Source organism: Pseudomonas sp. (assembly GCF_026224925.1).
Lineage (GTDB): Bacteria > Pseudomonadota > Gammaproteobacteria > Pseudomonadales > Pseudomonadaceae > Aquipseudomonas.
Map to the genome: position 1 here is coordinate 1 of NZ_JAMFRV010000107.1, position 43,574 is coordinate 43,574.

Sequence of the window (43,574 nt, forward strand, 5' to 3'; positions counted from 1 at the left end):
GATGTCCAATCGTGCCGGCCTCACCGACCATTACGTGCTGCCCCAGAATGATGTCCGGCTTCGGAAAGCGTTCCATCATCCCGTCGTCAATCATCGCCTTTGCTCCCCTGCCGATCTCTTCGCCGGGCTGAAAGACCAGCATCAAAGTACCGCTCCATAAGTCACGATGATCCGCCATCAGCTGTGCGGTGCCCATCAACCACGTCACATGCAGATCGTGGCCACACATATGTGCCACATCCACGGTCTCTCCGTCGGCGGTTTGTCCCTTCTTCTGACTGGCATAAGGCAGGCCGGTCTTTTCCGCCATTGGCAAGGCGTCCATGTCGGCGCGCAGCATGACCGTTGGACCGTCACCGTTTTTCAATAGGCCGACGACGCCAGTTACGCCAATCTGTTCGTGGACTTCATACCCGAGCTTCTTGATATAGGCGGTCGCGATAGCCGCTGTGCGTGTTTCCTGCATTGAAAGCTCAGGATTGGCATGGAGATCCTTGTAAATGACCTCCAAGGCAGGCAGCACCTTGCGGATATCACCGGACATTTTTGACATTCTTTGATTACGAGCCAAGGTATCCATTTACCCCTCCAATTCAAGGCAATAGTTATAAATCGGTCGATATCTGTATCTGGGACTACACATCACTCTGCGACGTTCCAAACGATATTTTCATATGGGCGTAGGGCAGTGCTCACGAACTCTTTTTGATCGCGGGCAGGTTCCATTGATATTTCAATGACAGCATTCGTATCAGGGTACATAGCGCAATCGCAGCCCAGGGACTAAACCGATGATCAATCCAGTGCAGATCGCCGAGGACCTGGATTGTCGCCCCCAGCAGCGCTGCCGATGCATAGATTTCCTTGGTCAACACCACGGGAACCCGACCGAGTAGCACGTCCCTGATAATGCCGCCGCCTACCGCCGTAATGACCCCTAGCAGGAGGGACAATTCGACATCTGGTACATGTGTGTAGACTTTGTGGGCACCGAACGCAGCAAAAAAACCCAATCCGACTGCATCGAAGAACAGCGTCGGCTGAGCCAGCCGAAGCAATAAATGCTGAAAAAAAGCAGCCAAAGCGACCGCCAAGGCAATAACGACAAGATACTCGATGTTAATGAGGCCGGCGGGGGGGAGCGCACCAATGCATAGATCGCGAATCACACCGCCGCCACAGGCGGTCACAAAGGCGACGACAAAAACGCCGAATATATCCAGCTGGCGATCAATCGCAGCCAAAGCGCCGCTCACGGCGAAGACAAACGTTCCCATCAGGTCAATGGCAGGAAATACCTCGAATCCCATTTTTGTTTCCTGAATGCAGTGGCCTTGCGGCGCAAAAAACTGTATGAGTTATAGCGCAAAGAATAGTGCCATTCTGGCGCTTCAGTGATGGCCGAGATTTTTGAGTTGCGCCGTCATGCTTAGCCTCCTATCACGTGAGAACAAGCAGAGCCGAAAAGCCAGGCTCTACTGGGTTACTCAGTCAGGTAGACAATACCTCCAGAGTTTCAATGGATGAAATCTGTGATTGATATACGTCACATAACAAGATCGAATACCTTTGAGGGATTGTCGGCGCAGGGCTCAAGTCTGATGGGATGCGGAGGGGGCTCTAGCGAAGACTGGGTCTCATACAGTGTCGAACAGAACAGGTGTTGCAGCCTGTTGAATAAAATCACGCATCCAGATCACTGCTGGATCAAAATGGCTACGTGGATGCCAAGCCAATTGCAGGGTAAAGCAAGGCGCCGCAAAAGGTAGCTCGTAGAGCTCTAAATCACCGCCCAATTGAATGAAATGTCCGGCTGGCAATGTGCACACGTAGTCACTATTGCGCAGCAGATGGGGGATCAGCGCCAGTTGCGGCAAAGTCATGACCACCCTACGTCGGCGCGCCTGACTGGCCAGATATTCGTCCATGTAGCCGATTGGGGTGCCTAAGGCGCCAGACATCGTTAAGTGTTCAAGATTGCAATAGGTGTCCAAATCCAAAGCAGCGGTACCGCGCGGATGGCCTTGGCGTTGAGCCATGAGAAATCCTCCCTCGTAAAGCGTGCGGGCCTTCATGCTAGCAGGTATCAACCGATCTAAATCAATGAGCATATCGACTTCGCCGCGTTCAAGCTGAGTCGCGATATGGTCTGGTCGTGGTCGTTGGATATCTATTCGTAGCCTGTGCGGGCCGAGCGTTTGTAGAAGCGCCACCAGCTTCATGCCAACTGCGAGCATTGCATCCTCACCCATGGCGATACTGAACTCTCGGGTGTCTTTGTAGGGGTCGAAGGTAGGCTGAAAATTGATGACTTTTTCCAGGCCGTTAAGTGCTGCGCTTAACGGCAGAGCTAACGTCAATGCCAAGGCGCTAGGGGTCATGCCTCGACCGTTTTCAGCGGCTAAAAGTAAGGGGTCGCCAAACACCGTTCGCAGTCGCCCCAGTTGTGCAGACATCGCCGGCTGGCTGATATTCAGGCGCTGTGCGGCGCGGGTTACGTTGCGTTCCTGGAGCAAAATTTCCAAGGAGACAAGGAGGTTCAAATCGATCTGAGACAAGTCCATTCAGAGTCCTACGCGTATCAGAGAATCAACTACCAGCGAGCGGCTTTAGGCTGGTTACGAATGAGTCTATTTAACCAGATTATATGACCTATATTTGTTATTTATTTGATCTATCGTTAGCGGTGCATTATTTTGCCTGCATCCTTTAGCTCGCAACTCAAAAAATGGCTGAGGCGGTGATCAGCGGTTGTACCGCACGTCGAGGCTATATACGCGGGGCGCTTGGTAAGCACCGCTGCGACCATCGTCGTGCCGGGCTTATTGTATTGTCGCCAGACCGAGGGATGAATAATCTCCGGAGCTTCTATTGTTCTTCCGTTTTGTTTAACCCGGAAGGGAAGCATTTTTGCAAAGACCCTCTACACTACTCTCTACAGACAAGAACGCGTTCAATACCTTGAGGAGTACCGACATGAAGAAGAACCTACTGATAACCAGTGGATTGTTCGTAGTTGCCGCTTCATTCAACCTGCAGGCGACTGCCGCTGAGGATTTGTGCGCCGCAAACCTGCAAAGCCTGCAGGACCAAAAGGTTAGCACCGCCGAGAGCTACCCGCAGGTCAAGACGCTGGTAGAGGAAACAATCACGAACGCAAAAGCTGCTCAGGCCCAAGGAGATAACAAAAAATGTATAAGCATTACCAGGAAGGCGCTGATCAAGCTAAGAACCTATAATAATTAACACCGTACACGTTTTTCAATTTTTACTGGCGGGCATGCTGTATCGCACAGCAAGCTCTTTATGCCTATGAGGTCATTGCCTCATAGGCTAGCTGTCTCCTGAGATATCCTCCCCTTGGGATTACGATCGTACGTTATATCTGGTGGTGATGGCTAAAGGCTTTTAGGTCGATATCAATTTAGATGGCACGCTACGTAAAAATGGTGAAAAAATTCTAGTCCGCATTATTTAAAGTGGTATTGCCGCGTTTCGCGTCTACTCTTTAATCACCCAGCACCGGGAAACGACGATGAGCACTAAAAATAAAATAGTATTAAGCGGATGCTTTTTGCTAGGGTGGGTCAGTTGTGCCGCCCATGCCGATGAAGAGATGTTTTCTTCTACTTCCCGATGGATGACCGGCGACTGGGGAGGGCTGCGCACAGAACTGCTCGATAAAGGTTACGACGTCCAACTCAGTTACCAGTCAGAGAGCGCCGCCAACCTCAGTGGCGGTTATGATCACGATCACACGGCACGTTATACCGATCAGTTCAATATTGGCGGAGCCCTCGATCTAGAAAAAATTATGGGCTTACATGCTGCGAATCTGCAACTGCAGATTACTGAGCGCAGTGGTCGAGACCTGACCAATGATCGGCTGGCGGACCCTCGTACCGGTACTATTGGTTCATCCGTACAAGAAAACTACGGGCGCGGCCAAACCTGGCGGCTCACCGTTCTGGCCTATCAGCAGAAGTTCTTCGATGACGTGCTCGACATCAAAGTGGGTCGGTTGCCAATAGGCAGCGATTTTGACTCGACCGGCTGCGTATTCCAAAACAACTCGATGTGTGGCGGGCTGGTCGGTCACGGGGCTACCGTGTGGTACAACTCGCCGGTTGGACAGTGGGGTGGGCGGATCAAAATCAACATAACGCCGCAGGTCTATGCCCAAGTGGGTGCGTATGAGTACAACCCGACGCTGCTGGATAGCAACAATGGTTTCAAGTTGAACACCTCAGGTCGCCAAGGTAATACCTATGTCGGGGAACTGGGCTGGACACCTTCCCTGGGCGCCGAAGGGATGACAGGCAAGTATATGGTGGGCGGGTACTGGAACTCTGCCAACGCTAACGACGTATTGAGAGATGACAACGGTGTCGACAAGCAACTCTCCGGTAATCCTGCCGATGTACACGACGGCCGCTTTGGTTACTACGCCTACGCACGCCAACAAGTTACAACGGTCGGCGGTGATGCCAAGCGTGGCTTAAGCCTGTTCGTGCACTACGCAGGGTACGACAAAGACACGAGCACGATCGATTGGCAGGCCCAGATGGGTGCAATTTATGCGGGTCCATTTGATGCGCGCCCTCAGGACTCGGCGGCCATTGGTATCAGTGAGCTCCACGTCAACCCGGCAGTGACAAAGAACCAGGCTTTGCACAATCAAGTCAACAACCTCGATGATTATAACAACCCTGCCTATCAGCCAATCCAACACGCGGAATATGCAGCTGAAATTCACTACGACTTCAAAGTGACGAACTGGTTAATGCTTCGACCTAACTTGCAATACCTGGCCAATCCAGGAGGCGTCTATCAGGTTGACAATGCGTTCGTTGCAGGTTTGACCGTTAATAGTAATTTCTAAAGGACCACGTACCAACTCAATTGGGATTACGCCTCAATAACCTGTAATAGCAGGAAAAGACATGAACATCCTAAAGAGCGCGAACGTTATGAAACCCACCCGGCGGACTTTACTCAAAAGCCTGTTGACCGCCTATACCGCTTCATTGGTCCCGTGGGCTCTGGCCGAAACAGTAGACAACGCCGACCAAGGTGCATTTGTCGCCATGTCGGCGATCATTGCCGGGCGACAAACCCTCGACAGTGAGTTGGCGAAAAATCTTTATCAAGCCCTCATCGCTGACGATCCGACCTTCGCCAAGGGCGTCAAGGACCTGCTGACGTTAGTCAACGAGCGCAAGATCGACCCCGCACAATTGCAAAAAATGCTTGATGACGAAAAGTCGCCATTGGCACCTGTTCCGCGAAAAATCGCCACTGCCTGGTTCATGGGCGTCGTGGGCAGTGGTGAGCATGCGCGCTGCCTTGCTTACGAAAATGCCTTGAACGCCGTGATTGTCGCTGATGTGCTCAAGCCGCCGACCTATGCCTATGGTCCTTATGGCAGTTGGGCAAAAAAACCAAATGTAGAGGTGCCAAATGTCTGACCAGCTATCGGCTGATGTTGTGGTTATTGGTTCGGGGATCTGCGGATCGCTGGCAGCATTGAAATTGGTGAAGCAGGGCGCATCCGTTCTGATTCTCGAAGCTGGAGGGGCGATCGACCGTGGACGTATTGTCGCGGCGTTCCGTAACTCAACACGCAAAAGCGATTGGATGTCGCCTTATACCTGCTCGGAATGGGCGCCACATCCCGTCTACAAACCTGTCGATAATGGCTACCTGATACAGGCCGGACCCTATCCATATCCGGCGGAATATATTCGAGGAGTCGGTGGCACCACGTGGCACTGGGCAGCTCAGGCCTGGCGTGTGGTGCCCGGCGATATGCGCATTCACAGTTTGTATGGGGTAGGCGTCGACTGGCCGCTGACGTACGAGGAACTCGACCCTTTCTATCAGGAAGCGGAAGAAATCTGGGGTGTCTCGGGTGCAGAAAATACCGGTTCGCCGCGCAGCAAACCGTTTCCGATGGAACCCGTCACCGAACCCTATGCCATGCGCCGCATACGTGAGCGGCTAGCGCCGACCTACGCGGTGGTGGGCAATACGACCGCACGTAACAGTCGCAGCTACGACGGACGACCAGCTTGTTGCGGCAATAACAGTTGCCAGCCAATCTGCCCGATTGACGCGCAATACCATGGCGGCATCGCGATTCAGTCAGCGGTGGATGCTGGCGCGAAGTTGCAGATCAATGCCGTGGTTTATCGTATCGAGCATGACGACAGTGGCAAGATCGTCGCCGTCCACTATTACGACCCGGATAAAAAAACCCATCGGGTTGCCGGCAAGACGTTCATCCTCGCCGCCAATGGCATCGAGAGTCCTAAGCTGTTGCTGATATCGGCCAGCGACAAATACCCCAACGGTCTGGCCAACAGTTCCGGCATGGTCGGCCGCCACCTGATGGACCACCCAAGTACATCGGTTACCTTCGACGCCGATGAGGAATTGTGGCTGGGCCGTGGGCCACAAAGTCCCAGCTCGATCAACACCATGCGCGATGGTGCCTTCCGCAAAGAGCACGCGCCTTACCGCCTGGACTTTACCAATATCTCCCGGGTGAATAGCGCCACTGACGCACTGATCGCCAGCGGTGTATACGGTCCGGAGTTCGAGAAGCAATTGCGCCATCGTGCGGCGTTTGAGATCAGCCTCAAGGATGTGCTCGAAGTACTGCCTAACCCCGAGAATCGCATCACCCTCAGTTCGCAAAAAGACGCCTTGGGCATTCCCAAACCTGAAGCGCACTACTCCATTGATGACTACACCCGACGGGGCGCCCAAGCGTCGCACAAGGATTTTGCGCGCATCGTCGAACTCATGGGCGGTACCAATGTGCGCTATAGCGCAGAGGGTAATTTCGCTAATAACCAGCACATCACCGGCACCATGAGCATGGGGAATGACCCAAAAACCTCGGTGTGTGACAGCTTCGGTCGGACCCACGATCATGAAAACCTGTTCATCTGCAGCACCGGTGTGATGCCTACCGCGGCGACCATGAACTCGACATTGACCGGCGTAGCCCTGGCGCTACGCACCGCGCATCACATAATGCCCGATCGAATCATTGCTCGCGTATCGCCCTTTGGCTCATCGATCGAACAAGTGCGAGGCTGACCTTCAATGAACTGGAAAAAGTGCCTCATCGGCCAACTGGTTATCTTGGCCACCAGCATCGTAACGCTGCAAGCCAGCGCTGCGACCCCTGACAACGAGCTGATACAGCGCGGCAAATACCTTTCCACCGCCGGCGACTGTGTGGCGTGCCACAGCGCGCCAGGTGGGAAGCCATTTGCGGGCGGGCTTGCGTTGCCGACACCGATCGGCGAGATCATTGCCACCAACATCACCCCGTCAAAAACCGCTGGCATCGGCAATTACACGCTGGAGCAATTCAGTGACGCGCTGCGTAAAGGCATTCGCGCTGATGGCGCGCATCTATACCCGGCCATGCCCTATACGTCTTATGCCAAGGTCAGCGATGACGACGTCAAGGCGATGTACGCCTATTTCATGAACGGTGTCGCTGTCGTGGACACGGCAGCCAAGCCGACTCAATTACCCTTTCCGTTCAACATTCGCTTGTCGATGGCCGGCTGGAATCTGTTGTTCCTCGATAGCCAACCCTACAAGCCAGACCCAGCGCAAAGCCCTGAATGGAATCGAGGTGCCTACCTGACTCAAGGCTTGACGCACTGCAGCGCATGCCATTCGCCACGCAACCTATTGATGGCCGAGGTCGGCTCGAAGGAACTGGCCGGCGGTGAAGTAGGGACCTGGCATGCGCCGAATATCACCTCTGATGCCAACAGTGGCATTGGTGGCTGGGACACCGGTGAGTTGGTCAAATACCTGAAGACGGGCCAGAGTTTGGGTAAAGGCCAGGCAGCCGGGCCGATGGCTGAAGCGGTCGATAATAGCCTGCAGTACCTCACTGACGCTGATCTGAAAGCTATCGCGGTTTACATCAAGAGCGTTCCTGCACAGCGTGAAGCTGCGGACAGTAAACCGGTCTTTGCCTTGGGTCAGAAAACCGATGAGCTGAGCAGCCTGCGTGGTGTTGCATTGCCTGCCGATCCGAACAAGATGACCGGCGCGCAAATCTATGATGGCTACTGTGCTTCTTGCCACCAGGCTCAGGGCCAAGGCAGTTTCGACGGTGGCTTGCCTTCTTTGTCGCACAACACGGCGGTAGGTCGCAGCAACAGCCACAACCTGGTGATGGTCATCCTCGAAGGAATTCATCGTAAAAGCGATGGCTCAGATGTGAGGATGCCCGGTTTTGCCAAAGAATTGACTGACCCGCAGATTGCTACGTTGGCCAGTTACCTGACCAAACACTACGGCAATCCTGGCACCCAGATCAGCGTGGACCAGGTCGTAGAGCAACGGGCTGGCGGGGCGAAATCCCATTTGGCCGCGTTGGCACAGGGGGCCATTGCGGTGGGAGTTATTGTCGTTCTCATACTGGCTTTCTGGCTGATTCGTCGTCGACGTCGTACTTGAGTCGCGCTTATAACGAGAAAGGTAGGCGCTGAACAAAAGGCGGGCTTTCTAAATACGGCAGTGGCGTTAGCGTCAATCCGCGAATTTATTGTCACTGCATCGGGTAAAGCTGCTCATACCCCGATAACGCATGTGCGAGCCCGCTGTTTTATTTTTCTCACTGCTCCTTAAGGGGGTAAATTTTGGGCACCACTTTTAGGGCCCTTTTTGCGCCCAACCTGTCTGCCGTTCAGTTTTCCGTTAAGACACTTATTGGCGCAGGGCTTGCTTTATGGCTAGCCCTGCGATGGGGGCTAGAGCAACCTTCGTGGGCACTTATGACGGCTTTTGTCGTCGCTCAACCGCTTTCCGGAATGGTGCTGCAAAAGGGTCTCGCTCGTTTATTCGGTACCCTGGTGGGAACCACCATGTCGGTGGTTTTTATGAGCATAGCGGCTCAGGCACCGTGGCTTTTTCTCCTTAGTCTTGCGTTATGGCTGGGGTTGACCACCGCCTTTTCCACAATGATGCGTAGCGCCTTTTCCTACTCCTGCGTGTTGGCGGGTTATACCGTCGCAATTATCGCCTTGCCGGCGTTAAGCAACCCTCTAGGCGTTTTCGATCAGGCAGTGGCACGGTGTACGGAGATCAGCCTGGGAATTATGTGTGCAACGTTGGTCAGCGCCTTGTTATGGCCTTCAAGGGTAGAAGTCGCGCTCACCAATCAAGCACGGGAAGCTAGCAAGTATGGTGTTCAGGCGGCACAGGCGAGTTTGGTCGGAGGCGATACGGCTCGTAACGATCTACTCGAGCTGCTTTCCAGAATCATCGCAGTAGATGCTCAGCGCGAGCACGCATGGTTTGAAGGTCATTCCGGACGACAGCGTGCACGGGCTATTGGGGCGCTGGTCCAATCATTATTGATGATGCTGCGCCTTTGTCGTTCAGTCCGTAGGCAATGGCAACAACTGGACGACGTCCAGGCGCATGCCTTGGCACCCTGGTTGGAAGAGGTCAGGCAGGCTTTGTCGGCCCCTGACCAAGCAGAGGTTGAAGCATTGAGGCTCCGACTCTGGGAGCACGCCAATAATCCCCAAAGCAGCAATGCCGAACAATTCTGCATGGGGCGTATGGCATTAGTGCTGGATAACGCTATTGCTAGCAGCCGTGCGCTGAAGGACGTAGAGGAGGGGCGTGGAAACTCCCCGGGGTCGATCAGTCTCGCCGTACACAGAGATGCGGTCTCCGCAGTCTTGTTTGGTACGCGTAGTGCATTGGCTTTTCTGGCGATGGCTTGCCTTTGGCTTGCGACGGCCTGGCCAGCAGCAACCAGCGGAATGTTACTCACTTGCGTGGTGTGTGGGTTGTTTGCAAGCAAGGAAAACGGCGCTCAAATCGGCATGAGTTTTCTACGCGGAATTGCCCTTGCGGTACCGACTGCCCTATTTGTCGGACAGTTTATTTTGCCGCAATGGAGTAGTTTCGCCATGCTCTGTCTGGCATTGGGCGTACCGTTATTCTTCGGTGCACTGGGTATGGCGCAGCCTAAGACCGCCGGCACGGCAACTTCTTTTTGTCTGCACTTTATTGTCCTGATTTCCGTCAGTAATCACATGACGTATAGCGCAGGGACGTTTTTTAATAATGCGATGGCGATTGCTATCGGTGTTTCCGCCGCCGTACTGGCATTCCAATTATTGGTCTTTCGTTACCCCGTCTGGCAAAGCCGCCGATTGCGAAATTCAACCCTTCAGGATCTGGTGCGCTTGACTCAGCGCGACCTAACAGATGCTGAAACCTGGTTCGGTGGCCGCATGGCAGACCGCTTATTACAGTCCGCACAGCTGCGTAAGGATCCGTTGAAAGCTGATCGTTTGCACCTGGACGGCGATATGCACGGGCTGGATATAGGTGATGAACTGATTCACCTGCGTAAATGTCTCGCTATGTCAAAGGTCTCCATGGGAGGGCCTGACAGGCTTTTCTTGAATGCCGTAGCCGACGTGCTTGAGCAACCACCTAGAAGCAAGCGTGCAGGTGCGCTGGATTCAGCAACAGACCTGTTTCTGCAGGCATTGGACCGTTATCCGGATAGTAATGAGCTGCGCCTCGCTCGCGGTGCTGCCCGGCAAATTAGACATAGCTGGCAGCGCTGGTGTGAGAGTCAGGAGGACATCCATGGGTTTACGTGAATGGTCGATAGGTGGGGTGTTGCTCAGCCCCTTTTTGTTTTACATGGCGCTGGCGTTTGCGATCACAATTGGTTTACGAGCGTTGCTGCATTTAACGGGTTTGCATCGGTGGATCTGGCACGAAGCATTATTCGACGTTGCGCTTTTCGTTTGCGTTTTGGCGTTAGTGACCACGGTGTTAGGGCCGTTATAAAAAGGAGTAAATGATGCGCATGTTGGTACGCGTTGGAGTGACCCTCGCGCTGGTCTTGGTGGCTGTGTTTGCTGGGTATGAACTGTGGCGCTATTACATGCTGTCGCCTTGGACACGCGATGCGCGTATTCGCGCGGATGTCACCACCCTCGCACCTGACGTATCGGGTTGGGTAGAGCAACTGAAGGTCGTTGATAACCAGGCGGTCAAGGCTGGAGATCTGTTGTTGACGATTGACCATGACCGTTTCGAGGCTACGTTGCAAAAAGCGCGTGCTGTAGCTGAAACCCAGCAGCAAAAACTAAAGCAAAGTGAGCACCAAGCGCAACGTCGGACCACTATTGGAGCAGGTGCGGTGAGCGCCGAGCTGCTTGAAAACGCTCAAATCGATGCGAAAGTCGCGCGAGCAGCAGTCGATGAGGCATTGGCCGATGTCAGGTTGGCAGAGATCGATTTGGCCCGGAGCACGATGGTTGCGCCACGCAGCGGCCATGTCACTAACTTACAGTTAGCGCAGGGGAACTACGTCAATACTGGACAATCCATCATGGCGCTAGTGGACGACTCGACTTTTTATGTTCTAGCCTATTTCGAAGAAACCAAGCTTCCCCGGGTAAAAGTGGGTGATCCCGTAAAGATTTGGCTCATGAGCACGGGTGAACCTATGCGCGGTCATGTCCAAAGCATAAGTCGCGGCATCACGGACGCCAATACCAACCCTGATCAGCAACTGTTGGCAGAGGTTGAACCCACCTTTAACTGGGTACGCCTGGCACAGCGCATACCCGTGAGAATCAAAATAGATCAAATTCCAGAGGGGAGTATTTTGAGCGCAGGAATGACGGCGAGTGTTCAGGTAGAGCACCAAGAAAAACCCGATAATTGAAATGGCACAGTGTTGCTGGAGTGCCAGACTCATCCGGCAGGATTAGTACGGTATGAAACCTTGCTGTGAATCGGCCTCCCGATAAACCTCCGCGATCACGGCCGCAAGTTCCCCCGGGTGGGTCAGAAAGGCTTCGTGGGGACTGTCGATTTCAACGACGCTGTCGACGTGCAACCTTTGCGCAAACCGTCGTTGCCAAGTCGCTGGCAGGATGTCATCGCGCAGGGTGAGGATGAACGTTGACGGTATTAGACCCGGATAGCCAGGGCGATAAACAGGTTGAATCGCGACAGCGGGTGGCGTTGTTTCTTGCGCGACTTCACCTAGTAGCCATGCCAGTTGAACCGGGTTGAGGTCAGCCCCAAACATAGCGACGGCCATTTGCTCAGGAGAAGTAATGAGCGGATCAAGTGGCCAGCCAACTTCACCTTCCTGCTCGCCGTGCCGTGAGTTGCCGAGCATTTGCATGATCGATTGGCCCTCTTCCGGAACGGCGGTGGCCAAGTAGATCAAATGCCCAAATAGTGCTGGGTCTTCAACGGCCATCATTGGCAGTAAAACCCCGGCTATAGAGTGGCCGAGTAACAGCCCGTCGCGGACATCAAGCTGGCGAAGTTCAGCGTTTAATTCCTCAACGATAGAGGACAGTGTTAGCTCGGTGACAGGCCTGCCACGTTTGGTCCCGCAGCCGGGCATGTCGAGGGTGATGATGCGCTCGAAGCTATTACCCTTTTGTTCCAGAGCTTGGATAAGCTCAGTCCAACACCAAGAACCGTGTTGGCCGCCGTGGAGAAGAATCAGATCGGTCATTATGCGCTCACTTTTTCAGGGCTTTGGGCAATGTCGGTAGAGGCTGCACGCCTTACCATCTGCCGATGCGCAGCGTACGACGTAGCCTTGGTAAACGACTTTGTGCAACATCGTCGCTTCATTGACCTCTTCGCCCGATATCAAGACATGGCCGCCGCGCCGCCCGAGGGATATGCGGTAGTGGGGCGCGGTGTCATCCCGGCATTTGACGCGCACCGGAAATACCTCGGTGCCGTCAGCCAAGACGAAACTGAACTGCTTAGAGCATCGATCCAGTTCCGCGGCCATAAGGTTCTCCAGTGGGTTAGCGTTGAGTTTCTCTAGAAACAATAGCTTCGGCGTTCATTTCCAGTTCGGAGCGCGGGGTGTCGAAGAACTTGTAGCCGCCTTTGAGCCCGTCGTTCACCAGCGCCCACATACCCTTGTTAAAGTCGTAACTGACGTTCTTCACGTTGTAAGGCAGGGTTTTGTCATACAACTGCACCCCACTTAGGAAGATCGAACGGTACAACGAGCCACTGGCATCCCAGGCGTCATACAGGCCGGTGCCAAAGTTGTCTTCATCAAGGTAATAGGTGCGCTTGCTGTAAACGTGACGCATGCCCGGCTTGAGGGTCGCTTCAACTACCCATACGCGGTGCAACTCCCAACGTTCGCATGCAGGGTTGGCGTGGTGCGGCGTAAATTGGTCTTCCTGTTTGCAGTCAAAATAAAATTTGTAGGCGTTGTAGGGAATGTACATCTCTTTGCGCCCGACTAACTTGTAGTCGAAACGATCCTGCGCGCCCGAGAACATCTGAAGTTCGTCGAACAAGTTAACCCCGCCCTGGTTCGATACTGGCGTGTCGTAACCAAATTCGGGCGCCAGCTTGATGCGTCGCTGGCCAGGTGTGTAGCTCCAGGCACGGCGTGGCTTGGCAATCGGGTCGAGGTAGTCGTCAAGTACGATCAACTGGCCCGCACTGCGCGCCGGGTATTTATCCAGCGCGTAAACCCGGGCGTACATCTGCGGGTCACGGTCCGCTTGCTTGACCTGATAGTAAGGCTGCTCTTCGAACGTCCGTTGCTCGGCGGTTTTGGTGAGTTGGCCGTTAGCATCGATGACCCAGCTATTGGAGGAAGAGGTGGTCGAGTAACCATGACCGATCTTGTAACGCAGTTGCTGGTTCCACATGACCTCGTTGCCGTTTTTTGGAACCGGGAAGGGCAGGCCGCCACGGCACACCGGGTCTACCGCCAGCCCGTCGTTGAGGGTTTTGCAGCTGCCGGCGTTACGCACAGTGGCGTCGAGGACTTCTTGTGGGTAGGCGGTAGTGCGGTGGCTCGGGTAGATGTCCAGGTAGTACTCGGGGTACTTCTTGAGCAGTGTTTTCTGCCCGTCGCTGAGCTTGTCCGCGTACTTGTCCATGTTTTTCGAATCAATCCGCACCAGCGGCTTTTCATCTTTGTACGGGTCGACCCAGAAACCGCTGTCGGCTATGAAGCCCGGCGGCGCAGTGCGCAGGCCGCCCTCGTAGGCCGGGATCGAACCGTCGGCGTTACCGGCACGGATCGCACCGAACGGGGTCAGGGTTTTTCCTAGTTCCGCGGCTTCTTGCGCAGTCACTGCAGCCACGCTGACGGCAGAACAACCGAGCAGCGCGAAGGCCAGGACCAGGCTAGGGGTTTGATGTCGTAACACGGGCGTTTCTCCTGAATTCTTGTTGGAGACCAAGCAGAAAAGTTATCTGACTGCTTAGAAAGAGGTCTTGAACGTGAAGGCCAGCCAGCCGCGATCGGTACTGCCCACGCCGCCGTTACCGCCCACGGTGTTGCCGGCTAGGGTTTTCGATTGGGCGGTGGTGTCGGCGTAACGCAAGCCGAACTCGTAACGTTGGGCGTAGGTGAGTTTGACCCCGGCGGACCAGGACAGTGAGCCTTCGTTGCCGCCACCGGCAGTGGCAGCGTTACCGTGCAGGCCGTAGTTGGTAGTGATTGGTACGTCCATGTCCCATGACGGGAAAATCGACAGGTAAGTCGGCGTGAAGTTGACCGCCAAGCCGTAATAGTCGCGGGTCGAGCAACCATCGGACTTGTCACCCGCACCGGCGACACCGGTGCGCTCGTTGACACAGCCTGGCTGGCCCACACCGTCGTACAACTCTTTGTGTTCGGTGACGCGTTGGAGGTGGCTGTAGGCAAATTCGGCAACGACCGTGGCGTTCTCGGCCAGGAAGCTGCGCGGCATCAGGTACACGCCGTTGGCGATAAAATGCAGAGTGTCGCCACGCGGCCCTTGGTCATCAGTCGGGTCCACGCTGGTGGCATTCAGCGCGCCGTTCATGCGGTATGACAACTCGCTACCCACCGAGACCGATTCGATAACCCGGGAAAAGCTCAAGCCCACCAGCTTGACGTCACGCGGGTACACCAGGCGATAGTCGGCCTGGGCGAAGCGTATTTCCGGCGCCAGCCACGGTTGGTAATCGTCAAATTGGCGGTAGTAGGCGCCAAAGTTCGATTCGATGGACTCGACGTTCAGCTTGGCCATCACGCCCCAGTTGGCGCTATCACGGCCGAACTTGGAGGAGGAGTGGTTAAGGTATTGACCGTTGCCCAGCGGCAAGCGATCGGTGCCTTCGAAAAACGGGTCCGCCGGACCAAAATAGGTGCCGCCATACGGTAACCGGGTGTTTTCCCATTCATAGAAATATTGCCCGGCGATGGTCAGGGCATCGGTGACCTGCGCCTTGGCAAATATCTGCCCGACCGGCAGGAACACTTCCTTGATCTCGATCCCTGGACTGGTGACTGCCTTCACACCGTCCGTAGGCGCCTGGGAGTAGGAAATCGAATGCGCAGCGAACAGTAAACCTTCGCCCCAATAGTTAGTTTGCCGACCGACTTTGACGTTGACCAGCGCACCCGCCAGCGAGAAGTTTTTCCAGACAAAGGCGTCCAGTATTTCGCCGGACGGACCATTGACGTATCGACTGACCTGCGAACTGTAATGGTTGTTGTTGTAACTGGTGCCGTAGGCGGGGTTGCTTGGACTGACGCTGCTATCGTCATAGGCTTGGTCATACCAGCCCGCAGCGCTCATGCGTGCGCCCCAGTTGTTGAGGTAGGAGAAGTCCAACTCGGTCAACAGGTCGAGGCGGTTGGTGACGACGTCGCCCTTGTTGAACTTGCCGTCCGACTCGTCATAGTTGGGGTTGTTCATGATGCGGCTGTCCTGGCCCTCCGTGCGCATTCCCAGGGTGTAACGAACGGTGTTGTCCCAGCGCAGCTGGTAGTCGGGATTGGGTAGCTCGATCGAGTCGGCGCAGGCCAGACCGCTGGCGCCCAGCACCAACAACGTGATGGCTCCGCGCGTGACGGCGTTGCGCCCCTGCAAGGTCATGTCTTTCATCGGTTTACCTTATTTTTATTGTCAATGCGTGGTTCGGGAAGCGCGCTTGGCTGACTTAGCGGCCAATGGGGTAAATGATCGACTTTTCCTGGGTGAACTCTTTGAGCCAGTCGGGACCGAATTCACGGCCGATACCGGAGCGCTTGAAACCGCCGATGGGTGCATAGGGCATCTGTCCGCCACCGCCATTCAGGTACACGCTGCCTGCGCGGATGCGCCGGGCCATGTGCAATCCGGTGGCGGCGTCTGCAGTGAAAATCCCGCCATTGAGGCCGAAGCGCGAGTCGTTTGCGATGGCCAATGCCTGTTCATCGGTCTCGAAACCAATCGTCACGCCCACCGGGCCGAAGATTTCTTCCTGAGCGATTTCCATGTCATTGCGCACGTCATCGAACAGCGTCAACTCGCTGAAGAAGCCGCGTTTAAGGTCCGCCGGGCGTCCGCCGCCGCACACCAGACGCGCTCCGCTCTCGCGGCCCCGGTCGATAAAGCCCTGAACCTTGGCCCGCTGAGATTCGCGGATCAGCGGCCCCATCATCACCGTCGGGTCGGCTGGGTCGCCGACTTTGATCTGGCTGGCGATGGCCTGAGCGATCTGCATGAACGGCGCGCGGATAGATTCATGCACCACAAACCGCGTCAGCAGTGCGCAACCCTGACCAGCGTTCACCGTCAAGCCGCCGACCGCTGCCATCGCTGCCGTTTGCACGTCGGCATCGGCCCGTACGATCAGTGCTGATTTGCCGCCAAGCTCCAAGTGAACACGTTTGAGGGTGGGGGCAGCCTGGCTCATGATGCTGATGCCGACGGCTTCGGAACCGGTGAAAGAAACCATGTCCACGCGCGGGTCACTGCTCAGCAGCGCGCCGATCTGAGGGCCGCCGGTAATGATATTCAGCACCCCGGCGGGAAGCCCGATTTTTTCCGCCAGTTGCCCGAACAGCAACGCTGAGTAAGGGGTGAATGGCGAAGGTTTGAGCACCAGCGTGTTGCCGGCCAGGAGGGCAGGGAAGACCTTTGCCAAGTTCAACAGGAACGGGAAGTTGTAGCCGGTAATGCCCGCCACCACGCCGATTGGCTCGCGCTCAATGCTGCCACCGCCCAGCAGTAATGGGCCGCCGGGATTGAACGGATTAGGTGCTGCGTGCGTTGCAATCTGCCGGGGTTCGCCGTTCAACGACTGATCGATGGCGGTCAGCACATGGCCCAGCGGCATATCCACTTGCATCCCATAAGTCACGCCTTGGGAGCAGCCGACTTCAGCGATGATCAAGGCGGCAATGGCTTCGCGTTCTGCAACCAGTGCCGCATGCAGGCGCCGCAAATAACCGGCGCGCTCGTGCATGCTCATCAGCGGCCACGGCCCATGATCGAAGGCATGGCGTGCGGCGGCGATGGCAGCCTCTGCGGTGCTCTTGTCGCCGACGGGCGCGTGTCCAATCACCGCTTCGGTGGCCGGGTTCAGTACTGCTTCGTAGTCCGTCGTCGGCACCCAGTGACCGTCGATGTACAGTTTGTCCAAATGAGTAAAGGGAATGCTCATCAGCATGTCGCTCCTTCAATTTTGCCGGTCATGAGTTCCGCAGCGCGCATGGCAACGGCCATGGCCGGGGCGTTGGTGTTGCCGGATGGCAGGGTCGGCATCACCGAGGTGTCGACCACGCGCAGGCCTTTAACGCCACGCACACGCAGGTGCAGGTCCACCACCGAGGCTTGGTCGTCGCCCATGCGGCAGGTGCCGGAAACGTGAAATGCGGTTTGACCGTAATGGCGCAACGCAGCGAGGATCTGCTCATCGGTTTGCGCGTCAGGGCCGGGGGTGAGTTCTTTGACGATGAACGGCTTGAGCGACGGTTGCTCGGCCAGTTTTCGGAACCAGCGGACCAGCGCAATGCCTGCGGTGCGGTCGACTTCGGCGCTCAAATAGTTGGCATCGATAAGCGGCGCCACCGACGGGTCTTTGGATTGGATACGGATTTCACCCTGGCTTTCGGGGTGCAGAAAATAACCGCCGAGGGTCAGGCCTGGCTTTTTGTCGATCATCACTTTGTTGCCGTCGCCCAGCATCGAGTACAAGCTCACGCCGATTTGCGCGTCGGGACGATCCAGGCCCTTGCGGGTTTTGACGAAGCCGCCAGCCTCGTGGGCTGCGTGGGTCATTGGGCCTTTCTTGCTGACGAAATAACGCAGCACCGAGCGCAGCAATCCGAAACCGGAAAAGCTGTGATTGAAGCTGCCGCGGGTAACCCGGTACTGCATGGCGATGTACAGGTGTTCACGCAGGTTGCGACCGACGTTCGGCGAATCGCTGACCACCTTTATGTCCAGCGAACGCAGCAGGTCACCGGGACCGACACCCGATAGCTGCAGCAATTTCGGACTCTCGATGGCCCCCGCGCACAGTACGGCCTCGCGAGCGATACCTACCGTGCTCTGACCTGATGCATCGCGAAGCTGCAGCGTCACTGCTCGGCCGGCCTTGAACTCGATGAGTTCCACGGTGGTGCCTGTGAGCACGGTCAGGTTAAGGCGCTCGCGTACAGGATCAAGAAACGCCTTGGCGGCGCTGAAGCGCTGACCGCCCCAGGTGGTTTGCGGTTGGTAGCCGAAGCCGCCGTGTTTCACCGCGTCGACGTGGTTGGTATCAGCCACTTTCGCCGTCCCGAGCTGAGCGGCTGCGGCGATCACCGCGTCACACAGTTCATCGCCGGAGGGATGCACACTGACTTTCAGCGGGCCACCCACGCCACGCCAATCTGCGGCACCCAACTGGTGGTCTTCGAGGGCGACAAACTGCCGGCCAATGTCTTTCCAGCCCCAACCGCTGCAGCCATTGGCTTCCCAGCCATCGTAATCAGCCGGAGCGCCGCGCACATAGACCATGCCGTTGACAGAACTGGAGCCGCCCAGGGTTCGGCCCTTGAGCCATAGTTCGTTGCCGAGGTCTTTGCCGCGTGAGGCCTGATAGTCCCATACGTGGGGGTTGCCGGGCGCCAGCAGTTTGCCGATGCCTCGGGGCATGGCGATCATTGCACTGCTGTCTTGCGGGCCGCTTTCGATCAGCAGCACCGATACAGTGGAATCGCTGGACAGCCGATTTGCCATCACGCAGCCGCAAGAGCCCGCGCCGACAATGACGTAGTCGTAGGATTTGTGCATTTTTATTGTTCTGCTCTACAGGGAAAGTACTGGACAGAACGGACTCTAAAACCGTCGCCACACATCCACAACGGACAGAAAACCCGATCTGTTCGGTATGGCTTGAAACTGACTTGTTGAACAGTGCTGAACACCGCTGCTTGCTTGCTCTGTGGGCCTGTGACAGTCTTGGCGAAGTTTATTGAAACACTCCTGAAGAAACTGTTTAAAAACCACTACAAAAAGATATTCACCAAGCCTCTCACGTAGAGATTCCGGATGAATCAGAATATTCCCACCGTTGCCGACTGGCCCCATGAGTCGGACGTCAGCGGCGACCGACATGCCTTACGCGCGCAACGCACGCGCGAACTAATGCTGGTGACCATGTATCACCTGGCACTGGAGAAGGATTACTGCGACATCACGGTGCAGGATCTTCTCGACCGATCAGGCATCGCACGGTCGACGTTTTATACCCACTTTCGCGACAAAGAAGACCTGCTGGTCGCCGGCTACGGGGTCATGGGTGCGCCCGCGATAAAACTCAGTAGCGTCGCGGGTCGAGAGCGGGTGGTGCTGGATGTGTGCGGCTGGTTATTTTTGGCAACCGAGCAGCACGCGGCATTGACCACTTCGTTGATGAGTGGAACGTCTCGATACATTGTCTTGGCACACTTGGAAAACCTGCTGGTCGTTCAGGTTCGTGAGCACATGAAGACGCACAACGCTTATGACTCCAGCGGTTTTAGCGGTGAGATTGCGGTGCGCAGCCTGGTCGGCGGGTTGCTCGCTCTTTGGCTTTGGTGGGTGCGCCACGATTATCCCTGCGCGGCGCTAGGACTCAGTGCAACTTTCAACGGACTGATGAGCCAAGGCATTTGGCCCGAAACGGATTGCACTGCCTGATCCACAGGTAGGGCTACCCGTCTAACGATGTCTTGTGAGAAGGAGTCATCCCGCTTGAGTTTTGAACGTCAAACTCGAAACGCCCCGATCAATTGTTTTAACTCTGCTATCTGAACGGTCAGCTCACCGCTGGCACGTTCTGTCTTATTGGCACCGGAGGCAGTGCGTTCACCCGCCTGGTTGATCGCGACGATGTTGCGATCGATATTATGAGCCACAGCCATCTGCTGCTCGGCAGCGGTCGCGATTCGCTGGTTCTGGTCGACGATCTGGCCCACGGCATCAAGTATATTGACCAGCGCTTTCTGCACCTGCCCTGATTGGCCGACTGCGCCGTTGGCGGTGTGATGACTCAGGCCCATGGCTTTTACCGCAGCCCCTACGCCGTTTTGCAGGGCTTCGATGGTCTGTTGAATTTCGTCGGTGGATTGTCGAGTACGTTGAGCCAACGTGCGTACCTCATCGGCCACTACGGCAAATCCCCGGCCTTGTTCGCCAGCGCGTGCGGCCTCAATCGCCGCATTCAGCGCCAGTAAATTGGTTTGCTCGGCGATACTCTTGATAACGTCCAGGACGGTGCTAATTGACGTACTGTCGTTGGCCAATTGATTGATCACAGTAACCGAACACTCGATTTCCTCGGCCAATCGCACGATGCTTTTTTGCTGCGAATCGAGCAGCCCGCGGCCACTGGCGGTTTCCAGGTTGACACTCTGCGCGCTGGCGACCGCGGCGACGGCACTAAGTGCGACCTCTTGGGCCGTTGCCGTCATTTGGTTCATTGCGGCGGCGACCTGTTCAATCTGACCTCGTTGATCTGTAACGGCCACGCTGCTTTGTGCCGAAACCGTTTCTACCTGGCCGGCCTGAAGCTGAACTTCGCCCACCGTGCGACCGACTTGTTCGATCAAGTCATGGATCTTCTGCACCGTGGTATTGAGCGCCAGGCCGAGGTCGCCCAGTTCATCGCGGCTTTGTGCATGGAAGCTGACGGTCATGTCTCCTGTAGCGACCTTGCCCATCACCTGTCGAAGGCTGCGCAAGGTGCCGCGGGTTGCGATATAGAAGGCCGCAAACAGGTAAAAGATCGTCACGAACACCACGGCAACGCCGGCACTCAGTATCAGCATGTTGTTGCGCTTCTGCGCCAGGCGCTGCTGCAACTTATCGTCGAGCACGTGCAGGGTGGCATCGTTTAATCGATAGGTAGTGGCCATCAGTTCGCTGACCCGGTCATAAAACTGTTGCCACGGCATCTCGAGTTCGTCGGCAGCTACCACGTTTTTTTCGAACAACAGCCCACCTTGTTTCAGCGACGCCCGGCTGGCCGTTGCCAATGCCTGGAGCTGTTGTGTGGTGCTTGGGCTGACAAGCAACGCTTCGTCCAGCCTAAGGCCATAATCTGCGTCCAGTTTGTCCAGCGCATTGAGCAGGATGTCGAACTTCACGTTGGCAGAGGTGTTCAATAGCTTCTGCGCCAATGAGTAGGACCCCATCGTGCGACCTTGACCGAGCATCGACGTCACCTGCGCAGTCACCGTATTGACCAGCTCGATGAGCTGACGAACTTCAGGTTCATCGTCCTGGCTGAGCCCTGCCTGGCTGGCGATGATGCGGCAAAGCAGTTGAGCATCGGCGAGTATCCGGTCGATGATCAGACTCTTGTTCTGTAAGGAAGTCGCAGTCTGCTGCGCTTTGAACTGCTTGATCATCTGGTCGCGTTTGCTATTGAACGCGGCAATCTGGTCGTCGTCGATGCTGACCACCGCCAGCCTTTGCAGAGTGCTCATCACCTGTTGTTCAAGGGTGGCGATGCGCGACTCGAGGTCTTCGTTTTTGCCGGAAGGTCCGAGGATCGCATTGATTTCGGCCAGGTTGCTCAGCGCCTCCAGATCCTTGCGTAAGCCCAAGCTTGAACCCAGCAGATCCAGGCTTTGCAGCTCGACTTGGGTGCTCACGTACCGACGATACGAGTCGCGAACCAAATAGAGATTGCTGGCCAGCATCGGCAGGAAAAAAAGCATGCTCATGAGACCGAATTTTTTGGCGAAGCTCAGGCGGTTCATCAGTGCAATTGCCGGATACATCAAGCTCATCATTTAGCCTTTTCCTTTCTGTTTTTATTTTTGTTCTTTAAAGCACGGCTTGTGAATTTTTCGAGTCATGCCCACTGATTCAGTCGGGGTATTCACATTAGTTATTCTTGATTAAGAATACTAGTCTGTATTGAAAATTATGTTATTCATTGAACTGGCCGGAACGGCTGGCCAGCTAGCAAAGCCATTTAGGTGGCCTTTAAAAATAAGAAGAGTTGAGGGTGTGCCATGAGCGACGGGATTCTTCACGCGATTCGGGTCATCGATGTGTGCAGCGGTATCGCCGGCTCGGCTGCAGGTTTGCAGTTGAGCGAAGCAGGGGCCGAGGTAGTGAAAGTCGAACCTGCTGCAGGCAACCGTCAGCGTGGCACGCCGCTCTTCCGCGTGCTCAATCGCGGAAAACTCAGCGTAGCCTTAGACCTTGAAACGCCTGATGCGCTAGGCGATTTGCTGGCTACTGCGGATGTACTCATACATGAGTTCACCCCCGCTAAAGCCGCCGCCCTTGGGCTGGATGACATTACCTTAGGCAAGCGTTTTCCTCGACTGGTGGTCTCGGCTATTGGTGGCTGGCCGCCGCGCCATGAATTGGCCAATGCACTGCCCAGGGAAACCCTGGTACTGGCCCGGCTCGGGCTGCTTGATGAGCAACCCGGTCACCGCCCAGGGCCGGTTTTTGTGCGCATGCCGTTCGCCAACTGGCTGGCCTGTTGGCTGTGTGTGGTTGGGGTCATGGCTCGGTTGATCGCCCGGGACCGAGACGGTCGCGGCGGCCCGGCGCATACCAGCCTGGCGCAGGCGGCACTGGTGCCGATGACCATGCACTGGACCCGTGCCGAAACGCCGACCGCAGTATTCGCCAAAGGGCTGGATAAACACATTCCGATTCCGTTACACCAGTGCAGCGATGGCCGCTGGATTCATGTGCATTACTCACCGGATAAAGCGCCTTGGATGTCGGCTGCGTTCACCGAATTTGGTGACGCCGAAGTGGCCCGGCTCAATGCGTTATGGCCGCCCAGCCATGTAGCGCCAAACTTCGGTGCGAACCGGGCGGTGTTCGCCACCCGACCCGCCCAAGACTGGGTAGAGCACCTGTGGGCACACGATGTGGCCGTGCAAATCGCCGCACCTTTTGGCTCGATTTACTTCGACGAGCAGGCGCGGCTCAACGGCTACGTGGTTCCGGTCGACGATCCGCTGCTGGGGAACACCTTCCAGCCAGGGCCTTCTTATAGCGTCGAACCCCCAGCTCAAGTGCGTGGCCCCTTGCATGCATTGGGTGCGGATAACGCTCGCGTTTCGGCCCATCAGCCTGCGGTCACGGCGCAACCAGAGCATCCTGTGCATACCGCGTTGCCACCCTTGCACGGTCTGAAGGTGCTTGATCTCGGCGCCTATCTGGCCGGTCCGTTCGCCTGCATGATGCTGGCTGATCTGGGAGCCGAAGTGATCAAGGTCGAAGCACCGGCCGGGGACGCGATGCGTCGGTTGGAGCGTACTTTTAGCGGAACTCAACGGGGCAAACGCGGGGTTGCTTTGAAGCTTGGCGATCCTCAGAGCCAGCCGTTGGTGGACGCGTTAGTGCGCTGGGCAGACGTGGTTCACCACAACATGCGCCTACCTGCTGCGCGCAAACTCAAGGTCGATTACGCAAGCCTGCAAGCGCTTAATCCAGGTCTTCTTTACTGCCATGTCAGTGCTTATGGACCCCATGGCCCGCGTGCCGATTGGCCCGGTTTCGATCAATTGATGCAGGCCTCGTGTGGCTGGGAAACTGCTCAGGGTGGACTCGGAAATCCACCGCAATGGTTGCGATTTGGCGTGGGCGATTTCTTTGCTGGCTTGTCATCTTTGTATGCCTTGTTGCTGGGCCTTTATCAGCGCAATCGCAGTGGCGAAGGGCAGATGGTGGCGTCGTCGCTGCTCGGCGCTACGATGCTGTCGATGAGCGAAGCGGTGGCGTTTGACGACGGCACTGTCAGTGAAGTCGATGTGCTCGACAGTGAGCAAACCGGGCTGGGCGCGGAGCATCGTTTGTACCGCTGCACCGACGGCTGGATAGCCGTGGCGGCGTTAGAGCCCACGGAGATCGAGCACTTTCAGGCGACGGTAGGCGCCACGCCAACGGCTTATTTCAGCACACGCAGTCAAGCCCAGGCGTTGGCGGATTTGCACAGCGCCAAGGTGCCCGCGGAGATTGTTAGCGAAGCACAGCTCGATCCGTTTCTCGACGATCCGGCGCATGCCGCCGCTGGCCTGCATGCCCATTACCCCCACGCGGTTTACGGCCATCTGCAGCAGATCGGCGGCTTCTGGGATTTCGGCGATCTGCCGCTTTCTCTCAACCGTGCGCCGCCGGCATTGGGCGAACACAGCCGCGAAGTGCTTAACGCCCTTGGTTTTACCGACGACCAGTTGCAACCGCTGGCCGACGCTGGCCTGCTAAAACTTTAGGTCGACCCTTTCTCGCTACAAGGAACTGACATGCACGAGCTTTACATGCACGAGCTGGATTTCAGCGGCAAGACTGTATTGGTCATCGGTGGCTCAAGCGGAATCGGCAACGGGATCGCGCAAAACTTCCGGAGTCGCGGCGCCGAGGTATACGTCTGGGGTACGCGAGCAACAGCAGCGGATTACGCCGACTCGTCAGACTCCAATCTGCAGGGCTTGCATTACGCCCAAGTCGACGTCGGCGACGCTGCTCAGATAGAGCGCGCGCCCATTGTCTTTGGACAGCTGGACGTGCTGGTTCAGGCCCAAGGAACAGTGTTGTACGACCGCCAGGAATTTCAGGTGGAGGGCTTTCGCAAGGTGCTGGACATCAACCTCACCAGCCTCATGGTGTGTGCGCAAAAGTTTCACCCGCTACTCAAGGCGGCGCAGGGCGCGTTGATCATCGTCAGCTCGGCAGCCGCCTTCCATTCCACTCGTGGTAACCCGGCCTACAACGCGTCGAAAACCGGCGCGTTCGGTCTGACCCGAACTTTGGGCGAGGCGTGGGCGCGGGACGGGATTCGGGTCAACGGCATCGCGCCAGGGTTGGTGGAAACCAAATTGACGCGCATCACCACTGGCAATCCGAAGCGTCTTGAAGGGGCGTTGCGCACTATTCCATTGGGGCGTCTCGGTACTCCCCAAGACATGGCCAACGTCGCGCTGTTTCTTGCTTCACCGCTGGCCAGTTACATGCTTGGCCAAACCCTATTGGTTGACGGCGGAATGTTACTCGCCTGATTGCATATTGAAAGGAGGGCCCGATGGCCTGGGATTTTGAAACCGATGCCGATGTTCAGGCAGAACTGGACTGGATCGAGCACTTCGTCCGTGAAGAAGTCGAACCCCTGGAGCACGTGCTTGGCAGCCCGTGGAATATCCATGACCCGTTGTTCAAGGAGCTGGTGCGACCGCTGCAAGCGCAAGTGCGTGAGCGCCGCTTGTGGGCCTGTCACTTAGGTCCGGAACTGGGCGGGCCAGGTTACGGCCAGGTACGTTTGGCTCTGATCAACGAAATCCTCGGTCGTGCGCTGTTTGGCCCCATCGTTTTTGGCTGCCAAGCGCCGGACTCCGGCAACAGCGAAATCCTCGCGCACTATGGCACCGTCGAACAAAAACGCGCCTACCTGCAACCGTTGCTGGACGGCGAAATTGTCTCCTGTTTCGCGATGACTGAACCCCAAGGCGGCGCCGACCCTAGTGTGTTTACCACCGAGGCGCGACGCGATGGTGACGACTGGGTCATCGACGGCGAAAAGTGGTTCGCCTCCAATGCCCGCTACGCTGCGTTTGTGATCGTGATGGCAGTGACCGACAAAAGCCTTGGCGCCCATGGCGGCATGTCGATGTTCATCGTGCCGACCGACACACCGGGACTGCTGATCGAGCGCAACGTTGGCATCGCCGATGATCCGGCCGCAACCCATGCCTACCTGAAATTCAATCAGGTTCGTGTGCCGTCCAGCAGCATGCTTGGCGAACCGGGACAAGCGTTTGTGGTGGCTCAGGTTCGGCTCGGCGGCGGGCGCGTTCACCACGCCATGCGGGTCATAGGTCAGGCGCAAAAAGCACTGGATGCCCTATGCCAGCGGGCCTTGTCGCGCAGCACCCAAGGCAGTCGGTTGGCAGATAAGCAGATGGTCCAGGAAAAGATCGCCGATTCGTGGGTCGAGCTGGAACAGTTCCGCCTGTTGGTGATGCGCACCGCGTGGCGGATCGACAAGTATCAGGACTATCGCCGGGTGCGCAAAGACATCGCGGCGGTCAAAGCGGCGATGCCCAAAGTGTTGCACGACATCGCCGCCCGGGCGTTGCAGGTCCACGGGTCGCTAGGAGTCAGCGAAGAAATGCCGTTTGCTGGTTTGATCATTCGCTCGTTCCAGATGGGCCTGGCGGACGGTCCGACTGAAGTGCACAAGGTCACGGTTGCCAAGCAACTGCTGCGTGATTATCAGCCGCAAGAACAGATGTTCCCCGATTACCACCGGCCGACGGCGGCGGCCAAAGCTCGGGAAAAGTACCGTGTGGAACTGGCCCGCTGTGGCGAACGGGAAACCCAGCGATGAGCAGCGATGACTGGCAAGCCTTGGTAGACATCTGCCGGTTGACGCGTTGGATGGACGCGCAAGGTCTGGAAAACGGCCCAATCAAAGACCCAAAACGCTTGACCGGTGGCACGCAGAATCTGTTGCTGCACTTTCGGCGTGGCGAGCGTGAGTTCGTGCTGCGTCGACCGCCGTTGCACCCGCGTCAGGACGGCAGCAAAACCATCGCCCGAGAGGCGCGTGTTTTGGCGGCGCTGGCGGGGACGGGAGTGCCCCACGCCGGTTTGATTGCAGCCTGTGATGACACCGCTGTGCTTGGTGCCGGCTTTTACCTGATGCAACCGGTGGATGGCTTCAATGCTTCGGCGGGGATGCCCGAGTTACATGCCAGCGATCCGCAGGTTCGTCGCGAGATGGGCTTTTCAATGGTCGACGCCTTGTTGCGGCTAGGCGAAGTCGATTATCGGGCAGTGGGTCTGGATGATTTCGGCAAGCCCGAAGGGTTTCTCCAGCGTCAGGCGCCGCGTTGGTTGTCGCAACTGCGCAGCTATTCCGATTACCTCGGTTGGCCCGGTGCTGCCGGGTTGCCTGATGTCGAGGCAATTGGGCAATGGCTGGTGCAAAACTGCCCGACTCACAACACCCCCGGGATTTTGCATGGCGACTTTCACCTGTCGAATGTGATGTTCAGCAACAGCGGCCCGCAGTTGGCTGCGATCGTCGATTGGGAACTGGCAACCCTCGGCGATCCGCTGCTGGATCTTGGGTGGCTGGTGGTCAGTTGGCCAGAAGCCGACGGCCGTGGCGCGGGGACTATTCATGTGCAGCCGTGGGGCGGGTTTCCCAGCGCCGATGAGCTGATCGCCCGATATCGCGCCGCCACTCGCCGCGACCTGTCCGCGCTAGATTGGTACATCGTGCTCGCCGGCTTCAAGCTCGGCATCCTCCTTGAAGGCAGCTACGCCCGAGCCTGTGCCGGCAAGGCACCCATGGATGTCGGCCAGACCCATCACGCGTCGGCGTTGCGTCTGTTCGAGCGCGCGCACGCCACGCTTTCGCGCAACAAACCGAACTCTCAGTGGTAAACCTTGAAAGGAGCCTCGCAATGGAAACCCGTTTGCAGCTACAAGGAAGGAAGATCATCGTCACCGGCGGTGCTCGCGGGATTGGCGCCGCGGTTGTGAAAGCGTACGTCGACGAAGGTGCTTATGTGGTGAGCCTGGACATAGGCGAAAGCGCGGTGCCAACAGCGGAGCGGGGCGGTGGCTGGGCCAAAAGTTATGTGTGTGATATCTCCAGCCCCGAGTCGATCAACCAAGCCTTCGCCTGGGCCTCACAGCAATTGGGTGGCCTGGATGTGTTGGTGCACGCAGCTGGCATTGCCCCAAATGCCATGGCCCATGAAATCGAACTGGATGAATGGGAACGGGTGTTTGCGGTCAATACTCGCGGTACCTTCCTCACCAATCGTGCTGCCTATGAACTGCTCAAGAGCCATGGCGGCCGCATCATCAACTTCGCCTCTGCGGCAGGGGTGGTGGGTCAGCCGGGTAAGGCACATTACGCGGCAAGCAAGGGCGCGGTATTGGCGTGGACCCGCACAGTGGCGCGGGAGTGGGGCGCAAAAGGTATTACCGTCAACGCTATTGCGCCGGCAATGTGGACGCCCATGTACGAGAACACCCGGGCCAGCATGTCGGCTGATCAACTCAAACAGCACGACGCCTTCATGGACGGGCAAATTCCCATCGGCGGTCGCTTGGGCGATGCAGCACAGGATTTGGCCCCGGTACTGGTGTTTCTGGCGGGAGAGGGTTCGCGTTTCGTCACCGGCCAGACGCTGATGATTGACGGCGGGATGGTGATGCTCAGCTAAGGCGGCTGTAACCACTTCGCCTGGCTAACCGAAAATAGTCTGAACTTGCATCAAGGTGGGCTTCTCTACTGCTGTGTGTGCATTGCTTGCACACTTTTCGGAGATATGCCTAATGAACAGGTTTAGCTTTTTACTTGTGAGTGTCGTTGTCTGCTTGCCGCTACTGGCAAACGCCGACGATTTACTTATGGATAAACACCTCAATGGCCTGAAGATCGACGCCGGGATGGAAGGTAACAGCGACAGCGGCGGCCAGAGCGCCAGTGGCGCCTTGCAGGCATTAAAACTTACCAATAATGACTCGGTTGCGGTGATATGCATGCTCAAACCAGGCCCGGCCGAGTCAAGCGATGCACAGTCGCCACCGGCGGTCATGGCCCCAGGCGAATCGGCGACTTTGCGGGTTGAGGGTAAATACACCGGCGCACCGCTCAAGGCCAGTCTGGAGTGCCATAAGAAGTAACGATTGCGTTAGTTCGGTGCGCCCGCAGTGGGCAATAGGGCGCCGCTGATCATCTTCATCTGTAGTTCGACTGCCGCCGTCATCGACAGGTGCGGGCCGAACCAGTTGCCTGCATCGTTGAGCAGAGATAGCAAGCACGGAACTAAGGTGTTGACCGGCACTGGCTTGAATACCTGGCGCTCGATGCCGTGATGCAAGATCGCGGTCAATCGTTGAGAGCACACGGCGCGCAGGTGTTGAATGCGCACTTGTTGCTCCTGTTCCAGGCATCGGAACTCCATGCGCGTCAGGCGTGCGCGTTGATCCTGACGGAGGGTGAAATGCAGGTGTGCGCGCACAAAAATGCCAAGGGCTTTGAGCGGGTCTGCCCCTAGGGGTTTGAAGGTGGGTAGGGCATGCAGTAGCTCGGTTTCATAGCTTTCGATCAGCTCAAACAGCAGCGCCTGTTTACTCTCGAAATGGTTGTACAGCGACCCCGCCTGCATCCCCACGGCCGATGCCAACTGACGCAAACTCACCGCCTGGAAACCCTGCTCGACAAACAAACACAGCGCTACATTTCTGATGTGTTCGCGGGGGGACGTACAGATTCTTTCGGCGACGGACATAAGATTGCTCTTTAGCAGATCTGTGAAGCCGACGTGCTGGCGACGGCATAAACACACAAAGCTTCCCGAATGAATTCGGTCCCACAGGTGGTAGTAGATCCCCTAATGTGGGACTGAGTCATTTGGGAGGCCGCCGGCGCGGCGTATCAGACAAGACGCCGCGCCAACGCATTAGCTCCTAAAGAGGATCAGAGCTGCATGACGTCGATCTTTGTTCCGGTCATTGGCGCTGCGTCTACAAACAATGCTTTACCGTGCCACTGATTCAGTAACGTCTCGCGTTTTGCCTGGGCATGCACCAAGTAGCGCTCTTTGACCGGGCCATAGCCGCGGACGGCATCAGGCAGTTCTGCGAGGCTTACGGCGAGTAAGTGATTGTCCTGACTCAGCTCCTTAAGGATCAGATCAAGCACGGCTTCGTAACTCTCCAGCCATTGGCGTTCGACCTTGCGCTCATGGGTGCGGCCAAACGGGTCAAGCCAAGTGTTACGAAGGAACTTCATTCGCGCCAGCAGCTTGAAGCCTTGGAGCATCCATGGGCCGTAGCTGCTTTTCTTCGGCTCCACACCGGCCTTGTTCAGCACGGGCGGGGCGAGGTGGAAGCGCAGGGCGAAATCTCCCTCGAAATTCGCTTCGATTTTCTTCAGGAATTCCCCGTCAGTGAACAACCGTGCCACTTCGTACTCATCTTTGATGGCCAGCACCTTAAAGTAATAGCGCGCCACGGCTTCGGTCAGCGGACCGGGCTTGCCCAGCAACAGGGACTCGGCCTTGCGGATCGCTTCGACGCGGCCCAGATAGCGTTGCGCGTATGCTTCGTTCTGATAGGTCCGCAGAACCTCCATGCGCCGGCGGATGCGCTGATCAAGGGTTTGAGACAGTTCACGGTCCGGGCTTTTTGCTTTTAAGCTTTCCAGACGTGCCAGCAGACGCGGCAGGTCAACCGCCGCACGACGTCCCCAGAGAAATGCCATGCGGTTGAACTCAACGGCCGTACCGTTCAGCTCGATGGCCTGCATCAGCGCCTCTTCACCCACCGGCAGCCAGCCCATTTGATAGGCATGGCCAAGCATGAAGGTGTTGGTGGCGATGGAGTCACCCATCAACGCGGTGGCGATACGGCTGGCGTCGAGGAACAACGCGTGGTCGCTGCCGACGCTGTCGACGATCTGTTCGGCCATGCCCTGACTGTGGAAACGCGGGTCGGGGTTAGCCGTCAAGTCGCCGGTTTCTGCCTGTCGGGCGAAGGTGCGGACGAACGCACTGGTAATGCTCTGTTCACTGTTAATCAACGCATGGGTCACGCCATGCCGCAGCTTTGTCAGGGTTTCGGTATGGGCACTAACCACCAAGTCGCAGCCCAACAGCAGGCTGGTTTCGCCCTCGGCTATGCGTGGCGCGAAGAGCTGATCTTGGCGCTGGGCGATGCGGATGTGCGACCACACCGCGCCGCCTTTTTGGGCCATGCCGGCCATGTCCAGATTGAGCGCGCCTTTGCCCTCGATAAACGCCGCCATGCCCAACAATGCGCCGATGGTGACCACGCCGGTGCCGCCAACGCCGGTCACCAGGATGCTGCACGGCTCGTCCAGCGCCAAGGGCGTTGGAGTCGGCAGGTTCCACTTTTCTTCCGCGCTTTGCGCCAACGCCTTTGGTTTACGCAGGGTCCCGCCCTCGACGGTGACAAAGCTGGGGCAGAACCCGGTCAGGCAGGTAAAGTCCTTGTTGCACGACGACTGATCAATCTCGCGTTTGCGGCCAAACTCGGTTTCCACCGGCACCACCGACATGCAGTTCGATTTGCTGCTGCAATCGCCACAGCCTTCGCACACGGCTTCATTGATCACTACCCGGCGGGCAGGATCGGCGAACTTGCCACGTTTACGCCGGCGGCGCTTTTCTGCTGCGCAGGTTTGGTCGTAGATCAACGCCGACACGCCGGCGAACTCACGTAGCTCCTGCTGAACCTCATCCATTAGGTCGCGGCGATAGACCGGCACGCCGGGGGCGAGGTCGTCGATGTGCTGGTATTTTTCAGGTTCTTCACTGACCACCACAATCTTCAACACGCCTTCAGCGGCGAGCTGACGGCTGATCTGCGCCACGCTGAGGCTGCCGTCCACCGGTTGGCCGCCGGTCATGGCCACGGCGTCGTTGTACAGAATTTTATAAGTGATCGAGACCTTGGCCGCCACTGACGCACGGATTGCCAAAAGCCCCGAGTGGAAGTAGGTGCCATCGCCTAGGTTGGCGAATACATGGCGGGTTTCGGTAAAGGGTGATTGCCCGATCCAGGCCACGCCTTCGCCACCCATTTGGCTGAACGTCTGGGTCTGCGGATAAATCCAGGCGGCCATGTAATGGCAACCGATTCCCGCCAGCGCACGGCTGCCTTCAGGGACCTTGGTCGAGGTGTTGTGCGGGCAACCGGAGCAATAATGCGGCACTCGTTCCATCAAGTTGCCCAGCGGTTGGCAGGCTTGCAATTGGGCATCGAGCACGGCCAGACGCACCTGCAACGGACCGCTTTGGCACACACGCAAAATACGACGCGCCAAGGCCCGGGCAATCTGCGCTGGGGTGAGTTCGCCAATCGCTGGCAGCAACCAGTCAGTGTGTGGCAGGCTCCATTCGCCTTTGTCGTCGAACTTACCGACGATGCGCGGGCGAACGTCCTCGCGCCAATTGTAGAGTTCCTCTTTAAGTTGGTACTCGATCAGGTGGCGTTTTTCTTCGACCACCACAATCTCTTCCAGACCCTCGGCGAACTGCCGGACGCCGTCGGCTTCCAGCGGCCAGATCATCCCGACTTTGTACACGCGCAAGCCAATCTGGTTGGCCAAGGTTTCATCGATACCCAGGATGTTCAGCGCCTGACACACGTCCAGATATGACTTACCTGAGGTGATGATGCCGATCCGAGCCTTGGGCGAGTCGAGCACGATGCGGTCCAGGCGGTTGGCCTTGGCGTAGGCGAGGGCGGCATACAACTTGTGTTCCAACAGGCGTTTTTCTTGCGCCAGGGGCGGATCTGGCCAACGGATATTCAGGCCGCCTTCGGGTATCGGGAAATCCGGGATGATTGGCTGGACCCGTTGCGGGTCGAGGTCGACGATGGCTGCGCTTTCTACTGTGTCGGCCACGGCCTTTAGCGCCACCCAACAACCGGAATAGCGCGACATTGCCCAACCGTGTATGCCGAAATCCAGGTATTCCTGAACCCCGGACGGCGCCAGTACCGGCATCATTACGGCTTTGAAAATATGCTCGGTCTGGTGTGGCAGCGACGAGCTCCGGGCGCCATGGTCATCACCGGCAATGGCTAGCACACCACCGAAAGCCGAGGTCCCGGCGGCGTTCGCATGGCGAAACACGTCGCCGCAGCGGTCGACACCAGGTCCCTTGCCGTACCACATGCCAAACACGCCGTCGTACTTGGCGCCTTCGAAAATACTGACCTGTTGCGTGCCCCAGACCGAGGTGGCCGCGAGGTCTTCGTTGACACCCGGATGAAACACCGTGTGGTTCGCTTTCAAGTGGTCGCGCGCTTTCCACAACGCCTGATCGAAATTACCCAAGGGTGAGCCGCGATAACCTGAAATGAAACCGGCGGTATTCAGCCCGTTGGCCAAGTCACGCTGACGCTGCATCAAGGGCAAGCGGACCAGCGCTTGAATGCCGGTCAGCAGCACTTTGCCGTGCTGCTGTAGGTACTTGTCTTCCAGGGACGGAAGCTTACTCATCGGGCGTTCTCCAGGCTTATTTTGGCGTGCGTCCGCAGGGAGAAAACCGGCGCACTTGTTATGGGCCTGAGTCTAGATCGGAGTCCCGTCATCGTAAAATCACAAATTTACGGGAGCGGTATTTGCTAAACAGATAGCTGCTTCGGATCACGGATGATCACTTCGCCCTCTGTTTGCGAGCCTTTGTATTTCATCGATAGCGACGTGCACTTGGGCAATAGCCTCAATCGTTGTCCGCTGTTACCCCGTCGCGTCTACTCCAGCCAGTCGTTCACCCATGGTGGACGCGCCATCTGAAAGTCAGCTGAACAATAAAAACAATGGGCATGACGGAGTGGATCGATGCGTAAATCGAGATTGAAGATTGCTAATGAAGCGTGGGGACTGGCAGCGTTGCTGGTGTGCGCGGGGGAAGTGGGCGCAGCGGAGTACGATATCGGCAATCCTGACTTCAACCTGCGCTGGGACAATACCGTTCGCTACAACATCGGCATGCGCGCTCAGGGACGCAACAGCGCACTGGCCAATAACGCTACCTATGATGAGTCTGATTCCAAGTTCGATCGCGGCGACGTGGTAACCAACCGCGTCGACCTGATGAGCGAATTCGAATTGACGTACAAGCAGTACCACGGCTTTCGTGTCAGTGGTTCGGGTTGGTACGACCAGGCTTATGCTGATGACGATGTCAAGACCAACGGTGGCAACGTCTATTACCCCGGAGCACCTGCCGGGCCCAGTACGCCGAGCTATCGTGGCGGTGAGTATTCCGGGCAGACCAAACGCTACCATAACGGCCCCAGCGGAGAACTGCTCGATGCCTTTGCCTTCACCCGATTTGACCTGGGTGACATCCCGATCAGCCTTCGCGCCGGTCGGCACACGGTCTATTGGGGCAATGGCTTACTAATCGCTGGCCATGCCATGTCTTACTCCCAGGCACCCATCGACGGGCGCAAGGCTCTGGCCAATCCTGGCACTGAAACCCGCGAGATATTCCTGCCGTTGACGCAGATTTCCGGCCAGGCACAGGTGACCGACAAACTCTCGGTCGCCGCGCAATATTTCCTGGAGTGGGACACCACCCGTGCACCGGAAGGCGGTACCTACCTGGCGGGGGCGGACGTCCAGCTACAAGGTCCGAACCAGCTACCGGTCGCCCCCGGTTTCGCCTTGCCGATCATCGACCCGAAAACCCCGAAAAACGCCGGTAACTGGGGGGTGATGGCGACCTACAGCCTCGACTTCATGCATTCGGACATCAGTGCTGCCTATCGCGAGTTCGACGACTACAACCCTTGGGGTCTGCAGGTCGGTTCGGACTTTGCGCGTTATATCTACGCCGAAAACGTCAAGCAATACAGCCTCGGTTGGGCGGCGGGACCGGTCTTGGGCGGTGCCTCGGTCGGGGTTGATTTGTCATATCGGCAGAACGCCCCACTGATGTCTAGCAGCTTCGGCCTGGTGGATAACCAGGGTGCACGGGGCGATACCTGGCACGTGGTCGCCAACAGCCTGTGGCTGCTGCCGCAGACTCGGTTCTTTGACACCGGCAACCTGATCACGGAAATCGCCTACAGCCATTTGCAGCAAGTCACCAAGAACGAAAACCAGTTCCGCGGCGAGGGATACGGCGGCTGCGTGGGGCAGGACAGGAGCGACGGCTGCGCCACCAAGAACTATGTCGGTGTTGCAGTCAGTTTCGCTCCGCAATGGTTGGGTGTGTTTCCCGGCTGGAACCTGTCGGCGCCGATCAGCTTCGACTACGGCGTGTCCGGCAATGCGGCCACCGGTGGCGGCAGCGAAGGCAAGTACAGCTACAAAGTCGGAGTCAAGGGCGTGCTCGATGAACGCTACGAAGTGACCCTGGCCTACATCGGTTATGGCAGCGACACCAAAGAGCGCTATGTGCCCGGCGTAGGCAATACCGTGGTTGGTGGACGCGGCGATATCGGTCTGACCGACCGAGACTGGGTGTCGCTGACCCTGAGTACGGCCTTCTGATCGACCTGCGCTGCAACGACACCCAATAACAATGACGGGAGAATTCTCATGAAATTTATATGGACAGGTTTTCTGGCCGCCGCGCTGATACCCGTGTTCTCTACACCGACCTTCGCCGACGAAAACTCCGTACCGGCTGATCTGGGCGCGCGCTTGACCCGTTTCGGCGCTATCACTGCTGGCAACGCGGCAGGGACCATTCCTGCTTATGACGGCGGCTTGAAAGTGCCCGCGGGCATGGTCCCCGGAGACGGTAACTGGCCCAACCCTTTTCCTGGCGAGAAACCACGGCTGCGCATCACGGCCGCCAACGCCGCGCAGTACGCCGACCAGCTGGGGGCGGGGCAAATGCAATTGCTCAAGCAGAACCCTTCGACCTACTACCTGGAGGTTTACCCAACGCACCGTACGGCGGCGTTTCCCGAGAACTTCCTCGCTGCGACCCAACGTAACGCCAGTAATCCTGAGTGCAAGACGCTAAACGATGGGTTGTCCATGGCCGAAGCCTGCCGGGGAGGGCTGCCGTTTCCGCTGCCGAAGAACGGCATGCAAGTGATGTGGAATTACCTGCTTAATTACCAAGGTGTCAACGGCTGGGACTGGAACCACAGCGCCTATGTGGTCAGCCAAGGGCGGCCAACGTTGACCAACACCAACCGCTCGACGGGTGAGAAGCCCTTCTATCAAGTCGATGAACCGACCCGTGACCCAAAAATGGGTTCGCGGATTTGGTCCCGAACCATGGCGCCGGCGCGCAATGCCGGACAGGCGTCGGGTTATTGGGATTACCTCGATCCCGTGGCCGAGGCCCGTTACGCCTGGAGTTACTCCACCGGACAGCGACGCGTGCGCAAAGCCCCGGAATTTGCCTATGACACACCCAACTCTGCCTTCGGTGGTGTGGCCTTCTACGACGAAATCTTCCTGTTTTCGGGAAAGATGGACCGCTTCGATTGGAAGCTGGTTGGCAAGAAGGAAATGTTCATTCCCTACAGCAACTATGACCTGAAGTGGAAATGCGACATGACCACCAAGTTGATGGAGAAACACATCAATCCGGATTGTGAGCGCTGGGAGTTGCATCGGGTCTGGGTGGTGGAAGCCACACGTAAGGATGGCATACGGCATGCCCAGAAGATCCGCCGCTATTACATCGACGAGGACACCTTCGGCGCTGCGATCTACGACGCCTGGGACGACAGCGGCGCGCTGTTTCGCACCGGCTCCCAATACAACATTGAGGCCTACGGCGTTCCCAACAACCCGCAGGAAGATTCGTACTCGCTGTACGACTTCACCCGCGATCAGTACGGCATGTTCGGCAACGGTCCGACCCGCTATCGCCAGGCTCCGGTGGCCGAGCGCGAGGCCAATCCGCAAACCATCGCTGGCGGCCAGACCCGATGAGTACTGAACAGGAGCGTAAAACCATGAATCGTCTCAAAGGAAAAGTCGCGGTGATCACCGGCGCGGGCAGCGGCATCGGTCGGATCAGCGCACAGACATTCGCCCGGGAGGGCGCGCAGGTGGTGGTCACTGACCTGTATGCCGCCAGCGCAGAGGAGGTCGCACGTTCGATAAATGAAGCAGGCGGCAGCGCCCTGGCGCTGAAGGTCGATGTCGGCGTGGAAGCCGACCTCAAGCACATGATCGATAGCACCATTGACCACTTCGGACGCATCGACGTGCTGTTCAACAACGCGGTCAGCAAGAACCCGGCGACGGCGCGTGATGTGGACTTCATTGACTTCAACGAAGCGCTGTTCCACACCAATATGCGCGTCAACGTGCTGGGCGGGGTGCTGGCGTGCAAGTGGGCGTTGCCGCACATGCTGGCGCAGGGCAGCGGCTCGATCATCTTTACCTCGTCCACCAGTTCGATTGCCGGTGAAGTCGCGCAGTTCAGCTATGGCGCTTCCAAGGCCGCCGTCAATTGGTACACACAGACCATTGCGGCCACCTTCGGCAAGCGTGGCGTGCGCTGCAACGCGATCTTGCCGGGTGTGATCCGCACCCCGGCGCTGGAAGGCTGGGCCAACGAAGCCATGACCCAGGCGTTCCTCGATATCCAGAACGTTCCGAGGCTGGGCGAGCCAGAAGATATCGCGGCGATGGCGCTGTTCCTGGCCAGCGATGAATCCGCTTACGTGAACGGTGCATTGATGCGTGTCGACGGCGGTATGAGTTGCGCCACACCTATGGTGCCGGTGGTACGGGCCTGGCTTTGAATCTGGCTAGAAAACTGATCTAAACAGGAAGTTCTCAAATGGGCATGCCACAAGAAAATCTGATTCGCGAATTTTGCCAGGCCTGGGGCGATGGTTCCGCCGAGTCGCGACCGCAGTTGGAAAAAATTCTCTCGATGCTGGCCGAGGATGCGGTCTGGCAGCTCTGGGTGCCGGGAGGCCCAGTGATTCGTGGGCGCGAGTCGTTGCGGCTGGAGATCCAGCGGCAGATGTCCTACGTCACCCACAACCTTTGCACAATCAAAAATATCGTCTCGTCAGACCGCGTGGTGATGACCGAGCGCGATGACTACGCCGTGTCCAGCGGAAAACCGATGCCGCACTCGATGGTGGCGGTGTTTGAGTTGGATGAGTGCGGCTTGATCACTGCTTGGCGCGAGTACTTGGATACCGCCGATCTGGCGAAGAAAAAGGGCGTCGCGCTGGAACAGGTCGGGGGGCCGGCTCGGGCGTAGACCCCGGCCGTGGCAACTAATGGAGAACGTTATGCAAACATCAGAACAACAAGGCTCGAAACAACAAGCGCAAAGCAGCTCGGTCGTCGAGGACAACTTGCGGCGTTGCGTCGAGCAGCTTTTGGGGGGCCGGGTGACTGACATGCAGCGCCTGATTCGCTGGCGTCCGGCCTGGAATATCCAGGTGCAGCGCGGTGACGAAACCATCGGCGTGCACATCCGCGGCGAGCGTGGTGGCGATGTCAGCCCGTTCCCGGACTTGCGACGCGAGGCTGATATCCTGATCCTGCTGGGCGAACAGGGCATCCCGGTGCCCAGAATCTACGGCTTCTGCGAAGACCCTCAGGCCATCATCATGGAACTGGTGCCGGGCACCCGCGACGTTAGTGCTGCGGTGGGTGACAAACAGCGTCATTCGGTGGCGCGCCAGTATGTGCGGGCTATGGCGGCCATGCATCAGTTGCCCGTCCAGTCGTTCGTCGACAAGGGCATACGGCTGCAACGCACCGCCACCGAGATTTCCCTGGCCGGACTCGAAGCCTATTACCCCTTGTACGAGCGCAACAAGAGTAAGCCCCAGCCTTTGGTGGAGTTCGCCCTTGGCTGGCTGCGTCGCAACGTCCCTCAACAGCGGACCAAGGCTGCATTTGTGCAGTACGACTCGGGTCAGTTCCTGTTCGAGAACGGCCAGGTCAACGCGTTGTATGACTTCGAATTCGCCATGATCGGCGACCCGCTGGCGGATCTGGCATCAGCACGGATGCGTGACAACTACGAGCCACTGGGCGAGACGTTCAGTGAGCTGTATCGCTATTACCAGCAACTGACCGGCGAGCCGGCTGATCCGGACGTGGTGCGCTTCCATACCGCGCTGTTTTCCACGGTTAGCGCCATGCAGTTTTCCTCAACGGTCGCTACGCCGCAGCCCGGCGATCCCCATGACACCTACCTCGAATTCGATTTGGCGTTGCGTCGGGTGGTGGTGCATGCCCTGGCCGAATCCATGGGTATCGGCATCGAAATCCCGCCGCAGCATATCGTCGAAACCGGACCCAATGCGTCGCTGCTGGGGATGCTCGAAGACTCCCTGGCGCAATTGGAGGTGGACACTGAGTTTCAGCAATCGCGGCGTAAGGCTGTGAGCAAGATCATCGAATACCTGGGCAAAGCCGACGCCATGACGCTGAGCCTGCAACGCCAGGATCAGCACGAGGCCGAGCTGTTATTAGGGCGCCGTTTCGACGACTACGCACAGATGGACCCGGCGCTGGACGCTTTCGTGCGCAGTGTGGGGCCGGAATACGACCAGCGCTTGTTGAAGCTGTTCATGTCACAGATTGAACGACGGGTTCAGGTATTTGGCGGCACCGCCATCGGCGCCTCGGCCAGTCATATCGATCTTCCACCCATTTAGTGCCAGGAGTTCGCATGTCAGCCTTCGACAACTTCAAACAAAAATACGGTCCATGGGCGTTGATTGCCGGCGCCTCCCACGGCGTCGGGGCAGCCTTTGCCCGACAATTGGCCGAGCGCGGATTGAACTGCGTGCTGGTCGCGCGGCGTGAGGATGCCTTGCGCGATCTGCAGCAGGAATTGATCGAGCGTTACGCCGTTGAGGTGAGAGTCATCAGCCTGGACCTCGCACAACCCGATGCAGCAGTACGGTTGATCGCTGCGGTGGCGGATCTGGACATCGGTCTGTTGGTTTACAACGCGGGTGGCGACCCGTACATCACCCGGTTCCTAGATAGCTCCACGGACGATTGGGCCTCGCTGCTGCGGCTCAACGCCTTGACCGTGATGGAGTGCTGCCATGGATTCGGCGCCAGGATGTTCGAGCGTCAGCGCGGCGGGCTGGTGCTCGTCGGTTCGCAATCGGCCTTGGGCGGCATTCGCAAGCTGGCCATGTACAGCGCGACCAAGGCCTTTGCACTGAACCTCGGTGAATCGCTCTGGGCCGAATGGAAGGACCACGGCATCGATGTCCTGAACCTGCTGATCGGTACCGTGGATACGCCGACCATGCGCCAGGCCATGGTCAAGCTGAACATCAAGGATGCCCTGAGCATGGAACTGCCCAGCGCGTCCGATATCGTGACCATCGCCCTGCATGAACTGCCCTATGGCCCGACCTTTGTCCACCCCGAAGACACCGTTGGCGATGGAGCAATGAGGCAGGCCCGGCGAGCGCATGTGATCAAGATAAGCGCCGAAGCAGCGGTGTTCATTGGTGCGGATTGACACATCGCGTCAGGCTGATCACACGTGCGGTAGCGGATTTAACGTTTGTTTAATCAAGAGAACCCGACATGAAAACCTTTAACTCGATTGAGTTCAAACGCGGATGGCGGGTGCTGATTCTGGCGCTGGTGGGGGTGGCGACAAGCTCCAGTTCATTGCTGCTGTACAGCTTCAGTTCCATGGTTATTCCGCTGGAAAACGCCATGGGTTGGGGGCGCAGTGAATTGCAGGCGGCCATCACTGCCTTGTCTCTGGGCACTATCGTCGCTTCGCAACTGGCGGGCTGGTTGAACCTGCGGTACGGCCTGCGTACCGTGACCGTGATTTCATTGCTGGCGCTGACGATTAGCCTGTTGCTGCTGACGCGTATGGGCGGGTCGATCTGGACGTTATATCTGGGTTTTTTCCTGGTGCCGCTGGCCGGGTTGGGCACCTTGCAGATCACCTGGTCGCACTTGGTCAATCTGTGGTTCGAAGAGAATCGCGGGCTGGCGCTGGCGATCATTCTCAGTGGCTCAGGTATGGCCGCCATCGGGCTACCGCTGATCACCACCTGGGCCGTCACCCGCTGGAACTGGCAGGCCGGATTTATCGCGTTGGCGGTGCTGCCGGTGCTGCTGGCTTTGCCATTGGCATTGCGCTGGTTGATGCCCAAGGCGCAGCTCACTCAAACGGCGACTGAATCGCTCGCACCGGTCATCGCTGCATCGGGCATGGTCTTGAGCGACGCATTGCGCTCCTGGCGTTTCTGGATCTGCAACCTGTCCATGACCCTGGTGGTGTCCTGTGTCGTGGGGCTGGTGACCAACATCGTGCCCTTGCTACAGGATCGCGGGCTGAGCGCCGCGCAAGCCAGTCAGGTATTCAGCACCTTCGGTATTTCCCTGATCTTCGGACGTCTGGTGGTGGGGTATCTGATTGACCGGTTATGGGCGCCGGGCGTGGCCGCGCTGGCATTGCTGATGCCCGCGTTCGCCTGCCTGATCTTCGCCTTTGCTGAGTCGGACCCGTTCTGGTTCATCCTCGCGACCTTGCTGGTGGGTCTCGGCGCCGGAGCGGAGTTCGACATAGCGGCCTTCTTGATCGCGCGTTATTTCGGCATGCGTGATTACGGCCGTCTGTTCGGCGTGCATCTAGGTTTGATCACTGCCGGTGCGGCGATCGCGCCTTTGTTCTTTGGCGCGCTATTCAAGCTGACTGGCAGCTATCAGGCGATGCTGATCTTCAGCTGCGCCTGTTTTATCGTCGGTCCGCTATTGCTGTTGCTGCTGGGCCAATATCCCCGGTTCAGTCAAGAACCCCAGACAGAAAATGATTTCGCCTCACTCAAAGTGAGACATATTTGATAAAACTGTTCTACTATTGCCATTCAGAACCGTTGCTGACCACAAAAACTATAAGGAGTCCGTCATGCGTGCTGCTGTCATTCACGAGCGTAACGCCCCACCCGTACTGGAAGATTTCCCCGAGCCGCAAGCTCAGGATGGCGCCACCCTGATCGATGTCGACACTGCCGGGCTTGGTGGTTGGGATGTATTGGGTGCCTATCGACTGGGGGTGAGTTACCCCTGCGTCATTCGTGGTGAAGGAGTCGGTCGCACGGCGGATGGACGTCGGGTGTATTTCGGTGAGCGCTCGGTGCAGCCTTTCGGCGCTTTTGCCGAACGCACGTTGGTGCCGACCGAAGAAGTTTGGGACGTGCCAGACCATATCGACGACAAGACCGCGATTAGTATGGGCATTGCCGCCACCGGCGCTATCGTGCCGCTGGAAAAGGCCAACATCCAGAAAGGTGAGAAGGTGCTGATCCTCGGCGCCACTGGCACGCTTGGCTTGATTGCCCTGCAATTGGCCCGGTACTTGGGCGCGGGTAAGGTCGTGGGCGCGGCGCGCTCGGAACAGGCCTTGCTTAGCCTCAAGTCCCGAGGTTTTGCCGATGAGGTGGTGCGTCTTGGTGGCGACGATGACACCGCTGCGCTTAAGGACGCCGCTGACGGTGGCTTTGACGTCGTACTGGATCTGGTCTGCGGACAACCCTTGCTGTCATCACTCAAGGCGACCAACTGGGGTGCGCGCATCATGACCATCGGCACGGGTGCCGGACGCAAGATCGAGCTAGACATTGCCGACCTGCTGTTCCGCAACCTTTCGTGCATTGGCACCGGACAGCGTCCGCCTGCAGATCGCCGGTTGATCTGGGAACGTTTGCTGGGGATTGCGCAAGAGCAGCATATCCATGTGGATTACGCCGATTACACCCTAGAGCAGGCTGCAGAAGCTTGGGCAGCACAAGTCAAAGGTCCCCACGCGAAGATCACCGCCAGCATTCGTCGTTGATGATGATTACAGGCCGCCTTGTGCGGCCTGCAATTATTGGCGCGAGCGAAACTGCTCGGGCGTGACGCCGACTTCCTTGCGGAAGGCCGCGGTAAACGCTGCGGCATTGAGGAAACCGGTTTGATAGGCGACCTGTTTGATCAACAGGCAGGGATCGCTGAGCAACGCCATGGCCTTGTTGATCCTCGCCTGCGCGGCGTAGCGCCGCAGGGTTACGCCGGTGGTGTTCTTGAAGTAGATCGACAGTTTGCGTACCGGCATGTCGCAGAGCCGGGCTAACTGATGCAGGGACAGTTCTTGTTCCGGCCCTGCGTCCAACAGTTCATTGAGTTGACGCAACTGGGCGGGTGACAGTTTGCCCTCGACGGTCGGCGTGGGTTGCCGGCCCAGGTATTTGCCGCGCAGTTCCAGGGCAATGCTGGTCAACAGGTATTCGGTGTGTAGTGGGCTGGCAAACCCGGGTGCCGCGACCTCATCGGCCAGACGCTGCAAGGACGCATGCAGGTAGCGGTTTTCCAGGTTCAACATGCTGTCGTGGATGCAGCGTTCCCAGTCCCAGCGATACGCTGCGAGCGGGCCGAGGTTTGCGGGGTTGAACAGGCAGATCAGCGCTTTTTGCTGACAAACGTCGTGCCTGAGGTGAAAGGCAGTGTCGTGGGGGATGAACAGCAGCGGCCCCAAAGGTTTGAGGTGCGCGCACGAGTCACCGGAAAAGCTCCCTTGATTGTTTGTAGGGCCAGTTCGTTGCGGTTCGTCCGACGGCAACAGCAATCGGATCAGGCAACTGTTGTGGGTCTCGACCAACGCGGTTCCGCTGCTGGGCCAGGTGGCAAGCTCAAGGCGAATATCGAAGCCTTTCTGTGAGAATGCCGCTTCGGTATGGAAATGACCGGCGTGGGAGTCGTCGCATTCGCTGTAGTGAATAGCTTCCATGTTTTACCTTCAGCCATTTTTGTTTTTTTCTGGA

Annotated in this window: 37 protein-coding genes; 24 read left to right on the plus strand and 13 right to left on the minus strand. The window is 57.5% G+C overall.

The genetic code is table 11. From position 1 onward, the window contains the following. The 3 genes from M0974_RS04750 to M0974_RS04760 all read right to left on the minus strand — a co-directional run. The coding region (locus M0974_RS04750; RefSeq protein WP_297833431.1) for a M20/M25/M40 family metallo-hydrolase at positions 1-580 on the minus strand (580 nt) is incomplete at its 3' end. 112 nt (positions 581-692) lie between these two features. Then, a complete protein-coding gene (locus M0974_RS04755; RefSeq protein ID WP_297833433.1) occupies positions 693-1,310 on the minus strand; it encodes a trimeric intracellular cation channel family protein in 618 nt (205 codons plus the stop codon). Positions 1,311-1,637: 327 nt separating this feature from the next. Continuing rightward, positions 1,638-2,564 carry a LysR family transcriptional regulator gene (locus M0974_RS04760; RefSeq protein WP_297833435.1) on the minus strand — a complete coding sequence of 309 codons (927 nt, stop codon included), beginning with the start codon at positions 2,562-2,564 and terminating at the stop codon, positions 1,638-1,640. Positions 2,565-2,976: 412 nt separating this feature from the next. Here M0974_RS04760 and M0974_RS04765 point away from each other — a divergent pair, with 412 nt between their 5' ends. The 8 genes from M0974_RS04765 to M0974_RS04800 all read left to right on the plus strand — a co-directional run bounded on the left by M0974_RS04765 (position 2,977) and on the right by M0974_RS04800 (position 11,746). After that, on the plus strand, positions 2,977-3,246 hold the full coding sequence (locus M0974_RS04765) for a hypothetical protein (protein WP_297833437.1): 270 nt from the start codon (positions 2,977-2,979) through the stop codon (positions 3,244-3,246). 289 nt (positions 3,247-3,535) lie between these two features. Continuing rightward, complete coding sequence (locus M0974_RS04770) at positions 3,536-4,882, plus strand: carbohydrate porin (RefSeq protein WP_297833438.1); 1,347 nt, start codon at positions 3,536-3,538, stop codon at positions 4,880-4,882. A 61-nt stretch (positions 4,883-4,943) separates the two neighbouring features. After that, positions 4,944-5,468 (plus strand): sugar dehydrogenase complex small subunit, encoded by a 525-nt coding sequence (locus M0974_RS04775; RefSeq protein WP_297833440.1) that lies wholly within the window; start codon positions 4,944-4,946, stop codon positions 5,466-5,468. Then, complete coding sequence (locus M0974_RS04780) at positions 5,461-7,107, plus strand: GMC family oxidoreductase (protein WP_297833442.1); 1,647 nt, start codon at positions 5,461-5,463, stop codon at positions 7,105-7,107. The genes M0974_RS04775 and M0974_RS04780 overlap by 8 nt, the downstream gene beginning before the upstream one ends. Before the next feature lie 6 nt (positions 7,108-7,113). Next, on the plus strand, positions 7,114-8,496 hold the full coding sequence (locus M0974_RS04785; RefSeq protein WP_297833444.1) for a c-type cytochrome: 1,383 nt from the start codon (positions 7,114-7,116) through the stop codon (positions 8,494-8,496). A gap of 182 nt (positions 8,497-8,678) precedes the next feature. Next, entirely contained in the window at positions 8,679-10,667 is a 1,989-nt protein-coding gene (locus M0974_RS04790; RefSeq protein WP_297833446.1) for an FUSC family protein, read from the plus strand. Further along, entirely contained in the window at positions 10,654-10,860 is a 207-nt protein-coding gene (locus M0974_RS04795) for a DUF1656 domain-containing protein (protein ID WP_297833448.1), read from the plus strand. Before M0974_RS04790 ends, M0974_RS04795 begins: the two co-directional genes overlap by 14 nt. 13 nt (positions 10,861-10,873) lie before the next feature. Further along, on the plus strand, positions 10,874-11,746 hold the full coding sequence (locus tag M0974_RS04800) for an HlyD family secretion protein (protein ID WP_297833451.1): 873 nt from the start codon (positions 10,874-10,876) through the stop codon (positions 11,744-11,746). A 42-nt stretch (positions 11,747-11,788) separates the two neighbouring features. Here the strand turns inward: M0974_RS04800 and M0974_RS04805 are convergent, their stop codons facing one another. From M0974_RS04805 to M0974_RS04830, 6 genes are read right to left on the minus strand one after another with little or no spacing between them, the layout of a single operon-like run. Continuing rightward, positions 11,789-12,556, minus strand: coding sequence for an alpha/beta fold hydrolase (locus M0974_RS04805; RefSeq protein WP_297833453.1), 768 nt, complete (start codon positions 12,554-12,556; stop codon positions 11,789-11,791). A 15-nt stretch (positions 12,557-12,571) separates the two neighbouring features. Beyond that, on the minus strand, positions 12,572-12,844 hold the full coding sequence (locus M0974_RS04810; protein WP_297833455.1) for a hypothetical protein: 273 nt from the start codon (positions 12,842-12,844) through the stop codon (positions 12,572-12,574). 16 nt (positions 12,845-12,860) lie between these two features. Next, positions 12,861-14,237: a DUF1329 domain-containing protein gene (locus M0974_RS04815; protein ID WP_297833457.1), complete on the minus strand. Its 1,377-nt coding sequence runs from the start codon at positions 14,235-14,237 to the stop codon at positions 12,861-12,863. 54 nt (positions 14,238-14,291) lie between these two features. After that, complete coding sequence (locus tag M0974_RS04820; protein ID WP_297833459.1) at positions 14,292-15,947, minus strand: DUF1302 family protein; 1,656 nt, start codon at positions 15,945-15,947, stop codon at positions 14,292-14,294. A 55-nt stretch (positions 15,948-16,002) separates the two neighbouring features. Next, complete coding sequence (locus tag M0974_RS04825; protein WP_297833461.1) at positions 16,003-17,490, minus strand: aldehyde dehydrogenase family protein; 1,488 nt, start codon at positions 17,488-17,490, stop codon at positions 16,003-16,005. Continuing rightward, positions 17,490-19,106, minus strand: coding sequence for a GMC family oxidoreductase (locus tag M0974_RS04830; RefSeq protein WP_297833463.1), 1,617 nt, complete (start codon positions 19,104-19,106; stop codon positions 17,490-17,492). The genes M0974_RS04825 and M0974_RS04830 overlap by 1 nt, the downstream gene beginning before the upstream one ends. A gap of 258 nt (positions 19,107-19,364) precedes the next feature. Between M0974_RS04830 and M0974_RS04835 the strand changes: the two genes are divergently transcribed. Beyond that, positions 19,365-19,994 carry a TetR/AcrR family transcriptional regulator gene (locus M0974_RS04835; RefSeq protein WP_297833465.1) on the plus strand — a complete coding sequence of 210 codons (630 nt, stop codon included), beginning with the start codon at positions 19,365-19,367 and terminating at the stop codon, positions 19,992-19,994. Positions 19,995-20,062: 68 nt separating this feature from the next. Here M0974_RS04835 and M0974_RS04840 read toward each other — a convergent pair whose 3' ends face one another. Beyond that, a complete protein-coding gene (locus tag M0974_RS04840) occupies positions 20,063-22,093 on the minus strand; it encodes a methyl-accepting chemotaxis protein (RefSeq protein WP_297833466.1) in 2,031 nt (676 codons plus the stop codon). A 225-nt stretch (positions 22,094-22,318) separates the two neighbouring features. Here M0974_RS04840 and M0974_RS04845 point away from each other — a divergent pair, with 225 nt between their 5' ends. From M0974_RS04845 to M0974_RS04870, 6 genes are all read left to right on the plus strand, one after another. Beyond that, complete coding sequence (locus M0974_RS04845; RefSeq protein ID WP_297833468.1) at positions 22,319-24,547, plus strand: CoA transferase; 2,229 nt, start codon at positions 22,319-22,321, stop codon at positions 24,545-24,547. Positions 24,548-24,577: 30 nt separating this feature from the next. After that, on the plus strand, positions 24,578-25,330 hold the full coding sequence (locus tag M0974_RS04850) for an SDR family NAD(P)-dependent oxidoreductase (protein WP_297833470.1): 753 nt from the start codon (positions 24,578-24,580) through the stop codon (positions 25,328-25,330). A gap of 23 nt (positions 25,331-25,353) precedes the next feature. Beyond that, positions 25,354-26,655 carry an acyl-CoA dehydrogenase family protein gene (locus tag M0974_RS04855; RefSeq protein WP_297833472.1) on the plus strand — a complete coding sequence of 434 codons (1,302 nt, stop codon included), beginning with the start codon at positions 25,354-25,356 and terminating at the stop codon, positions 26,653-26,655. Beyond that, positions 26,652-27,719: a phosphotransferase family protein gene (locus M0974_RS04860; RefSeq protein WP_297833474.1), complete on the plus strand. Its 1,068-nt coding sequence runs from the start codon at positions 26,652-26,654 to the stop codon at positions 27,717-27,719. The genes M0974_RS04855 and M0974_RS04860 overlap by 4 nt, the downstream gene beginning before the upstream one ends. Positions 27,720-27,739: 20 nt before the next feature. Further along, positions 27,740-28,510 carry an SDR family oxidoreductase gene (locus M0974_RS04865; RefSeq protein WP_297833476.1) on the plus strand — a complete coding sequence of 257 codons (771 nt, stop codon included), beginning with the start codon at positions 27,740-27,742 and terminating at the stop codon, positions 28,508-28,510. 112 nt (positions 28,511-28,622) lie between these two features. Then, on the plus strand, positions 28,623-28,973 hold the full coding sequence (locus tag M0974_RS04870; protein WP_297833478.1) for a hypothetical protein: 351 nt from the start codon (positions 28,623-28,625) through the stop codon (positions 28,971-28,973). Between the two features lie 8 nt (positions 28,974-28,981). Here M0974_RS04870 and M0974_RS04875 read toward each other — a convergent pair whose 3' ends face one another. Together M0974_RS04875 and M0974_RS04880 are read right to left on the minus strand one after the other, a co-directional pair. Further along, on the minus strand, positions 28,982-29,581 hold the full coding sequence (locus M0974_RS04875; protein ID WP_297833480.1) for a TetR/AcrR family transcriptional regulator: 600 nt from the start codon (positions 29,579-29,581) through the stop codon (positions 28,982-28,984). Positions 29,582-29,769: 188 nt separating this feature from the next. Beyond that, entirely contained in the window at positions 29,770-33,324 is a 3,555-nt protein-coding gene (locus M0974_RS04880) for an indolepyruvate ferredoxin oxidoreductase family protein (protein WP_297833482.1), read from the minus strand. A 153-nt stretch (positions 33,325-33,477) separates the two neighbouring features. Here M0974_RS04880 and M0974_RS04885 point away from each other — a divergent pair, with 153 nt between their 5' ends. The 9 genes from M0974_RS04885 to M0974_RS04925 all read left to right on the plus strand — a co-directional run bounded on the left by M0974_RS04885 (position 33,478) and on the right by M0974_RS04925 (position 42,607). Then, a complete protein-coding gene (locus tag M0974_RS04885) occupies positions 33,478-33,621 on the plus strand; it encodes a hypothetical protein (protein WP_297833484.1) in 144 nt (47 codons plus the stop codon). Between the two features lie 45 nt (positions 33,622-33,666). Beyond that, positions 33,667-35,328: a DUF1302 family protein gene (locus M0974_RS04890; protein ID WP_297833486.1), complete on the plus strand. Its 1,662-nt coding sequence runs from the start codon at positions 33,667-33,669 to the stop codon at positions 35,326-35,328. Between the two features lie 48 nt (positions 35,329-35,376). Then, positions 35,377-36,735, plus strand: a complete 1,359-nt coding sequence (locus tag M0974_RS04895) for a DUF1329 domain-containing protein (RefSeq protein WP_297833488.1) — start codon at positions 35,377-35,379, stop codon at positions 36,733-36,735. 23 nt (positions 36,736-36,758) lie between these two features. Next, positions 36,759-37,556, plus strand: a complete 798-nt coding sequence (locus M0974_RS04900) for an SDR family NAD(P)-dependent oxidoreductase (RefSeq protein WP_297833490.1) — start codon at positions 36,759-36,761, stop codon at positions 37,554-37,556. A 38-nt stretch (positions 37,557-37,594) separates the two neighbouring features. Further along, the gene (locus M0974_RS04905) at positions 37,595-38,029 is read left to right on the plus strand and encodes a nuclear transport factor 2 family protein (protein WP_297833491.1); all 435 of its coding nucleotides are present in this window, start codon (positions 37,595-37,597) and stop codon (positions 38,027-38,029) included. A gap of 31 nt (positions 38,030-38,060) precedes the next feature. Continuing rightward, positions 38,061-39,443, plus strand: coding sequence for a phosphotransferase family protein (locus M0974_RS04910; protein ID WP_297833493.1), 1,383 nt, complete (start codon positions 38,061-38,063; stop codon positions 39,441-39,443). A gap of 14 nt (positions 39,444-39,457) precedes the next feature. Further along, positions 39,458-40,270 carry an SDR family oxidoreductase gene (locus M0974_RS04915; RefSeq protein WP_297833495.1) on the plus strand — a complete coding sequence of 271 codons (813 nt, stop codon included), beginning with the start codon at positions 39,458-39,460 and terminating at the stop codon, positions 40,268-40,270. A 68-nt stretch (positions 40,271-40,338) separates the two neighbouring features. After that, entirely contained in the window at positions 40,339-41,616 is a 1,278-nt protein-coding gene (locus M0974_RS04920; RefSeq protein ID WP_297833497.1) for an MFS transporter, read from the plus strand. A 64-nt stretch (positions 41,617-41,680) separates the two neighbouring features. Then, positions 41,681-42,607 carry a zinc-binding dehydrogenase gene (locus M0974_RS04925; RefSeq protein ID WP_297833499.1) on the plus strand — a complete coding sequence of 309 codons (927 nt, stop codon included), beginning with the start codon at positions 41,681-41,683 and terminating at the stop codon, positions 42,605-42,607. Positions 42,608-42,640: 33 nt separating this feature from the next. Here M0974_RS04925 and M0974_RS04930 read toward each other — a convergent pair whose 3' ends face one another. Next, positions 42,641-43,540 (minus strand): AraC family transcriptional regulator, encoded by a 900-nt coding sequence (locus M0974_RS04930; protein ID WP_297833501.1) that lies wholly within the window; start codon positions 43,538-43,540, stop codon positions 42,641-42,643. Between the last annotated feature and the right edge of the window lie 34 nt (positions 43,541-43,574).

Bases quoted from the DNA above. Each gene is read 5' to 3' on its own strand.
- M0974_RS04820 (WP_297833459.1), bottom strand. From the start codon at position 15,947: ATGAAAGACATGACCTTGCAGGGGCGCAACGCCGTCACGCGCGGAGCC.
- M0974_RS04930 (WP_297833501.1), bottom strand. From the start codon at position 43,540: ATGGAAGCTATTCACTACAGCGAATGCGACGACTCCCACGCCGGTCAT.
- M0974_RS04770 (WP_297833438.1), top strand. From the start codon at position 3,536: ATGAGCACTAAAAATAAAATAGTATTAAGCGGATGCTTTTTGCTAGGG.
- M0974_RS04850 (WP_297833470.1), top strand. From the start codon at position 24,578: ATGCACGAGCTTTACATGCACGAGCTGGATTTCAGCGGCAAGACTGTA.
- M0974_RS04925 (WP_297833499.1), top strand. From the start codon at position 41,681: ATGCGTGCTGCTGTCATTCACGAGCGTAACGCCCCACCCGTACTGGAA.
- M0974_RS04835 (WP_297833465.1), top strand. From the start codon at position 19,365: ATGAATCAGAATATTCCCACCGTTGCCGACTGGCCCCATGAGTCGGAC.
- M0974_RS04885 (WP_297833484.1), top strand. From the start codon at position 33,478: ATGATCACTTCGCCCTCTGTTTGCGAGCCTTTGTATTTCATCGATAGC.
- M0974_RS04830 (WP_297833463.1), bottom strand. From the start codon at position 19,106: ATGCACAAATCCTACGACTACGTCATTGTCGGCGCGGGCTCTTGCGGC.
- M0974_RS04840 (WP_297833466.1), bottom strand. From the start codon at position 22,093: ATGATGAGCTTGATGTATCCGGCAATTGCACTGATGAACCGCCTGAGC.
- M0974_RS04865 (WP_297833476.1), top strand. From the start codon at position 27,740: ATGGAAACCCGTTTGCAGCTACAAGGAAGGAAGATCATCGTCACCGGC.
- M0974_RS04915 (WP_297833495.1), top strand. From the start codon at position 39,458: ATGTCAGCCTTCGACAACTTCAAACAAAAATACGGTCCATGGGCGTTG.
- M0974_RS04920 (WP_297833497.1), top strand. From the start codon at position 40,339: ATGAAAACCTTTAACTCGATTGAGTTCAAACGCGGATGGCGGGTGCTG.
- M0974_RS04910 (WP_297833493.1), top strand. From the start codon at position 38,061: ATGCAAACATCAGAACAACAAGGCTCGAAACAACAAGCGCAAAGCAGC.
- M0974_RS04860 (WP_297833474.1), top strand. From the start codon at position 26,652: ATGAGCAGCGATGACTGGCAAGCCTTGGTAGACATCTGCCGGTTGACG.
- M0974_RS04825 (WP_297833461.1), bottom strand. From the start codon at position 17,490: ATGAGCATTCCCTTTACTCATTTGGACAAACTGTACATCGACGGTCAC.
- M0974_RS04900 (WP_297833490.1), top strand. From the start codon at position 36,759: ATGAATCGTCTCAAAGGAAAAGTCGCGGTGATCACCGGCGCGGGCAGC.
- M0974_RS04765 (WP_297833437.1), top strand. From the start codon at position 2,977: ATGAAGAAGAACCTACTGATAACCAGTGGATTGTTCGTAGTTGCCGCT.
- M0974_RS04795 (WP_297833448.1), top strand. From the start codon at position 10,654: ATGGGTTTACGTGAATGGTCGATAGGTGGGGTGTTGCTCAGCCCCTTT.
- M0974_RS04880 (WP_297833482.1), bottom strand. From the start codon at position 33,324: ATGAGTAAGCTTCCGTCCCTGGAAGACAAGTACCTACAGCAGCACGGC.
- M0974_RS04800 (WP_297833451.1), top strand. From the start codon at position 10,874: ATGCGCATGTTGGTACGCGTTGGAGTGACCCTCGCGCTGGTCTTGGTG.
- M0974_RS04805 (WP_297833453.1), bottom strand. From the start codon at position 12,556: ATGACCGATCTGATTCTTCTCCACGGCGGCCAACACGGTTCTTGGTGT.
- M0974_RS04810 (WP_297833455.1), bottom strand. From the start codon at position 12,844: ATGGCCGCGGAACTGGATCGATGCTCTAAGCAGTTCAGTTTCGTCTTG.
- M0974_RS04895 (WP_297833488.1), top strand. From the start codon at position 35,377: ATGAAATTTATATGGACAGGTTTTCTGGCCGCCGCGCTGATACCCGTG.
- M0974_RS04760 (WP_297833435.1), bottom strand. From the start codon at position 2,564: ATGGACTTGTCTCAGATCGATTTGAACCTCCTTGTCTCCTTGGAAATT.
- M0974_RS04785 (WP_297833444.1), top strand. From the start codon at position 7,114: ATGAACTGGAAAAAGTGCCTCATCGGCCAACTGGTTATCTTGGCCACC.
- M0974_RS04780 (WP_297833442.1), top strand. From the start codon at position 5,461: ATGTCTGACCAGCTATCGGCTGATGTTGTGGTTATTGGTTCGGGGATC.
- M0974_RS04755 (WP_297833433.1), bottom strand. From the start codon at position 1,310: ATGGGATTCGAGGTATTTCCTGCCATTGACCTGATGGGAACGTTTGTC.
- M0974_RS04855 (WP_297833472.1), top strand. From the start codon at position 25,354: ATGGCCTGGGATTTTGAAACCGATGCCGATGTTCAGGCAGAACTGGAC.
- M0974_RS04845 (WP_297833468.1), top strand. From the start codon at position 22,319: ATGAGCGACGGGATTCTTCACGCGATTCGGGTCATCGATGTGTGCAGC.
- M0974_RS04870 (WP_297833478.1), top strand. From the start codon at position 28,623: ATGAACAGGTTTAGCTTTTTACTTGTGAGTGTCGTTGTCTGCTTGCCG.
- M0974_RS04775 (WP_297833440.1), top strand. From the start codon at position 4,944: ATGAACATCCTAAAGAGCGCGAACGTTATGAAACCCACCCGGCGGACT.
- M0974_RS04875 (WP_297833480.1), bottom strand. From the start codon at position 29,581: ATGTCCGTCGCCGAAAGAATCTGTACGTCCCCCCGCGAACACATCAGA.
- M0974_RS04890 (WP_297833486.1), top strand. From the start codon at position 33,667: ATGCGTAAATCGAGATTGAAGATTGCTAATGAAGCGTGGGGACTGGCA.
- M0974_RS04905 (WP_297833491.1), top strand. From the start codon at position 37,595: ATGGGCATGCCACAAGAAAATCTGATTCGCGAATTTTGCCAGGCCTGG.